The sequence below is a fragment of the Thauera propionica genome (genome assembly GCF_002245655.1).
Taxonomy (GTDB): domain Bacteria; phylum Pseudomonadota; class Gammaproteobacteria; order Burkholderiales; family Rhodocyclaceae; genus Thauera; species Thauera propionica.
Window position 1 is genome coordinate 167,737 of sequence record NZ_NOIH01000015.1, and the last position, 52,574, is coordinate 220,310.

The 52,574-nt window shown below is 67.3% G+C and carries 68 protein-coding genes and 2 tRNA genes (2 of these 70 only partly in view); 53 read left to right on the plus strand and 17 right to left on the minus strand.

What is annotated here, in order from left to right:
- The 20 genes from CGK74_RS13690 to CGK74_RS13785 form a co-directional block, all read left to right on the plus strand.
- Window positions 1–172: the final stretch of a phage tail protein gene (locus CGK74_RS13690; RefSeq protein ID WP_094269002.1), read on the plus strand. It extends 335 nt beyond the left edge of the window; the window shows 172 of its 507 coding nt (coding positions 336–507); its start codon lies off the left edge, out of view; its stop codon occupies window positions 170–172.
- A 2-nt stretch (window positions 173–174) separates the two neighbouring features.
- Window positions 175–636, plus strand: coding sequence for a phage virion morphogenesis protein (locus tag CGK74_RS13695; protein ID WP_094269003.1), 462 nt, complete (start codon window positions 175–177; stop codon window positions 634–636).
- A 101-nt stretch (window positions 637–737) separates the two neighbouring features.
- Window positions 738–1,364, plus strand: a complete 627-nt coding sequence (locus CGK74_RS13700; protein WP_094269004.1) for a phage baseplate assembly protein V — start codon at window positions 738–740, stop codon at window positions 1,362–1,364.
- On the plus strand, window positions 1,361–1,717 hold the full coding sequence (locus CGK74_RS13705; RefSeq protein ID WP_094269005.1) for a GPW/gp25 family protein: 357 nt from the start codon (window positions 1,361–1,363) through the stop codon (window positions 1,715–1,717). The genes CGK74_RS13700 and CGK74_RS13705 overlap by 4 nt, the downstream gene beginning before the upstream one ends.
- 8 nt (window positions 1,718–1,725) lie before the next feature.
- Entirely contained in the window at window positions 1,726–2,637 is a 912-nt protein-coding gene (locus CGK74_RS13710) for a baseplate assembly protein (protein ID WP_094269006.1), read from the plus strand.
- A gap of 6 nt (window positions 2,638–2,643) precedes the next feature.
- Complete coding sequence (locus tag CGK74_RS13715; protein WP_094269007.1) at window positions 2,644–3,222, plus strand: phage tail protein I; 579 nt, start codon at window positions 2,644–2,646, stop codon at window positions 3,220–3,222.
- 2 nt (window positions 3,223–3,224) lie between these two features.
- Window positions 3,225–4,010, plus strand: a complete 786-nt coding sequence (locus tag CGK74_RS13720; protein ID WP_094269008.1) for a gp53-like domain-containing protein — start codon at window positions 3,225–3,227, stop codon at window positions 4,008–4,010.
- A gap of 26 nt (window positions 4,011–4,036) precedes the next feature.
- Complete coding sequence (locus CGK74_RS13725) at window positions 4,037–4,516, plus strand: hypothetical protein (RefSeq protein WP_133091864.1); 480 nt, start codon at window positions 4,037–4,039, stop codon at window positions 4,514–4,516.
- Window positions 4,517–4,529: 13 nt separating this feature from the next.
- Entirely contained in the window at window positions 4,530–4,901 is a 372-nt protein-coding gene (locus CGK74_RS13730; protein ID WP_094269010.1) for a hypothetical protein, read from the plus strand.
- Window positions 4,898–5,206: a hypothetical protein gene (locus CGK74_RS13735; protein WP_094269011.1), complete on the plus strand. Its 309-nt coding sequence runs from the start codon at window positions 4,898–4,900 to the stop codon at window positions 5,204–5,206. Before CGK74_RS13730 ends, CGK74_RS13735 begins: the two co-directional genes overlap by 4 nt.
- 96 nt (window positions 5,207–5,302) lie before the next feature.
- Window positions 5,303–6,475, plus strand: coding sequence for a phage tail sheath protein (locus CGK74_RS13740; protein ID WP_094269012.1), 1,173 nt, complete (start codon window positions 5,303–5,305; stop codon window positions 6,473–6,475).
- Between the two features lie 70 nt (window positions 6,476–6,545).
- Window positions 6,546–7,052, plus strand: a complete 507-nt coding sequence (locus CGK74_RS13745; protein ID WP_094269013.1) for a phage major tail tube protein — start codon at window positions 6,546–6,548, stop codon at window positions 7,050–7,052.
- Window positions 7,053–7,151: 99 nt separating this feature from the next.
- Window positions 7,152–7,430, plus strand: a complete 279-nt coding sequence (locus CGK74_RS13750) for a phage tail assembly protein (RefSeq protein ID WP_094269014.1) — start codon at window positions 7,152–7,154, stop codon at window positions 7,428–7,430.
- A 41-nt stretch (window positions 7,431–7,471) separates the two neighbouring features.
- Window positions 7,472–7,591, plus strand: a complete 120-nt coding sequence (locus CGK74_RS13755) for a GpE family phage tail protein (RefSeq protein WP_094269015.1) — start codon at window positions 7,472–7,474, stop codon at window positions 7,589–7,591.
- A gap of 3 nt (window positions 7,592–7,594) precedes the next feature.
- Entirely contained in the window at window positions 7,595–9,772 is a 2,178-nt protein-coding gene (locus tag CGK74_RS13760; RefSeq protein ID WP_094269016.1) for a phage tail tape measure protein, read from the plus strand.
- A 7-nt stretch (window positions 9,773–9,779) separates the two neighbouring features.
- Entirely contained in the window at window positions 9,780–9,980 is a 201-nt protein-coding gene (locus CGK74_RS13765) for a TraR/DksA C4-type zinc finger protein (protein ID WP_094269017.1), read from the plus strand.
- Window positions 9,977–10,408 (plus strand): phage tail protein, encoded by a 432-nt coding sequence (locus CGK74_RS13770; protein ID WP_094269018.1) that lies wholly within the window; start codon window positions 9,977–9,979, stop codon window positions 10,406–10,408. Before CGK74_RS13765 ends, CGK74_RS13770 begins: the two co-directional genes overlap by 4 nt.
- Before the next feature lie 3 nt (window positions 10,409–10,411).
- Window positions 10,412–10,669, plus strand: a complete 258-nt coding sequence (locus CGK74_RS13775) for a hypothetical protein (protein ID WP_094269019.1) — start codon at window positions 10,412–10,414, stop codon at window positions 10,667–10,669.
- Window positions 10,669–11,478, plus strand: coding sequence for a DNA-methyltransferase (locus CGK74_RS13780; protein WP_206186252.1), 810 nt, complete (start codon window positions 10,669–10,671; stop codon window positions 11,476–11,478). The genes CGK74_RS13775 and CGK74_RS13780 overlap by 1 nt, the downstream gene beginning before the upstream one ends.
- Window positions 11,478–12,509 (plus strand): phage late control D family protein, encoded by a 1,032-nt coding sequence (locus CGK74_RS13785; RefSeq protein WP_094269020.1) that lies wholly within the window; start codon window positions 11,478–11,480, stop codon window positions 12,507–12,509. The genes CGK74_RS13780 and CGK74_RS13785 overlap by 1 nt, the downstream gene beginning before the upstream one ends.
- 15 nt (window positions 12,510–12,524) lie before the next feature.
- Here the strand turns inward: CGK74_RS13785 and CGK74_RS19480 are convergent, their stop codons facing one another.
- Entirely contained in the window at window positions 12,525–12,887 is a 363-nt protein-coding gene (locus CGK74_RS19480; protein ID WP_206186253.1) for an excalibur calcium-binding domain-containing protein, read from the minus strand.
- Window positions 12,875–13,174 carry a hypothetical protein gene (locus CGK74_RS13795; protein WP_094269021.1) on the minus strand — a complete coding sequence of 100 codons (300 nt, stop codon included), beginning with the start codon at window positions 13,172–13,174 and terminating at the stop codon, window positions 12,875–12,877. Before CGK74_RS13795 ends, CGK74_RS19480 begins: the two co-directional genes overlap by 13 nt.
- 229 nt (window positions 13,175–13,403) lie before the next feature.
- On the opposite strand from CGK74_RS13795, the gene CGK74_RS13800 reads away from it, so the two are divergent.
- Complete coding sequence (locus tag CGK74_RS13800; protein ID WP_094269022.1) at window positions 13,404–13,649, plus strand: hypothetical protein; 246 nt, start codon at window positions 13,404–13,406, stop codon at window positions 13,647–13,649.
- An 11-nt stretch (window positions 13,650–13,660) separates the two neighbouring features.
- On the opposite strand, the gene CGK74_RS13805 is transcribed toward CGK74_RS13800, so the two are convergent.
- Window positions 13,661–14,173 (minus strand): helix-turn-helix domain-containing protein, encoded by a 513-nt coding sequence (locus CGK74_RS13805; RefSeq protein WP_094269023.1) that lies wholly within the window; start codon window positions 14,171–14,173, stop codon window positions 13,661–13,663.
- A gap of 70 nt (window positions 14,174–14,243) precedes the next feature.
- On the opposite strand from CGK74_RS13805, the gene CGK74_RS13810 reads away from it, so the two are divergent.
- The 14 genes from CGK74_RS13810 to CGK74_RS19485 all read left to right on the plus strand — a co-directional run bounded on the left by CGK74_RS13810 (window position 14,244) and on the right by CGK74_RS19485 (window position 23,626).
- Entirely contained in the window at window positions 14,244–14,489 is a 246-nt protein-coding gene (locus CGK74_RS13810; RefSeq protein WP_094269024.1) for a hypothetical protein, read from the plus strand.
- Window positions 14,490–14,540: 51 nt separating this feature from the next.
- Complete coding sequence (locus CGK74_RS13815; protein ID WP_094269025.1) at window positions 14,541–15,005, plus strand: phage regulatory CII family protein; 465 nt, start codon at window positions 14,541–14,543, stop codon at window positions 15,003–15,005.
- A complete protein-coding gene (locus CGK74_RS13820; RefSeq protein ID WP_094269026.1) occupies window positions 15,005–15,355 on the plus strand; it encodes an ogr/Delta-like zinc finger family protein in 351 nt (116 codons plus the stop codon). Before CGK74_RS13815 ends, CGK74_RS13820 begins: the two co-directional genes overlap by 1 nt.
- Before the next feature lie 102 nt (window positions 15,356–15,457).
- Window positions 15,458–18,151, plus strand: coding sequence for a toprim domain-containing protein (locus CGK74_RS13825; RefSeq protein ID WP_094269027.1), 2,694 nt, complete (start codon window positions 15,458–15,460; stop codon window positions 18,149–18,151).
- Window positions 18,148–18,387 carry a hypothetical protein gene (locus CGK74_RS13830; protein WP_094269028.1) on the plus strand — a complete coding sequence of 80 codons (240 nt, stop codon included), beginning with the start codon at window positions 18,148–18,150 and terminating at the stop codon, window positions 18,385–18,387. The genes CGK74_RS13825 and CGK74_RS13830 overlap by 4 nt, the downstream gene beginning before the upstream one ends.
- An 11-nt stretch (window positions 18,388–18,398) precedes the next feature.
- Entirely contained in the window at window positions 18,399–18,752 is a 354-nt protein-coding gene (locus CGK74_RS13835) for a hypothetical protein (RefSeq protein WP_094269029.1), read from the plus strand.
- The gene (locus tag CGK74_RS13840) at window positions 18,749–19,093 is read left to right on the plus strand and encodes a hypothetical protein (RefSeq protein WP_133091866.1); all 345 of its coding nucleotides are present in this window, start codon (window positions 18,749–18,751) and stop codon (window positions 19,091–19,093) included. The genes CGK74_RS13835 and CGK74_RS13840 overlap by 4 nt, the downstream gene beginning before the upstream one ends.
- 10 nt (window positions 19,094–19,103) lie before the next feature.
- Window positions 19,104–19,355: a hypothetical protein gene (locus CGK74_RS13845; RefSeq protein ID WP_094269031.1), complete on the plus strand. Its 252-nt coding sequence runs from the start codon at window positions 19,104–19,106 to the stop codon at window positions 19,353–19,355.
- Complete coding sequence (locus CGK74_RS13850) at window positions 19,352–19,816, plus strand: hypothetical protein (RefSeq protein WP_094269032.1); 465 nt, start codon at window positions 19,352–19,354, stop codon at window positions 19,814–19,816. The genes CGK74_RS13845 and CGK74_RS13850 overlap by 4 nt, the downstream gene beginning before the upstream one ends.
- 3 nt (window positions 19,817–19,819) lie before the next feature.
- A complete protein-coding gene (locus CGK74_RS13855; protein WP_094269033.1) occupies window positions 19,820–20,440 on the plus strand; it encodes a hypothetical protein in 621 nt (206 codons plus the stop codon).
- Between the two features lie 3 nt (window positions 20,441–20,443).
- Window positions 20,444–20,839 (plus strand): hypothetical protein, encoded by a 396-nt coding sequence (locus tag CGK74_RS13860; RefSeq protein WP_094269034.1) that lies wholly within the window; start codon window positions 20,444–20,446, stop codon window positions 20,837–20,839.
- Window positions 20,833–21,591: a hypothetical protein gene (locus CGK74_RS13865; RefSeq protein WP_094269035.1), complete on the plus strand. Its 759-nt coding sequence runs from the start codon at window positions 20,833–20,835 to the stop codon at window positions 21,589–21,591. Before CGK74_RS13860 ends, CGK74_RS13865 begins: the two co-directional genes overlap by 7 nt.
- Window positions 21,592–21,796: 205 nt before the next feature.
- Window positions 21,797–21,934 (plus strand): hypothetical protein, encoded by a 138-nt coding sequence (locus CGK74_RS18950; protein WP_165770085.1) that lies wholly within the window; start codon window positions 21,797–21,799, stop codon window positions 21,932–21,934.
- A 108-nt stretch (window positions 21,935–22,042) separates the two neighbouring features.
- Window positions 22,043–23,626 (plus strand): recombinase family protein, encoded by a 1,584-nt coding sequence (locus CGK74_RS19485; protein WP_094269141.1) that lies wholly within the window; start codon window positions 22,043–22,045, stop codon window positions 23,624–23,626.
- On the opposite strand, the gene CGK74_RS13880 is transcribed toward CGK74_RS19485, so the two are convergent.
- A tRNA-Met gene (locus CGK74_RS13880) sits at window positions 23,583–23,659 on the minus strand. The two genes, CGK74_RS19485 and CGK74_RS13880, sit on opposite strands and share 44 nt — an antisense overlap.
- A gap of 188 nt (window positions 23,660–23,847) precedes the next feature.
- A tRNA-Thr gene (locus tag CGK74_RS13885) sits at window positions 23,848–23,923 on the minus strand.
- Window positions 23,924–24,036: 113 nt separating this feature from the next.
- On the opposite strand from CGK74_RS13885, the gene CGK74_RS18955 reads away from it, so the two are divergent.
- Entirely contained in the window at window positions 24,037–24,198 is a 162-nt protein-coding gene (locus CGK74_RS18955; RefSeq protein WP_165770086.1) for a hypothetical protein, read from the plus strand.
- A gap of 12 nt (window positions 24,199–24,210) precedes the next feature.
- On the opposite strand, the gene CGK74_RS13890 is transcribed toward CGK74_RS18955, so the two are convergent.
- The gene (locus CGK74_RS13890) at window positions 24,211–24,672 is read right to left on the minus strand and encodes a ProQ/FINO family protein (RefSeq protein ID WP_206186254.1); all 462 of its coding nucleotides are present in this window, start codon (window positions 24,670–24,672) and stop codon (window positions 24,211–24,213) included.
- Between the two features lie 108 nt (window positions 24,673–24,780).
- Between CGK74_RS13890 and CGK74_RS13895 the strand changes: the two genes are divergently transcribed.
- On the plus strand, window positions 24,781–25,752 hold the full coding sequence (locus tag CGK74_RS13895; protein ID WP_094269037.1) for a YcjF family protein: 972 nt from the start codon (window positions 24,781–24,783) through the stop codon (window positions 25,750–25,752).
- A gap of 95 nt (window positions 25,753–25,847) precedes the next feature.
- Here the strand turns inward: CGK74_RS13895 and CGK74_RS13900 are convergent, their stop codons facing one another.
- Both CGK74_RS13900 and CGK74_RS13905 read right to left on the minus strand, forming a co-directional pair.
- A complete protein-coding gene (locus CGK74_RS13900) occupies window positions 25,848–26,483 on the minus strand; it encodes a cytochrome b/b6 domain-containing protein (RefSeq protein ID WP_094269038.1) in 636 nt (211 codons plus the stop codon).
- Window position 26,484: 1 nt separating this feature from the next.
- Window positions 26,485–28,089: a tetrathionate reductase family octaheme c-type cytochrome gene (locus CGK74_RS13905; protein WP_094269143.1), complete on the minus strand. Its 1,605-nt coding sequence runs from the start codon at window positions 28,087–28,089 to the stop codon at window positions 26,485–26,487.
- 187 nt (window positions 28,090–28,276) lie between these two features.
- Here CGK74_RS13905 and CGK74_RS13910 point away from each other — a divergent pair, with 187 nt between their 5' ends.
- A complete protein-coding gene (locus tag CGK74_RS13910; RefSeq protein WP_094269039.1) occupies window positions 28,277–30,097 on the plus strand; it encodes a GGDEF domain-containing protein in 1,821 nt (606 codons plus the stop codon).
- On the opposite strand, the gene CGK74_RS13915 is transcribed toward CGK74_RS13910, so the two are convergent.
- The 7 genes from CGK74_RS13915 to CGK74_RS13945 all read right to left on the minus strand — a co-directional run bounded on the left by CGK74_RS13915 (window position 30,078) and on the right by CGK74_RS13945 (window position 36,766).
- The gene (locus CGK74_RS13915; RefSeq protein WP_094269040.1) at window positions 30,078–30,527 is read right to left on the minus strand and encodes a hydrogenase maturation protease; all 450 of its coding nucleotides are present in this window, start codon (window positions 30,525–30,527) and stop codon (window positions 30,078–30,080) included. The two genes, CGK74_RS13910 and CGK74_RS13915, sit on opposite strands and share 20 nt — an antisense overlap.
- 49 nt (window positions 30,528–30,576) lie before the next feature.
- Window positions 30,577–32,043: a Ni/Fe hydrogenase subunit alpha gene (locus CGK74_RS13920; protein WP_094269041.1), complete on the minus strand. Its 1,467-nt coding sequence runs from the start codon at window positions 32,041–32,043 to the stop codon at window positions 30,577–30,579.
- 15 nt (window positions 32,044–32,058) lie between these two features.
- Window positions 32,059–32,631 carry an NADH-quinone oxidoreductase subunit B family protein gene (locus CGK74_RS13925; protein ID WP_094269042.1) on the minus strand — a complete coding sequence of 191 codons (573 nt, stop codon included), beginning with the start codon at window positions 32,629–32,631 and terminating at the stop codon, window positions 32,059–32,061.
- On the minus strand, window positions 32,631–33,356 hold the full coding sequence (locus CGK74_RS13930) for a 2Fe-2S iron-sulfur cluster-binding protein (protein WP_094269043.1): 726 nt from the start codon (window positions 33,354–33,356) through the stop codon (window positions 32,631–32,633). Before CGK74_RS13930 ends, CGK74_RS13925 begins: the two co-directional genes overlap by 1 nt.
- A complete protein-coding gene (locus CGK74_RS13935; RefSeq protein ID WP_240498726.1) occupies window positions 33,353–35,161 on the minus strand; it encodes an NAD(P)H-dependent oxidoreductase subunit E in 1,809 nt (602 codons plus the stop codon). The genes CGK74_RS13930 and CGK74_RS13935 overlap by 4 nt, the downstream gene beginning before the upstream one ends.
- A gap of 189 nt (window positions 35,162–35,350) precedes the next feature.
- Complete coding sequence (gene gstA, locus CGK74_RS13940; protein WP_094269045.1) at window positions 35,351–35,956, minus strand: glutathione transferase GstA; 606 nt, start codon at window positions 35,954–35,956, stop codon at window positions 35,351–35,353.
- A gap of 99 nt (window positions 35,957–36,055) precedes the next feature.
- Window positions 36,056–36,766: an MBL fold metallo-hydrolase gene (locus tag CGK74_RS13945; RefSeq protein WP_094269046.1), complete on the minus strand. Its 711-nt coding sequence runs from the start codon at window positions 36,764–36,766 to the stop codon at window positions 36,056–36,058.
- Window positions 36,767–37,205: 439 nt separating this feature from the next.
- Between CGK74_RS13945 and CGK74_RS13950 the strand changes: the two genes are divergently transcribed.
- From CGK74_RS13950 to CGK74_RS13990, 9 genes are all read left to right on the plus strand, one after another.
- On the plus strand, window positions 37,206–37,850 hold the full coding sequence (locus CGK74_RS13950) for a peroxiredoxin (RefSeq protein WP_094269047.1): 645 nt from the start codon (window positions 37,206–37,208) through the stop codon (window positions 37,848–37,850).
- Between the two features lie 69 nt (window positions 37,851–37,919).
- Window positions 37,920–39,344 (plus strand): dihydrolipoyl dehydrogenase, encoded by a 1,425-nt coding sequence (locus CGK74_RS13955; protein ID WP_094269048.1) that lies wholly within the window; start codon window positions 37,920–37,922, stop codon window positions 39,342–39,344.
- Window positions 39,345–39,366: 22 nt separating this feature from the next.
- On the plus strand, window positions 39,367–39,783 hold the full coding sequence (locus tag CGK74_RS13960; RefSeq protein ID WP_094269049.1) for a DsrE family protein: 417 nt from the start codon (window positions 39,367–39,369) through the stop codon (window positions 39,781–39,783).
- Window positions 39,784–39,842: 59 nt separating this feature from the next.
- A complete protein-coding gene (locus CGK74_RS13965; protein WP_094269050.1) occupies window positions 39,843–40,307 on the plus strand; it encodes a hypothetical protein in 465 nt (154 codons plus the stop codon).
- A gap of 110 nt (window positions 40,308–40,417) precedes the next feature.
- Window positions 40,418–42,472 (plus strand): TonB-dependent receptor domain-containing protein, encoded by a 2,055-nt coding sequence (locus CGK74_RS13970; protein WP_240498727.1) that lies wholly within the window; start codon window positions 40,418–40,420, stop codon window positions 42,470–42,472.
- 371 nt (window positions 42,473–42,843) lie between these two features.
- On the plus strand, window positions 42,844–43,275 hold the full coding sequence (locus tag CGK74_RS13975; protein WP_094269052.1) for a DUF2141 domain-containing protein: 432 nt from the start codon (window positions 42,844–42,846) through the stop codon (window positions 43,273–43,275).
- A gap of 20 nt (window positions 43,276–43,295) precedes the next feature.
- On the plus strand, window positions 43,296–44,294 hold the full coding sequence (locus tag CGK74_RS13980) for an SLAC1 anion channel family protein (RefSeq protein WP_094269053.1): 999 nt from the start codon (window positions 43,296–43,298) through the stop codon (window positions 44,292–44,294).
- Window positions 44,295–44,334: 40 nt separating this feature from the next.
- A complete protein-coding gene (locus CGK74_RS13985; protein ID WP_094269054.1) occupies window positions 44,335–45,195 on the plus strand; it encodes an MBL fold metallo-hydrolase in 861 nt (286 codons plus the stop codon).
- A gap of 12 nt (window positions 45,196–45,207) precedes the next feature.
- Window positions 45,208–46,950 (plus strand): SulP family inorganic anion transporter, encoded by a 1,743-nt coding sequence (locus tag CGK74_RS13990; RefSeq protein ID WP_094269055.1) that lies wholly within the window; start codon window positions 45,208–45,210, stop codon window positions 46,948–46,950.
- 45 nt (window positions 46,951–46,995) lie between these two features.
- On the opposite strand, the gene CGK74_RS13995 is transcribed toward CGK74_RS13990, so the two are convergent.
- Both CGK74_RS13995 and petA read right to left on the minus strand, forming a co-directional pair.
- Window positions 46,996–47,349, minus strand: a complete 354-nt coding sequence (locus CGK74_RS13995; protein ID WP_094269056.1) for a NifB/NifX family molybdenum-iron cluster-binding protein — start codon at window positions 47,347–47,349, stop codon at window positions 46,996–46,998.
- 85 nt (window positions 47,350–47,434) lie between these two features.
- Window positions 47,435–48,028 (minus strand): ubiquinol-cytochrome c reductase iron-sulfur subunit, encoded by a 594-nt coding sequence (petA, locus tag CGK74_RS14000; protein WP_094269057.1) that lies wholly within the window; start codon window positions 48,026–48,028, stop codon window positions 47,435–47,437.
- Window positions 48,029–48,539: 511 nt separating this feature from the next.
- Here petA and cydP point away from each other — a divergent pair.
- The 6 genes from cydP to CGK74_RS14030 form a co-directional block, all read left to right on the plus strand.
- Window positions 48,540–48,737, plus strand: a complete 198-nt coding sequence (gene cydP / locus CGK74_RS14005; RefSeq protein WP_094269058.1) for a cytochrome oxidase putative small subunit CydP — start codon at window positions 48,540–48,542, stop codon at window positions 48,735–48,737.
- A complete protein-coding gene (locus tag CGK74_RS14010) occupies window positions 48,727–50,289 on the plus strand; it encodes a cytochrome ubiquinol oxidase subunit I (RefSeq protein ID WP_094269059.1) in 1,563 nt (520 codons plus the stop codon). Before cydP ends, CGK74_RS14010 begins: the two co-directional genes overlap by 11 nt.
- A 16-nt stretch (window positions 50,290–50,305) precedes the next feature.
- Window positions 50,306–51,448, plus strand: coding sequence for a cytochrome d ubiquinol oxidase subunit II (cydB, locus tag CGK74_RS14015; RefSeq protein WP_094269060.1), 1,143 nt, complete (start codon window positions 50,306–50,308; stop codon window positions 51,446–51,448).
- Window positions 51,449–51,477: 29 nt separating this feature from the next.
- Window positions 51,478–51,657, plus strand: coding sequence for a cytochrome bd-I oxidase subunit CydX (gene cydX, locus CGK74_RS14020; RefSeq protein ID WP_094269061.1), 180 nt, complete (start codon window positions 51,478–51,480; stop codon window positions 51,655–51,657).
- 19 nt (window positions 51,658–51,676) lie between these two features.
- Window positions 51,677–51,988 (plus strand): cyd operon YbgE family protein, encoded by a 312-nt coding sequence (locus CGK74_RS14025; RefSeq protein ID WP_094269062.1) that lies wholly within the window; start codon window positions 51,677–51,679, stop codon window positions 51,986–51,988.
- Between the two features lie 126 nt (window positions 51,989–52,114).
- Window positions 52,115–52,574: the beginning of an NAD(P)/FAD-dependent oxidoreductase gene (locus CGK74_RS14030; RefSeq protein ID WP_094269063.1), read on the plus strand. 893 nt of this gene lie beyond the right edge of the window; only the first 460 of its 1,353 coding nucleotides appear in the window; it begins with the start codon at window positions 52,115–52,117; its stop codon lies off the right edge, out of view.

The window sequence follows — 52,574 nt, forward strand, 5'->3', positions numbered from 1 at the left end:
GCGCGTCATCGTCACCCAAGACCCCGCAACCGGCGAAACCCACGCCCGCCACGTCGGCGAGCCCGACCCGGCCGGCTCGGAACTGGGCGCACCAACCGGCCCGTGGGAGCTCGTCTTCGTCAAACCCAACACCGCCCCCGGCTGGACAACGCCCACCCCCGCCCCGGTGTAAGCATGGCCACCCTGACCTCCCCCCTCGAAGCCTGGCTGCGCACCGTGCTGGCCAGCGCCGCGCCCGCCCAGCGCCGCGCCCTCATGCGCAACCTGGTGCAGCAGCTGCGCCGCAGCCAGGCCGACCGCATCGCCGCCCAGCGCAACCCAGACGGCAGCCCCTTCGAACCCCGCAAGCCACAGCCCACGCTGCGCGAAGCCCGCGGCCGCCTGCGCCGCACCATGTTCGAGCGCCTGCGCACCCCATCGCACCTCAAGGCCAGCGCCACCGCAGAAGCGGGCGAACTCCACATCAGCGGCGAATCCGGCCGCATCGCCCGCGTGCATCAGTTCGGCCTGCAAGACCGCGTGCAACGCGGCCGCGGCCTCACCATCCGCTACCCCGTGCGCGAGCTGCTCGGCTTCACCGACGACGACAAGCGCGACACCCTGCAGGCCCTGCTCGAGCACTTCACGCCACGTTGATCGGCATGGATCGGCATGGATCGGAATAGATTGGTTTTGACTGGCGCCGCGAAGAACCGCCCCACCGGCCAGCGTCGCGCGCGCGCGGCATCCTGCCGCCCATGCACCCCGACACCGCCCACCTCGACACCCTGCGCCGGCTCGACAACCTCGTCCGCCTCGGCCGCATCGCCGCCGTCGACCACGACGCCGCACGCTGCCGTGTCCAGACCGGCGGCAACCTCACCGGCTGGCTGCCCTGGCTCACCCAGCGCGCAGGCACCACCCGCACCTGGTGCCCGCCAACCGTCGGCGAGCAAGTCATCATCCTCAGCCCCAGCGGCGAGCCCGCCGGCGGCATCGTGCTCACCGGCCTGTACTCGGAGCTGGTGGAAGCTCCGAGCACAACGAGCTCCGAGCACATCACCGACTACCCCGACGGCGCCCGCATCACGTACAACCACGCCACCGGCCACCTGCACGCCAGCGGCGTCAATACCGCCACCCTGCAAGCGGCCGTAAAGGTCACCATCGACTGCCCGCACACCCACTGCACCGGCAAGCTCACCGTCGACGACCTCCTCACCTACGGCAACGGCATCACCGGCACCGGCGGCAGCAACGGCAACGTCATCACCGGCCCGCTCACCCACACCGGCGGCAACCTCAGCAGCAACGGCATCGTCCTGCACACCCACAAGCACACCGGCGTGCAGTCCGGCGGTAGCCAGACGGGGACTCCGCTATGAGCTACCAGGGCCTCAACGCCGCCACCGGCCGCCCCATCGCCGACCTCGAGCACATCCGGCAAAGCATCGCCGACATCCTCGCCACGCCCGTCGGCACCCGCGTCATGCGCCGCAGCTACGGCAGCCTGCTGCCCGAGCTCATCGACCAGCCCATGCACGGCGCCACCCTGCTGCGCCTGGTCGCCGCCACCTACCACGCCCTGCTGCAGTGGGAGCCGCGCGTGCGCATCACCCGCGCCCGCTTCGCCCCCGACGCCACCCAGCCCGGCCGCATCGTCGTCGACCTGCAGCTCGTGCGCACCGACCAACCCGGCGCCGAGCTTGCCCTCGCCGTGCCGATCGCCTTCGCCTGAGCCCGGCCATGACCACGCTGATCGACCTCTCCCTGCTGCCCGCCCCCAACGTCATCGAGCCGCTCGACTACGAGACCCTGCTCGCCGACCGCAAGGCCCGCCTGCTCGCCCTGGCCCCCACCGCCCAGCAGGCCGATCTCGCCGCCGTGCTCGCGCTCGAATCCGAGCCCCTCACCCAGTTCCTGCAGGAGACTGCCTACCGCGAGCTGCTGCTGCGCTCCCGCATCAACGACGCCGCTCGTGCCTGCATGCTCCCCTGGGCCACCGGCGCCGACCTCGACAACCTCGGCGCCCTCTACGGCGTCACCCGGCTCACCATCACCCCGGCCAACTCCGCCACCGTGCCGCCCACCCCCGCGGTGCTCGAGCCCGACGCCGACTTCCGCCGCCGCATCCAGCTCGCCCCAGAAGGGCTCACCGTCGCCGGCAGCCGCGGCGCCTACCTGTTCCACACCCTGTCCGCCGACGCCGACGTCAAGGACGCCAACATCAGCAACCCCACGCCCGGCCTCGTGCGCGTCGCCGTGCTCTCGCGCACGGGCAACGGCACCGCCCCCGCGCCGCTGCTCGGCGCCGTCAATGCCGCCCTCAACGCCGAAACCGTCCGCCCCCTGTGCGACAGCGTCGATGTCGTCACCGCCACCGTCATCACCTACAGCATCACCGCCACCATCAACGTCCTGCCGGGCCCCTCGCCCCAGGCCGTGCTCGACGCCGCCCAGGCCGCCGTCGAGGCGCTCGTCGACGAGCTGCACCAGTGCGGCCGCGACGTCACCCGCTCTGCGCTCTTCGCCGCCCTGCACCAGCCCGGCGCCCTGCGCGTCGACCTCACCGCCCCCGCGGCCGACATCGAGGTCGAACCCGACGAGGCCGCCTACTGCACCGGCATCACGCTCAGCCTTGGCATCACCGGCGAGTAACCCGGCATGACCGACCGCAGCCTGCTCCCCCCATCCGCCACGGCACTCGAGCGCGCCATCACCGAGGCCGCCGCCCCGCTCGGCGCGCTGCCAGTGCCGCGCCTGTGGGACCCATGGGCCTGCCCCGCGGCCGCACTGCCCGCGCTCGCCTGGGCCCTATCTGTCGATGAGTGGGATGACGCCTGGCCCGAAGAGGTCAAGCGCCAGGTCTGCGCCGACTCACTGCCAGTGCACGCGCGCAAAGGCACCGTGGACAGCGTGCGCCAGGTGCTGCGCTCGGTCGGCCTCATCGACGAGGCGCGCGGCTACACCGCCCACATCGTCGAAGGGATCAGCGCCTTCGTGCGCGACGGCACCGCCACCCACAACGGCACCCGCACCCGCGGCGAGACCGCCGAATGGGCCGCTTATAGCGTCACCCTCAACCGCCCCATCACCATCGCACAGGCCGCCCTCGCCCGCCGCCAGCTCGACGCCACCGCCCCCGCGCGCTGCACCCTCGACGAACTCACTTTCACTGCCACCGCCTGGCTGCGCAACGGCACCCGCCTGCGCGACGGCACCATCACCTACGGAGCAGCCTGACCATGGCCAACCTCACCGAAACCCCAACCTACGAGGCGGGCATCTATCGCTTCGAAACCACCGACCCCGTCCAGGGCGGCCCCGGCGGCATCGACAACCTGCCCACCAACCAGCTCGCCAACCGCACGGCGTGGCTCAAGGCACAGGTCGAAGCACTCGCACTCGAAATCGCGGCGATCGAATCCGGGTATGCCACCGCCGCAAGCCTTGCCGGGCACACCGGCAACACCAACAACCCGCACGGCGTCACCAAGGCGCAAGTGGGTCTGGGCAGCGTGCTCAACTACGGCATCGCCACCCAGGCAGAGGCAGAAGCCGGTGAGACTGACTCAAAGTACATGACGCCGCTGCGGGCCTGGCAATCGTTCACGAAATGGCTCAAGGCCGCCACGGAAAGCGTGGCCGGCGTACTGCGCATTGCTTCGCAGGCAGAGACAAACGCCGGGACAGCGGATGATCGGATCGTCACGCCCAAGAAGCTGCGGATGGGGTTTTCGATCAGTCTGGCCGCCAATGGGTACATCGTTTTCCCGACGTGGATGGGCGGCCTGATCATTCAATGGGGGATCTCTCCGATTGGGCCGTCTGCAAACGGCATTGCAACCCTGACATTCCCAATCAGTTACCCAACAGCATTCTTGACTGGCGTGGCAAGCGACGTCTCGAACGACCTCAACAAGAACTGCATCGGCGTGGTCGCGCTGTCGCAGTCTCAAATGCAGCTGAGCTGGTCAAGGGTCTACGGCACCGGGACTCAGAACGCCCGCTGGATCGCGCTGGGATACTGAGCGCATCAGATATCGAGAGAGGAAAAATGAAATACTCAAAAACGACGAACGGCTTCTATGCTGAATCAATCCACGGTGCGGCTACACCCTCCGATGCCATCGAAATCACTACTGCGCAGCACGCTGCCTTGCTCGCCGCGCAGTCCGCCGGAAAGGTCATCGCGCCCGACGCCAACGGCTACCCCGTCGCGCAAGACCCGCCCCCGCCGCCGGCCCCCACCGCCGAGCAGATCCGCGCCGACCGCGTCGCCGCCGTCTACGCCCACCTCAACACCGCCGCCCAGGCGCTCGGCTACGACGACATCCGCGCCGCAGTCACCTACGCCGACGAGCCCGCCGTGCCCAAGTTCCAGGCCGAAGGCCGCGCCTTCCGTGCCTGGCGCTCGCTCGTGTGGGCGCACTGCTACCAGGTGCTCGACGACGTGCAAGCCGGCTTGCGCCCTATCCCAACTGCGGAAGACCTGATTGCCGAGCTGCCCGAGCTGTCGATCACCTACCCCGAATAAGCCAAGGCCACTCATGACCGACCCCATCAGCCCGCCCGCCATTGGCCTCACCGCTGCCGGCATCACGCTCTTTGGCGTGGCCACTGGCCTCGACCCCGTGCTGCTGTTTGCCGGCGCCGGCGGCGGCTGGTGGGCCATGACGTACCAGCCCGTACTCGGCGCCCTCGACCGCCTCTCGCGCATCGGCATCAGCGCGCTGGTGGGGGGCTGGGGCTCTCCGTTGGCCGTGGGCTACGCCGCCGGCGCCGGCTGGTTGCCCGAGGCCGTGCCGCAGCAGGCCGCCGGCTTCCCTGTGGCCCTGGGCATCGGCCTGCTGGCCGTCGACGTCATCGGCCGCGGCGTGCTGCGCCTTGCCCAGCGCAAGGCCGAGGAGATCGCAAAATGATCCCGCTGCTACTGACCCTGCTGCCGTCCATTGCCTCCGCCCTGGCCTGCGTCATCATCCTGTGGCGTGCCGAGCCCGCCCTCAACCGCATGACCCCCGGCACCCACTTCACCGTGCGCCTGGCCATGTGGCTGCTCGTCGTCGGCGCCGCTGCGCAGCTGCTCGCGCTGGCCATGGGCACCGTGCCGCAATGGCCCACCGTGGTGCTCGAGCTCGGCGTGGCCTGCCTGCTCTACTGCGAGCGCCGCCTGCGCGTGCTCATCCCCCGCCCGCGAAAGCCCGCAGCAGACCCCCACCTGTTCTAATCGCGCCACCGCAAAACCCGCCGCGCGCCTACCCTCCGCGCGCGCGCGGCATTCTGCGCACGTCATCCCTACCGCCCCCAGCCGGAGACGTGCCCCATGGCCACCGATTACCACCACGGCGTGCGAGTCGTCGAAGTCAACGACGGCATCCGCCCCATCCGCACCATCGCCACCGCCGTCATCGGCATCGTCTGCACATCCGACGACGCCGACGCCGCCTATTTCCCCCTGAACACCCCGGTGCTCGTCACCAACATCATGACCGCCATCGGCAAGGCCGGCGTCGACGGCACCCTGGCCAAGACGCTCGACGCCATCGCCGACCACGGCGCCCCCATCGTCGTCGTGGTGCGCGTGGCCGAAGGCCTCGACGAAGCCGCCACCACCAGCAACGTCATCGGCTCCGTCACTGTCGGCGGCCAATACACGGGCATGCAGGCCCTGCTCGCCGCCGAGGCCAAGATCGGGGTGCGCCCGCGCATCCTCGCCTGCCCGGGGCTGGACAACCAGGACGTCGCCGCAGCGCTCGCCACCATCGCCCAAAAGCTGCGCGCCTTCGCCTACGTCGCCGCGTGGAACTGCGACACCGTCAGCGCGGCAATCGCTTACCGCGCCAACTTCAGCCAGCGCGAGCTCATGCTCATCTGGCCCGACTTCCTCGCCTTCAACGTCAACACCAGCGCCACTGAGACTGCCTGGGCCACCGCCCGCGCCGTCGGCCTGCGCGCCAAGCTCGACGAAGACATCGGCTGGCACAAGACCTTGAGCAACATCGGCGTCAATGGCGTCACCGGCATCACCAAGGACGTCTTCTTCGACCTGCAGAACCCCGCCACCGACGCCGGCCTGCTCAACGCCGAAGAGGTCACCACCCTCGTGCGCCGCGACGGCTTCCGCTTCTGGGGCTCGCGCACCTGCTCGGACGACCCGCTCTTCGCCTTCGAGAACTACACCCGCACCGCGCAGATCCTCGCCGACACCATCGCCGAGGCGCACATGTGGGCCGTCGACAAGCCCATGCACCCCAGCCTGGTCAAGGACATCATCGAAGGCATCAACGCCAAGTTCCGCGAGCTGCGCGGCCTGGGCTACATCGTCGATGCGCGCGCCTGGTACAACACCGAGGTCAATGACGCCACCACCCTCAAGAGCGGCAAGCTCTACATCGACTACGACTACACCCCCGTCCCGCCGCTCGAAAACCTCGTCTTCCAGCAGCGCATCACCGACCGCTACCTGGTCGATTTCGCCGACCGCATCAACGCCTAAGCCGCCCGCATCATCTTCGTGACGCCACGAAGATGATGCGCCGCCACGCCCGCCCACCGAGGACACTGCAATGGCACTCCCCCACAAGCTCAAGAACTTCAACCTCCTGCTCGACGGCGAGTCCTACGCCGGCGTGGCCTCCGAGGTTGTCCTGCCCAAGCTCACCCGCAAGACCGAAGAATTCCGCGGCGGCGGCATGAACGGCCCCGTCGCCGCCGACATGGGCCTCGAAGCGCTCAACATGGAATTCACCGTCGGCATGGACGTGCGCGTCTACCGGCAATTCGGCATCAGCAAGGTCGACGGCGCGCTGATGCGCTTTGTCGGCGCTTGGCAGCGTGAGGATTCCGACCAGGTCACGTCGGTGGAAGTCGTCGCCCGCGGCCGCTACACCGAGCTCGACCCCGGCACCGCCAAGGCTGGCGAAGACGCCCCGCTCAAGGTCATGGCCAACCTCAGCTACTACAAGCTCACCGTCGACGGCCAGGTGGAGATCGAGATCGACCTCATGAACTTCGTCGAAGTCGTCGGCGGCGTCGATCGCCTGGCCGAACAGCGCAACGCATTGGGGCTGTAAGCCCGCATCAATCGGCTCCGCGGGTGACCTCCTGCACCCGTCCATGAGAGCGCCGGACAACGTGGCGTAACCGGCACCCACACATACGGAGTCCCACCCATGTCCGAACCCATCACCCTCGAAAAGCCCATCGCCCGCGGCGAGCAAACCATCCCCGCCATCACCCTGCGCAAGCCCGACGCCGGCGCCCTGCGCGGAATCGTCCTCAGCGACCTTCTGCGCATGGAAGCCGGCGCCGTCGCCGACCTGCTGCCCCGCATCACCGAGCCCCCGCTGCTGCCGCACGAGGTCGCCCGCATGGACGCCGCCGACCTCATGGCCTGCGCCGTGGAGATCTCCAATTTTTTGCTTCCGCGGTCGCTCAAGCCCGCCGGCTGACAGAGACCGACCCCGCACCCCCGCGCCGCGTAGAAGACGCCATGGCCGACATCGCCACCGTGTTTCACTGGCCGCTCTCCGAGCTGGTCACCCTGGAACTGGCCGACCTCATCGCATGGCGCGAGCGCGCCCGCGTGCGCGCCGAACCCGCCGAGGACTGACGCATGAGCGCATCCCAAAGCCTGCGGCTCCAGGTCATCCTCGGCGCCGTCGATAAACTCACCCGCCCCCTGCAGGGCATGCTGCAGGGCAGCCACAAGCTGTCCGGCGCCGTCAAGGAAGCGCGCGACCGCCTGCGCGATCTCGAAGCCCAGCAAAAGCGCATCGGCAACTACACCGGCGCCACGCAAGCCCTCACCGACAACGCCCGGGCGCTCGGCACCGCCCGCGACAAGCTGCGCGCCCTGCGCGACCAGATCATCGCCACCGAGCAGCCCAGCCGCGAACTCAACGAGCAGTACAAGGCCGCCCGGCGTGAAGTCAAGCAGCTCGAGCGCGACAACACCCGCCTCGCCCGCACCCAGGCCGACGCCCGCGCCCAGATCGAGCGCAGCGGCCTGCCCGTGTCGCAGCTCGCCAGCCGCCAGCGCGAACTCGCCGCCCAGATCGACCGCGCCAACGGCCAGCTCAACGAGCACGGCCGGCGTCTGGCCGCCGTGCGCGAGCGCCAGCAGCAATGGAACCGCGCCATGGAAGCGCGCAACCAGCTGCTCAACGCCGGCGCCGGCCTGCTCGCCACCGGCACCGCCATGGGCCTGCCCATCGTCGGCATGGTCAAGGACTTCGCCACCTTCGAAGACGCCATGCTCGGCGTGGCCAAGCAGGTCGAAGGCACGCGCGACGCCAACGGCCAGCTCACGCGCACCTACTACGACATGGCCGACGCCATCCGCGCGCTCAGCACCGACGCCCGCATCGGGCAAAGCGCCGTGCAGATTGCCGCCCTGGTCGAAGCCGGCGCCCGCATGGGCATCCAGGGCGCAGACAACCTGTTGCAGTACGCCCGCACCGCCGGCATGGCCGCCACCGCGTTCGACGCCATGGCCGACCAGATCGGCGAAAACATCGCCAAGGTCGCCGGCCTGTACAAGATCCCCATCGCCAACATCAGCGAGCTGGGCGACACCATCAACTGGCTCGACGACAACGCGCAGAGCAAGGGCGCCGACATCATCGAGGTGCTCACCCGTATCGCCGGCATCACGCAAACCGTGAACATGTCGATGCGCGACTCCGCCGCGCTCGGCAGCACGTTCCTGAGCCTGGGCGCATCGGCCGAAGTGGCAGCCACCGCGACCAACGCCGTCATCCGCGAGCTGGCAATCGCCGCCAACCAGCCCGCCCGCTTTCAGGACGCGCTCAACTCGCTGGGCCTGGCGCCCGACGCCGTGCAACTCGGCATGCTCAAGGACAGCACCGGCACCATCATCAAGGTGCTCGAGGCCATCAAGGCACTGCCCGAGGAGCAACAGCTCGCAGCTACCGTGGGCCTGTTCGGCAAGGAGTACGGCGACGACGTCGCCAAGCTCGCCCAGAACATGGACGAATACCGCCGCCAGCTCGGCCTCGCCAACGACGAGCAAGCCCGCGGCAGCATGGCCCGCGAAGCCGACGCCCGCGCCATGGCCCTGTCCGCCCGCTGGCAAGCCGCGATGAACCGCCTGTTCAACGCATCCACGCGCGCCGGCGAAACGCTCAAGGGCACGCTGGTGGGCCTCATCGAATGGGCTGGCCGCGTGCTCGAGGCGATCGACGGCTGGATGCAGCGCAACCCGGGCCTCGCCTCAGCGCTTATGCACACCGCAGCCGCGGTGGCCGCCATCGTGGCCGGCCTGGGCGCGCTCGCATTGGGCATGGCGGCCGTCGTCGGTCCGCTGGCCATGCTCAAGATCGGCCTGGGCATCATCGCCCCGCTGCTCGGCGCCATCAGCGCCCCCGCGCTGGCCGCAGTGGCCGCCGTCGCCGCCGTGGGCGCTGCCGGCGTGCTGCTGTGGCAGAACTGGGACACCGTCAAGGAAAAGCTCGCCGGCATCTGGGACGGCATCAAGGCCATGTTCAACGCCGGCGTGCAGTACATCGTCGACAAGCTCGCCGCCATCAAGAACGCCGTGTCCATCGACTTCGGCAGCATGTTCAGCTTCGGCGGTCAAAGCACCGTCCCCGCCCCGCTTCGCGCACCAGGCGCAGGCGGCAGCAGCGTCAGCAACAGCAACACCATCACCGTCAACGCCGCACCAGGCCAAAGCGCGCCCGAGATTGCCAAGGAAGTCGACCGCCAGCTCACCGAGCGCGAGCGCTACCGCCAGTCCCGCCGCCGCAGCATCCTGGGCGACGTCGACTGAGGCCCCTATGGACATCAGCGACAAAGCCACCGAGCGCGAAGAGCAAGACCGCGCCATCGCCCTTGCCAACCGCCGCCCCACAGGCCCGTCCGCCACCGGGCTGTGCCTGTTCTGCGACGAGCCCCTGCCTGCAGCCGCAGACGGCCAGCCAGCCCCCCGCTGGTGCAACTGCGACTGCCGCAACGACTGGGAGCGCGCCCAATCATGATGATGGCCCTGGGCTTCTTCGTCTTCAGCCTGCACACCGCCGCCTATCAGGAAATGCAGCGCCAGCTCGCCTGGCGCCACGCCAGCGTGCCGCGCATGGGCGACCGCCCCGCCAGCCAGTTCATCGGCCCGGATGACGAAACCATCACCCTAAACGGCGTGCTGCTGCCCGAGCTGGCCGGCGAACGCCTCAGCCTCGACGTGCTGCAGGCCATGGCCGACACCGGCGACGCCTGGCCGCTGATCGAAGGCACCGGCCGCATCTACGGCCTGTACGTCATCGAGTCCCTGCAAACCACCCGCACCCTCTTCTTCCAGGACGGCGCGGCCCGCCGTATCGATTTCGCGATCAGCATCAAGCGCGTCGCCGACACCGGGCTCGAGCTCGGCAGCGTGCTCGGCGAACTCCTGCTCGACCAGATCCGCTAAGCCATGGCCAGCAAGCACTTACCGCATGTCGCCCTCATCGATGAGGGCAAGACCCCGCTCGAAGGCTGCAACAGCCGCCGCAGCGGCGACGCCCGCCCCCGCGGCATCCCCGTCACCTACCCCGTGCAGCACGGCTGGACCGCCGACGGCCGGCGCAACATGCGCCCGCACACCCACACCCCAGAACCCATCACCTGCGGCCACCTCGGCCGCGCCACCGCGCCCGGCTGTGCCGGCTGCGCCAACCAGCACCGAAACTGATGCCCTACATGATCAAGAAGACCATCGGCACCGCCACGCTCTACCTGGGCGACAGCATGAAGATCCTGCCCACCCTGCCCACAGTCGCCGCCGTCATCACCGACCCACCCTACGCATCCGGCGGCATGTATCGCGCCGACCGCACCATGCCCGTCAAGGACAAGTACGTGCAGAGCGGCGTGCAGCGCGACTGGCGCGCTTTTGCCGGCGACGCGAAAGACCAGCGTTCGTGGATGTCCTGGTGCCAGGAATGGCTGCAGCGACTGCCGGTGGATGACGGCGCGTACGTGCTCAGCTTCATCGACTGGCGGCAACTTCCCGCCCTGACCGACGCATTCCAGTGGGCCGGCCTCATGTGGCGCGGCGTTGCCGCCTGGGACAAGGGGCGTGGCTCTCGCGCTCCCCACAAGGGCTACCTTCGCCACCAGTGCGAGTACATCGTGTGGGGCACCGCAGGCAAATGCCCGATTGCAGAGCACGACGGCCCGTTCCCTGGCGCCTACACGGCCAAGGTGCTGCAGGCTGACAAACACCACATGACCGGCAAACCCACCGCGCTGATGCGCGAGCTGGCCCGCGTCGTGCCGCCGGGCGCCACGGTGCTGGATCCCTTCATGGGCAGCGGCACCACAGGCGTGGGGGCGGTACTCGAGGGCCGCAGCTTCATCGGCATCGAGTGCGATCGGGGCCACTTCGAGACCGCATGCCGGCGCATTGCCGATGCGCAAGGAATCGCGCTCGAGCACGATCCGCGCGACGCCTACGAGATCACCCGCCAGCAAGAGGCCGCGCTCGAGGGCGGCGCCTGATGGCCTACCGCCAGCCCGCTTACCGCATCCTGGTCGATGGCCAGGACATCACCCCCACCATCCGGCCGCGGCTCGAATCGCTCAGCCTCACCGACAACCGCGGGCTGGAAGCGGACACGCTCGACATCACCCTCGACGACACCGACGGCGCGCTGGCTCTGCCGCCGCGTGGCGCCCGCGTGCGTCTGGCGCTGGGGTGGGCGGGCGAGCCGCTCGAAGACAAGGGCGAATACCTCGTCGACGAGCTCGAGCACACCGGAGCGCCCGATCGCCTCATCATCCGCGCCCGATCGGCCGACATGCGCAGTGGCATCGCCACCAAGAAAGAGCGCAGCTGGCACGGCGTAACGCTGGGCGACCTGGTGCGCAGCATCGCCGCGCAGAACGGCCTGCAGCCCGTCGTCGGCGCGGACTTCGCGGACGAACCGCTCGACCACCTCGACCAGACCGCCGAATCCGACGCCAACCTGCTAACCCGCCTGGCCGAGGACTTCGGCGCCATCGCCACAGTCAAGGCCGGCCGGCTGCTGTTCGTTCGAGCGGGCCAGGCCACGACGGCAAGCGGCAAGCCCCTGCCGGTGCTCACCCTCACCCGCAACCAGGGCGACGGCCACCGCTTTGCCGTAGCCGATCGCGCCGCCTACACCGCCGTGCAGGCCAACTACAACGACGCCCGCAAGGCCGAGCGCGCCTTTGTGCTGGTGGGCGAAGAGACGATCGACGGCGAAGACGTGCCCGACCCCACCCAGCCCAGCACCGGCAACGTCAAGGTGCTGCGCCACACCTACGCCAACCGCACCAACGCCGAGCGCGCAGCCAAGGCCGAATGGCACCGCATCCAGCGCGGCATGGCCAACTTCGAGATCACCCTGGCCTACGGCCGCGCCGACCTTTTCCCCGAGGTGCCGGTCGACGTGCGCGGCTGGAAGCCCGAGATCGACGGCCAGGGCTGGCTGGCCGTGCGCGTGCAGCACGACGTGGGCGGCGGCGGATTCACGACCCGTGTGGAGATGGAAAAACGGCCGGAGTGATCCGGCCGTCTTGTTCTACCTGCCGCCGCAGAGCGACTCGCACGGCACCCCGTCTCCATCCCGATCGAGGCTTCGCACCCCGCAGCGCGTGAGGTAGTGCCGGGCCTCGTCGCACGAATCCATGTCCTTGCAATACCGCTTGCCGGCGCAGCTCAGTCCGGCAACGCCAGCCGACTTGGCCGCGCCGGATGCGGCTGCAGCCTGGGTGCATTTCTGCTTGCTTCCGCTGATGCGGCCATCCCTGCAGACGAACTTGTCTCCCTGGCAGTGCGAAACGCCGCCCGCGCCACGGTCACACGGCTGGCGACCGTTTGCTCGCACGTCCCAAGGCGCAGCAATCACCCCGGCAACCAGCAGCGCAGCGGCTACCTTCCGCACAGCGCCCCCGCACGCTCAATGAAGTCGGCCAGCGGCCCTGGCGTGCCGTCCTTGCGCGCCTGCCCCGCTTCGGGGAACCCCGCGCGCAGCGCCGGCCCATTGATGCCGTAGCGGGTGCCATCGACTTCTAGGTAGCGCAGGTCTGGCGGCGAGCAGCCCACCACGGCAACCGGCGCACGCAGCGGCCAGCGCTCCCCATAGTCCGCCTGCCGCACTTCCTCGCGCGCCGGATCTGCACAGCCGGCAAGCGCCAGCGTCATTGCGCCAATCAGAATCGTTGTCTTCATCCTCTCCCCCTTCGTGATCTTCCTCGTGGATCACGATTTCAGAACAATTCCTACCCAGTAAAACACGCCGATAGGGCTGCTTTACAGGGCAACTTCATATCCGCAGCGCGCCGAGAATTGGGCCTGCAGCGACCCGGAGAAGGGGCCCGAATTCCGCTCTGATCATCGAAACCGAATATATGCCCGCGACCTACAAACGAGACTCCGAACAATAACAGGAGCATCCCGCGTGAACACACGTGCGACCAACGTCATACCGATCAACATCCGGCGCCGAACAGAAACGGCGCGTGCCTTCAAGGCCCTGGCAGACGCCGCAGAGCGCGGCGAGATTGTCGGCGCCGCCTATGCCGTCATCGACTCGACCGGCAACACTCGGCAAGGGGTCATTGGTGCCGCGTGCGAGAATCAAGCCCTCGCCCACTACGGGGCGATCCGCTTAGCCGCAACGCTGTTGTGGCCAGATCAGGACTAGCGCCAGTCGCATCATCTGGTCCCGCTCTTCTGCGGGGCCTTTTTTTCGGGCTTCCCCCTTTCGCCGGGCAGACTTCCTGGCGCTGCGGGTGGCTCAGCGGCCGAGTCATGCAACACCAGCGGCGCGGGCAGCGGGTGCGCATACGCACCACCCCCGAAAGTCTCCTCGAAGAATCGCGGCACCACCTTCGCGGCGCCCACCTCTTTCAATCGGTTCGACATCAACACTGCAAGCGCAGCGCCCCTCAGTTCGTCGCTGCACTGCGAATAGGCGCTGATCAGGTTGCTGTACTCGGCGCCGAGCTCGTTTGCCGATCGCTCGCCGACGACGACGAAGTAGATATCGAAGCCCATCTGATCGAGCACAGCCAGGTGGCGCGCGGTGGGCGATGTCTCGCCCGACTCGTACTTGATGTACGTGCCCTTCGAGACGACCAGGCGCTGATAAACCGCCGCCTGAGAAAGGCCGAGGCGCTCGCGCTCTATCCGCAGCCGGTCGTGAATGGTCGCGTTTTCTTCACCCATAGTCGTTGACAGGTTCAGTTTTATGAACCAGAATCCGCCTTAAGTTCAATTGTGTTGCACATCATAACCAATGACCGCCATCGCCACCCCTGACATCAGCCAGCACCCTCGCAGCCGCGCGCCACGCGGCGTGGATGTCTCGCGCCGCATCGTGGTCTCGTTGATGCCGCACGAACGCAGCGCATTCGACGCGCTGGCCGCCCGAGACGGCCGAACCAGCAGCAGCATGGCGCGAATCCTGTTGCTGCAGGCCATCGAATCCGACCCGGCTGCCCGTCAGCTGCTGGCCGACTGCAAAGCACTCGAGCACGCATGAATACTGCATCGCTCCGCCGATAAAGACTTCATTCGGATTCAGCCCTAGAAAATGTCCACCGTCCAAGACGCCTTCTACGCCACCTGCCACGACGCCCCCGGCGGCTGCGAATCCCTCGCGCCGCGCCTGGGCACCTCGCCGGCGGTGCTGCGCAACAAGGCCAACCCGCACAACACCGCCAACGTGCCCAGCCTCAAGGACGCCGACCAAGTCATGGGGCTGACGGGCGACTACCGCATCCTGCACGCCCTGTGCGCCAACCACGGCCACGTTGCGGTGCCGGTGGATGCCCACGGCAACAGCGGCGACATGGCCGTGCTCGAGTTGGTAACCCACGTGTGGGCAGCCAATGGCAACGTGGGCGCTGCGGTCGATAACACCCTGGCCGACGGCCGCGTCGAGCTGCGCGAACTCAAGAACGTGCGCGCGGCCATCTACCGCACCCAGCAGGCGCTGCTGAACATGCTGGCCCGGCTCGAAGAAATGGCCGAGCCCGAGCACCAGGGGGGCCGCTGATGTCATCCCGCCGCTACGTCGCCCAGCACGCCCGCCGCACAGGCAAAGCGACCGCCATGGCCCACCCGCACATCCCCTGCCCGGTGTGCGGCGGCAACGTCACCGTCTATACCAGCCGCGCCGTGTCCAGCAGCACGCGCGAGCTGTTCTTCCGCTGCAAAGACCCCGACTGCGACGCCAGCTTCCGCAGCCTGCTGCAGCACGCGAACCTCATCATCGGTTCTAGGCTGCACCCTGAAGACCCCCGGCGCCTGCCTCCAGATGCCGACATGCCGAAACTACGCAGGCGGCCAGATCCGGCACTCGACCCCCGGCAGCTAAGCCTGCCCGAGCTGCCCGGCGCCGGATAAGACCAGGCCGCCCCAGCACTCCCCACACAACCCGATTGCACCGATCCCGCTCGCCAGTTTCTGGCGCGCGCGGACCTCTTCACGCCTAAAGAACCTGCCGCCATGGATTCACGCCTGCACGCCGACATCACAGCCCGCCTCGACCGCGACTTCGAGCTATCGAAGATCGAGAACGGCTGGCTGCGCAAAGGCAAGTGCCCCAACTGCGGCAAGAAGGAGCTTTACACCCACGCCGAGCACCCTTGGGTGCTGCGCTGCGGTCGCCTGGACAAATGCAGCTACGAGGGCCACGTCAAGGATCTGTACAGCGAGCTGTTCGAGAGCTGGTCCGACCGCTACCCCAAAGCCCCGGACAACCCCAACGCCGCCGCCGACGCCTACCTGCGCGACAGCCGCGGGTTCGACCTCGAAAAGATCAAGGGCTGGTACAGCCAGGAAAGCTACTGGGACGGCAAGCAGCAGATCGGCAGCGCCACCGTTCGCTTTGCGCTGCCAGGCGTGGGCTACTGGGAACGCATCATCGACCGCCCACAGCGCTTCGGTAAGCGCAAGGCCACCTTCAGCGGCCACTACGGCGGCACCTGGTGGAGCGCACCGGGCGCCGACTTGACGCAGGCAGACGAGATCTGGATTACCGAGGGCGTGTTCGACGCCATCGCGCTGATTCACGCGGGCCAGGTGGCCGTTTCTGCCCTCACCTGCAGCAACTACCCCAGCGCCGCGCTGGAAGCGCTAGCCACCGCTCGGCCGCTGAGCCGCCCGCGGCTGGTGTTCGCCTTCGACGCAGGGCACGCCGGCGAAGGCTTTACCCGCAAGTTCGTCGACCGCGCCATCGCCGAGGGCTGGGAGGCCAGCGCCGCACAGCCGCCCACCGGCCGCAGCAAGCTCGACTGGAACGACCTGTGGATGCGCCGCGAGCTGGGCGCCGAGCAGATCAAGGAAGCGCGCTACCGCGGCGCCCTGCTGCTGGCGAAGTCGCCCGGAGAGAAGGCCACGTTGATGTACAGCAAGCACGGCTGGGCCACGTTCGCCTTTGATTTCGAGCGCCGCATGTACTGGTGGAAGCTCGACATCGACAAGCTGACCAAGGTGAAACAGGAGCTTGCCGAGGCCGACCCCGACCGCGACGAGGCCGAACTGCGGGAAGAGGCGCTCAAGCAGTCCAACAGCGTCACCGAGATCTGCAACTGCCAACCGGTGCCGCTCTACTACCTCAAGAACGAGGTGACCGACGAGGCCTGGTACTACTTCCGCGTCGACTTCCCCCACGACGGCGCCAGCGTCAAGAACACCTTCAGCGCCGGCCAGCTCACCGCCGCTGCCGAGTTCAAGAAGCGCCTGCTGCACAGCGGCGCGGGTGCCATGTGGAAGGGCACCGCCGGCCAGCTGGACAACCTGGTGAGCCGCTGGACCTACAACATCAAGACCGTGGCCACCATCGACTACGTGGGCTACAGCCTCGAGCACAAGGCCTACGTCTACCCCACGCTGGGCGTGCAAGGCGACCGCGTGGTGCCGATGAACGATGAGGACTACATCGAGTTCGGCAAGCTCGCCATCAAGACGCTGAGCAAGTCGATGAAGCTGGACATCGACACCGACACCAAGGCGCCCGACAACGGCTGGTTCGATCGGCTCTACCTGTGCTTTGGCCCGAAGGGCGTGGTCGCCCTGGCCGTGTGGATGGGCGCGCTGTTTGCCGAGCAGGTGCGCCACCGCTTCGAGTCCTTCCCCTTCGTCGAGATCGTCGGCGAGCCGGGCAGCGGCAAAACCACCCTGCTCGAAACCCTGTGGAAGCTGGTGGGCCGCAACGGCTACGAGGGCTTCGACCCCATGAAAGGCAGCCAGGTGGGCTTCATGCGCACCATGGCCCAGGTCAGCAACCTTCCGGTGGTGCTGATCGAGTCCGACCGCGAAGACGACAGCGACGGCAGCAAGGGCCGCCCCAAGCAGGCCTTCCACTGGGACAGCCTCAAGAGCCTGTACAACGGCGGCAGCCTGCGCACCACCGGCGTTAAGTCGAGCGGCAACGACACCTACGACCCGCAGTTTCGCGCCGCGCTGGTCATCGCCCAGAACGCACCGGTGCAGGCTTCGCTGCCGATCATGGAGCGGATCGTGCACCTGAGGTTCGACAAGAGCCGCCAGTCCGAGGCGGGCCGCGAAGCCGCACTCCAGCTGGGCCGCATGTCGGCCGGCGAAGTCTCCGCCTTCTTGTTGCGCGCCATCACCCGCGAAGCGCAGGTCATGGACATGGTGGAAGAGCGCACCCGTACCTACGAGCGCCGCATCGCCGAGGCCGGCAGCAAGAACCAGCGCATCCAGAAGAACCACGCGCAAATCATGGTGTTCGTCGACGCGCTGTCGCTGGCCTGCCCCATCACCACCACCCAGCAGGACGAAGCCAAGGCGCTGCTCATCAACCTGGCGCTGGAACGAGAACAAGCCCTGCAGCGCGAGCACCCCATCGTCGAGGCCTTCTGGGAGGCCTTCCACTACCTGGACAACACCGACGACGAAGGCTTTGGCGAGTCGCGCCTCAACCACAGCCGCAGCCCCGACTGGATCGCAATCAACCTGAACCACTTCGTCCAGGTCGCCGCCGAGAAGCGCCAGCAGGTTCCGCCCATCGCCGACCTCAAGCGCTACCTCAAGACCAGCCGCAGCCCACGGTTCAAGGACGTGTGTTCGGTGAACTCCGCAATCAACGGCCGGCACAACGCCCGCTGCGGCGCCAAAGAAGACATGCGCCCGCAAACGGTGAAGTGCTGGGTCTTCGAGTCGACCAAGCGATGAGCCCCGACCGCCCCCCCGCCTCCGACGCCGAGTTGCGCTGGGCCTACCGCCGCAGCCGCTTCCCGGCCATGGGCTTCGACTACGCCCAGGTGCTCGCCGCCCCCGTCCTGCGCAGCGTGCTCGAGCTGGGCGTCAGCCAGCAGCGCCGCAAGCGCGCCCGCCTTTCCACCACCAACACCGGCGCCGGCATCGAGCGCAGCCAGCCCGAGTTTTCCGCCAGCGCTCAGCAATCGTGAGGAGTCACACCATGTCATTCAAGGAAGCCAGCCGCATCACCGCGCACGATGGGACGGTTATCGTCCATTCAGATGCCTACGAGAAGGTGAAGGCCTACCTGCAGGAATACGCCTGCATTGAGGAGATCAAGGCAGACATTGCCGCACTTAACAGCCAGATCCAGGCGCGGACACCCGATCTGAAGAATGCGGAAGTGTCGATGCTCGAGGCGCTGTGGGAGCACTACGACGGCGCGGTGCCCGATTACGTCGAATTCTCTTCGGCGGTCATCCACATCGGCGACGAAGGCGACGTGGAAGTGATCCGCCCCCGCTCGTACTGCGACCTGTACCGCATCGAGCGCCCCGAATCGACTGCAGCGTGAGGCCCGCCATGACCGCCGACATCAAGCAGACAGCCCCGAACACGCACCGCGGCCAGATCCCCCCGAAGCCAGCGCCGGCCCTGCCGGATCGCATGGCTGGCCCGCCGGTCGCCACGCTCACCGATGCAGAGCTCGCCACCCTCGTCCGCCTCGCCTACGCCGCTACCCAAGTGCACGCCCAATCCAGCAGCGGCGTCCTGTTCGAAGGCTACGACGGCGCCGAGCCCCAGCGCACCCAGGCCTGCGCCGCCCTCGACGAGCTCGAGCACGCCACCGACGCCGCCATCGCCGCCCTGAAGGCCATCGGCGACCGCGCCGCCCGCCAGATCCACCACCTCTGAGGCCCCACCCATGCGAACCCTCATCAACACCCTGCGCCGCGCCATCACCCGCGGCCGCCTCGCCATCGCCCAGAACGATCTCGCGTGGATGGAAGCCCGCGCCCCACTCTGCCTGCGCGAACAGCGCGCCCACGTCCGCGCCCTGGCCGACCAGCTCGACACCCTCGAATCCGGTCTCTGCGCCCCGTCCCAACCCCGCCGCCCTAGCGCCGACGAAGTCCGCGCCCGCGCCGAACGCAAACTGAAGGAGGCCCTGCTGTGATCTACGCCGACCCTCGCATCACCCCATCGCCCACCGTCGAAGACCTCGCCGCCAAACTCGCCCGCGCCGAGTCCGTCGTCCACGACATGACCGCCGTCATCGCGGCCAAGTGCGAGCAGGAGATGAAGCTCTCCGAGCAAATCGCCGACGCGATCGGCACCATGCTCGAACTCGACACCAGCGACATGGAGCTGCCCGAGTTGGTCGCCGCCCTCATCGACGTGGCGCGTATCGAAAAGGCGAGCGCCCAGGTGGCGAGCATGGAGCCCGAAGACGCGCCAGGCGTTTTCATGGTGCTCGACTCCAACGGGCGCCTCACCGGCCCCACCCACGACACCGCAAAGAAGGCGCGCGATCACGTTGAGCTGCTCGCTGCCAAGCGTGAAGGCCACAGATTCGTGGTCGCCCGGCGCATCGCCATCTGCAGCACGTCCGTTGCCGTCGACTGGAAGGAGGACTAAGCCATGTCGCAAATCTACCGGCGCTATTTCCGCGTCACCCACGGCCCGATCATGGACAAGGCCATCGAGATTGAGGCCGCCAACGCCGAGGCGCGCAAGGCCCTTCACGCCTTCTGCCAAGAGATCGGCGCCAAGGATTCGCTCTCGTATCGGGACGGCCGCCGCGCCGGCTTCCGCTTCCCAAGCACCCCCGACCAGTCCGTCTGGAAGCAGCCCAACAGCTTCGGCGCCTACTGGCCGCGCAAGAACTCCGCCGCCGGCCGCGAAATGCTGGCGCGCATCGAAGCGCTGCCGCGCATCGTCGATATCTCCCAAGCCCTTGATGTCGCGGGGCTGACGCCGCACGTCCCCATGCTCATCAGCGATCGCTACGGCCACACCGCGACCATCACCGGCCGCACCAGCCTGGGCGTTCTGTTCGTCAGCGTCCCCTGGCGTGACATCAACCCCAAGGAACTCGAGCGCTACAAGGCCGAGCGCGAAGTCGGCAATTCCTGGTCGATGGGCATGGAACACCTGCTATGGCAACCGACCGCCGAAATGCAGGAGCTGAAGCGCTGGGAAGTCGAGAAAGAAATCGAAGAACTGAACGCGCGCATCGAGCGCGAGAAGCAGGAGGCCTGACCCATGACCACCGCCCCCACCACCATCACCGTCACCTACCGAACGCAGGCCTACCACTGCCGCCTCAAGGGCATCAGCGCCAGCAGCACGATGAGCCCCGAGGCCGCCGCCCAGCGGCTGGCCGACAAGGTCTTCGGCCAGGGCACGCACCGCGTGCGCATGCTGCGCGACTGCTCCTTCAACGCCCCGGGCGAGTGGGCGATCGAGCCGGCCACGCTGCCCGAAAAGCTAGCCGCGGCCAGCGTTCGCATCACCCTGGCCGACGACGGGCACTACTACATCGACGTTCGCAAGCGCACGGGCACCGCGTTCCGCGCCGACTCGCGCAAGGGCAACATCGACGACGCAATGGAGCGCGCCCGCTTCGTGCTCGCCAAGGAAGGGGCCGCATCATGCTGACCGGCACCCAACACCGCAGCGCCATCGAGGCGCGCGGCCTGCGCCCCATTGGCGAGCTGGCCCGCAACCGCCCCCAAGGCGACCGCCTGCGCTACATGGCCGGCTGCCGCTGCCCGGCCTGCCGCGGCGCCAACACCGCGTACGAGCGCATGCGGGCCAAGGCACGCAAGGCGGGCGAAGCCAACCCCTTCGTGCCGGCCGACGCCGCCCGCGCGCACATCCAGGCGCTGGCCGCGGCGGGCGTTGGCCGTCGCACGCTCTCGATCGCCACCGACATCACCGAGGCCACGCTGTGGGCCATCAAGCGCGGCGAGCGCGCCAACCTGCGGCGGGCCACCGAGAAGAAGATCCTCGCCATGCGCGCAGATCTGCTGGCCGACGGCGCCCTGGTGGATGCCGCGCCCACCTGGGCGCTCATCGATGCGCTGCTCAAGGCCGGCTTCACGAAAAAGGCGATCGCCCGTGGGCTGGGCCAGCAAGGTAGCGGCCTGCAGCTGAGCCGCACTCGGGTCACCGTCCGCAATGCCGAAAAGGTGCGCCGCCTGCACGACAAGCTGATGGCCACCGCCGAGCGTCTGGTCGACGCCACCCCGTCCGCCGCCCTGCTGCAAGAACTGCTCGACGAGGGCTACCTGCCCCAGCGCCTGCAGCGCGAAATCGACGGCCTGCCCGAATCCATGACCCTACCCAAGAAAATCCGCGCCGGCCTGGCCGACCAGATCGCCGAGGCGCATAGGAGGCTGACGCAATGAGCGCGAGACCTGACTGGAACACGGCCCCCATCCGATGTGGCCGCAGCAAGTGCAAGTGGCGTGGCTATGAGGGAGACCTGGTGCCCGAGCGCCGCGAACGATGGACAAAGAACGTTTGTCCTGAGTGCGGCTGCGATGAATACATGTTCATGACGGTGGGCGAGATCAAGGCATGGGAGCGAAAGAAGGCAAAGGATGCCAAGCAATGACCGCATCCGCTTTCTACAGCCTGGCGGCGCTGATCCTGATCGCGCCGCACACAAGCGCCCCCATCGCCAAGGCGGGAACTGTCTTCTTTCTCTTCGCCTCGTTGATCGCCCTGGCGATCGAACATAACAGATGACCACCCAGGCCCGGCGTGCTGCGCTCGACCCGCTGCTGAACTGGATGGCGGACAGGATCCTCGAGCAGCTGCTTGCCGAGGCCGCTACCGCCAGCCAGACTCAGCAACATGACCGCAGCCATCTACACCCGCTACAGCACCGACCGCCAGCGCGAGACATCCCTCGCTGACCAGGCGCGCGTGTGCCAGGCCCGAGCCGACGCGCTCGGGCTTTCCATTTTCAGCACCTACTCCGACGACGGCATATCGGGCAGCACGCCCGTGGCGCGCAGGCCCGAAGGCGCACGCCTGGTGGCCGACGCGCTGGCCGGCCGCTTTGCGGTGCTGCTGGTCGAAGGCCTCGACCGCCTGAGCCGCGACATGGTCGAGCAAGAGCGCATGGTGCGTCGCCTCGAGCACCGCGGCATCCGCATCATCGGTGTGGCCGACGGCTACGACTCCGAGGGCAGCGGCCGCAAGATCCACCGCACAATGCGCGGCCTCATCAACGAGATCTACCTCGACGACCTGCGCCACAAGACGCACCGCGGCCTCACGGGCCAGCTGCAGCGCGGTGGCCACGCCGGCGGCGTGCCCTTCGGCTATCGATCGGTGGCCGTGGGCGACATCCATGTGCTCGAGGTCGAGCCAGCCCAGGCGGCCACGGTGCGCGAGATCTACCAGCGCTACGGCGACGGGTGGAGCTGCCAGCGCATCGCCGCCGACCTCAACGCCCGCGGCATCAAGACCGGCCGCGGCGGCACTTGGTCTGTATCGGCCCTGTACGGCAGCCCGGCCAAGGGCAGCGGCGTGCTCAACAACGAGCTGTACATCGGCCGCATGGTCTGGAACCGCTCGCAGTGGGTGAAGGACCCCGACACCGGCAAGCGCACGCGGCTCGATCGCCCGCGGGAAGAATGGATCATCGAAGACCACCCCGAGCTGCGCATCCTCGACCAGTCGCTGTGGGATGCGGTGCGCGCACGCTTCGGCCGCCCCGCGCGCGAATCCGGCGGCAGCGGCAAGGGCAAGCGCCCAACGACCCTGTTCGGAGGCCTGCTGCGCTGTGGTAAGTGCGGTGGCGCCATCATCGCCACCAGCGGCCGTCACTACGGCTGCGCCCAGCGCAAGGACCGCGGCCCCGCCGTGTGCAGTGGAGTGCTGGCGCGGCGTGTGGCGATCGACTCTCGCCTGCTGGGCGACATCCGCGCCGAGCTCGCCAGCGGCGAGCAGCTGGCCAGCATCCAGACCAAGATCCGCGCCCGACTCGCCGAGACACGCGCCCAGGCCGACGACCTGGTGCGCACGAAGGCCGGCGAGCTGGCCACAATCGAGCAGCAGATCGCCAACCTGGTCGATGCTATTTCGCAAGTCGGTCTCTCGCCCGCGATCAGCGAGCGTCTTGCCGCCACAGAGCGCCGCCGCTCAGAGCTGCAAGCCGAGATCCAGCGCATCGAGGCCCTGTCGAACGTCAATCTCTCGCGCATCCCGGCCATGTACCGGCAGATGGCCTTCCAGCTCGAGCGCGCCCTCAAGACCAACGTGGCCGAGGCCCGCGAAGTCCTTCGCCCCCTGATCGAAGGCGCCCGCGTGATCGAGGAAGGCGGACAGGTGTGGGTAGAAAGCGAAACAGGCCGAGCAGCAATCGCTGTCGGCCTGTCTCTAGGTATGGTTGCGGGGGCAGGATTTGAACCTGCGACCTTCGGGTTATGAGCCCGACGAGCTGCCAGACTGCTCCACCCCGCGTCGGAGAAACAGAACTATAAGCGACAACGAGAAACAATGCAAGTTTTTCGCCAATTTTTTTCGATACGACGGCCTGTGTCGTTCGCCGCCGTCTCAACCCCAACCGGCACGAGGTGGCTGTAGATCAGCCCGTCGCCAACCCGACCAGACTTGAAAAGGGGCTGCATCACTGCAGCCCCTTGCTTTACTGGTGCCGGCAATAGGAATCGAACCCACGACCTTCTGATTACAAATCAGCTGCTCTACCAACTGAGCTATGCCGGCGACGGGGGCGGATTATAGCGCAAGCGCGCACAACAGGATGCACGATGCCCTTGCGTCGATAGCTGTATTTATTTACAGTACCCGACATCAAACACACGATGCCGGAGACGATCATGACCGAAACACTGCTCACCCGCCTGCTGCTTGCCGTTGGCCTTCTTGCCGGCCTGATGTTCGGAACCGGCAACGCGGCAGCTGGCGTTGCGCTGGCCGTGATTGCCGGCGCCGCGACCTGGCTGGTTCGCTCGCATAACCTGCTGCAGCGCCGTTGCTGACGCCGGCGCGGTTCAGCGACCGAACTTGCTCATGAGCTGCTGCAGTTTCTCGGTGCGGCGCTTCTCGGCGGCCTCGGCCTCCCGCTTTTCCTTCTGCTGCTTGGCGACCGCGGCAAAACGCTCCTTCAGCGTCGTGGCCGCATGGGTGCGCTGCTCTTCGGTGACCTCGCCCGCAGGTTGCCCATCGAGGTCGAAACGCTGCTGGGAACGCTCGACGGCCTTGAGGTAGCGGGTCGACGCCGTGTGCATGCGCAACGCAGCGCGCAGGCTCTTGCGATCGATCTCGGGCATGCGCTCGGCGATGCTGGCGTCGATCTTCAGCGCCAGAGGCTTGCAGTCACGGAAGGCCGCAAATTCCTTCTGCAGGCGTTGCAGCAGGGTACGCGGTTCGATGCGCTGCTTCGGTGCGGCTGGCGCGGCGGAGGAGTCGGACTCGGGCGCAGCAGCGGTGCTGCCGTCGTTTTCGGTAATCATGAGTGACAAGAACTCTTACAGGCGGGACGTTGTCGATTTCATCCCGGGGTGATCAAGGCCGGTATTCTACCTTCCCCCGCCTCTCCGAAACCACGACAGGACTTCAGGATGCAAGCCGAACAGACCCGCGCCATTGTCGCCATCTGCCTGATGGCGGCTTTCGCCGACCAACACAAGGACGATCGCGAGCGCGAGCACATCCGTCGCGTTGCCGAATCGCTGACCGCCAACAGCGGCGTGGACCTGATGCAGGTCTATCAGGATGTGCTGCTCGGACGTTTCAGCCTCGAGGCGGCTGCGGCTGCGCTGGATTCGCCGGAAATGCGCCATCTTGCGTTTGAATTCGCGGTGGGCGTATGCGATGCCGACGGCGTTCACGATGCGCGTGAGACAGCCTTCCTCGACCGCCTGCGGACCGCGCTCGGCCTGGCCCGCGCGGAAGCCGACGCATTCACGGCCGAGGCCGACCAGCTGGCAGAGCTGCCGCTCGATGTCGCACCGCCGTCCGCTCCGACCACGGTGCCCGCTGCCACGAGCACCGTCGGCGGACTGCGCCCTTCCACGATGAGCGATGCCGAACTGGACCGGACGATCCTCAACGCCTCAATCCTCAACGGCGCACTCGAGCTTCTGCCGCAGTCGCTGGCCTCGATGGCGATCATTCCGCTTCAGACGCGGCTGGTTTACCGCATCGGCAAGTCCTACGGCTACGAGCTCGACCGCGGACACATCAAGGATTTCCTCGCCACGGTGGGCGTGGGCCTGACCTCGCAGTACGTCGAGCAGTTCGGCCGCAAGCTGGTCGGCGGCCTGCTCGGCAAGATGCTGGGCAAGGCCGGGCGCACGATCGGCAGCGTGGCCACCGGCTCGGCCTTCTCGTTCGCGAGCACCTACGCGCTCGGTCAGGTCGCACGTCGCTACTACGCGGGCGGACGCACGCTGAGCGGCGACGCGCTCAAGTCATCGTTCAGCGGCCTGGTCGGCGAAGCGCGCGAACTGCAGCAACGCTACGCGCCCCAGATCGAGGAGCGCGCCCGCACGCTCGACGTCGGCAAGCTGATGAACGAACTGCGCGTCTGAGGGCGGAAGGATGCGGGGCCATCCGCGGCATCGTCGCGAATGGCCCCGCAGGTTTGTCTGGCGGCACCCCTCCAAGGACACCGCCCCTGTCAGCACTATCGCGCAGCCGGCTTGCCTGCCGCCTCCTCGGCGGCATCGTGCAGATCTTCCCAGCCGGTGATCATCGCCTTGATGTGGGCCAGCGGCGTATGCCCCGCCGTCGCCAGATACACATGCACGATCAGGAAGGCGAGCATCAGGAAGGCACCCACCGTGTGCGCCGTGGCAACCTGCTGCAAGCCCAGGCCGGCAGGCAAACTGCCCTGCAGCGCACCCCAGAACAGGTACACCAGACCGCTGATCCATACCAGCGGGTTGATGACCAGCTTCACACCCAGGTAGGCGAGACGTTGCAGCGGGTTGTGCTTACGCTCCTGCGTCACCTTGTAGGGGTGCGGCGCACCGATGAAGATGCCATAGGCGTAGTAACGCACCATGCTGTCGATGTTCTTCGCGGTCGGGATGTAGTGCTTCCACTGCCCGGTCGTGAAGTGCCAGAAGATGGCCAGGATCCACAAGCCGATCAGCAGCCACGCCGCAATCTCGTGGATCTCGACCGCCTTCCGGAAACCCACCAGCCCATGGCTGCCGTGGATCGCGAAGCCGGTAAACAGCAGCGTGATGATCAGCCCGGCCTGCGCCCAGTGCCAGAAACGTTCGAAGCGGGTGAAGAGGTAGATGCGCTCGCTCATCTCAGTGCTCCTTGCCTTGGGCGCGCTTGTTGCGCGTCAGGAAGCGCAGGCTGCCATGGCCCGCGACGCCCAGCAGGACCAGTCCTGCCAGTCCGAAACCCAGCCTGTCGAGCAGGCCCGAGCGGTCGCGCCCAGGCATCCACACGCCTGGCACACCTGCCAGGCGGCCGTTGTCGGCGTGGCATTGTGCGCACTCGAGCGCCTTCTCCTTCGGCGCCACCATGTGTGTGATCGGCCACAGCATCGAAGTCTCGACGAAATCGAACTTGCCGCTGTAGGGCTGCCCCGTCGCTTCCGCGCCGGCCTTCAGCGCCTTGGCCCAGTCGAAGTTGAACCAGAATGCGGTGTCGTCCGGCACGGCCGTGTGGGGCACCAGCAGCGTCAGGTGTTCGGTGTCGTAAGGTTGCTTGCCGTGGAAGGTCTTGACCGGCCAGATCCGCGCATCCGCCGCACCCGGCGTACCGTGGAAACTGTTGACCTCGACCCGCTTGGAGGGATCGATCCTGGTGTCGGGCTGCGTGTAGCTGACCTTGCCGTCGAACCACAGGTAGTCAGGCGTGACGTTCTCGCCGAGGATGAAATCGCCCTTCTTGCTGTCGTAGATGACGTGGCCCTTCTCGTCCTTGTTCTGGAAGGGCTTGCCCTCAGGCGTCAGCTTGCCGGCGGTCGACCAGTCCCATCCCATCTTGGTCGGCACGCCACCGCGCGCGAATTCGGGGATGTGGCAAGTCTGGCAGGCCAGCGTGCGCGTATGGTCGTTCAGCCGCTCGGCGTGGGCGAAGCCGCCCTTGTGCGGACGGTCGCCGTGGCAAGCCTGGCAGGTCGCCGGATTACGGTCGGTCTTCTCGCCGCGAATGATTGCACCGTGCGGATCGGCGCCGGTCATGCTGATACGGCTGCCCGCCACCTTGTGCTCGTCGGTCTTGTGGCAGCTCGCACAGCTGAAGTTGAGCCCGTCCACCGCCATGTGCACGTCGAGCTCCTTCGACGGCTTGTTGAGCGAGGAGTCGAGATCGCCGTGCTTCACCCCGTCGCCGCCGCCACCATAGTAGTGACAGGCGCCGCAGGTCTGGCGCGACGTCGCGCCCACGTTCTGGGCAACCTTTGCAAGATCGACGGCCTCGACGAACTTTCCCGACTTCGCCGGGAATTCCGTGCGCTCATAGGGCGGATGTCCGGCATAGCCGGCCAGTTTCCTGTAGGCACCGGTGTTGTGGCAGGCAAGGCAGTCGACCTTCTTCTCGTCGCCAAAGTCGAAGCTCGCGTCCTTCCAGCCGTAACCGATGTGACAGGACTGGCAGAAAGGTTCGTTGGAGCGGTCGCCTATGCAGAAGCCGTTGAGCATGGTCTTCTTGCCCAGCTTCTGCCCGGTGTCCGGGTTGACGTACTCCCAGGTCCAGTGTCGCGTCGCCATCACCTGCTTGGCAGCCTCGGTGTGGCAGGCGAGACAGGCAGCGGTCACTTCCTCGCCGCTCTTGAAAGGCCCCTGCAGCTCCTTGAACTTGGCGTGGTCCGCCGTGCCGGTCGCGGCCACCGCGAACGAACTCAGGATACCGACTGCCAATCCGGCAAGCAGTCGCGTCAGGCCAAAGGATCGTGCTCTCATCATGCCCTCCCAGCTGGGACCCCATAGACTTCATTCTAGGCACGCAAAAAGCATTAGCTTTTGATAATTGTCTAATCCGCCGCCTTAAATCCCTCGCCTGGCGGCTCACGGCAATCACTTCGGCCCCTGCGCAGATGCGGGCTCCCGATATAATCGGCGCATACAACTGCGAGCACCGGCCCCATCCATGAGCGTCCTCAGCAACCCCTCCGAAATCGCGCGCGAGGCCCTTCGCCAGCTCGCCCTGCGTCGTGTCGCTCCGACGCCGGACAACTACCGCAAGCTCTATCACGAGATTGCCGGTACCCGCGTCGAAGACGAGGGCGCGTCGGAACCCTTCCTGCGTTCGCTGGGCCTGCGCCTGCCGCGGGATTCGGCCGAGCGCCAGCGCATCGGACGCGAGTTCGACCATGCGCTCGCGGCCGGCAAGCTGAAGGCGGCGGAAGATACGCTGGGGCGCTACCTCGACGGGCTGAAGATCGCTGAACCACCCGCCTGGAACGAACTGATCGCAAACCTTCTGCGCGCTTGGGAGGCACGCCAGCCGGGCTGGACCACCGCGCGCAAGCGCGAGTCGCTCGACCGGGTGCTGAACGCCGCCGACCCTGCCACCCTGCACGCGCGCCTGCAGGGACTGCTGCGGGGCTGGAACCAGGGCGGAACGGAAGACGTACCCGAGACCATGGGCGATGAAACGCGGCGGGACGAGGCCGTCGGCACGCAACCCCCGCCGCGGCCTGCCATGCCGGCAGGCACTAGCACGCAGATCCTGCGCCTGGTCGGCAACGAGCACGCCGCCACCCTGCTGAAGCTGCTGCAGGCGACCCTGGAGGACGTCGTGCCCGCGTTCCTGGGCGAGCATCCCGAACTCGCCGACGAAGCGGCGCAGATTGCACGCGAAGTCGGCGCCACCGACGACACCGGCCGCCTCGACCGCATCGGCACACGGCTGCGCCAGCTGGCGCACCGGCTGGAGATGACTGCAGCGGACGACGCCGAGATCCGCAGCGGCCTGCTGGAACTGCTGCGCCTGCTGTTGCGCAACATCGACGACCTCGTGCTGGACGACAAGTGGCTCGCCGGCCAGATCGAGATGCTGCGCGAGATCGTCGATACGCCGCCCAATCCGCGCAGCATCGACGACGCCGGCCGCCGCCTGAAGGACCTGATCTACAAGCAGAGCCAGCTCAAGCACAACCTGGTCGAGACACAGCGCCATCTACGCCAGATGCTCGCCGGCTTCGTCGACCAGCTCGCCCGCTTCTCCGAAAGCACCGGCGCGTATCACGACCGCATCGGCTCGTGTGCCCAGCGCATTGCCGAGGCCAGCGACATCTCGGCCATCGGCCCGCTACTCAACGAAGTGATGGAAGAAACGCGCAGCATGCAGGATGAGGCGCAGCGCTCACGCGACGAGCTGATCGCCGCGCGCGAGCAGGCGCGCCTCGCCGAGGAACGCATCCTCAAGCTGCAGGAAGAGCTCGACGATGCCAGCCGGCAGATGCGCCACGACCAGCTGACCGGTGCCCTGAACCGCCGCGGGCTCGAGGAGATGTTCGAGAAGGAAGCCGCGCGCGCCCAACGCCGCGGCGCGGCCCTGTCGATCGCCCTGCTCGACATCGACCACTTCAAGAAGCTCAACGACACACTGGGCCATCACACCGGCGATGCTGCCCTCGTGCATCTCGCCAACGTGGTGCGCAAGCACCTGCGGCCGCAGGACGTGCTGGCGCGCTTCGGCGGCGAGGAGTTCCTGATCCTGCTGCCCGAGACCGAAACCGACGATGCCTACCGGGCCATGGTCCGCCTGCAGCGCGAGCTCACGCGGGAGTTCTTCATGGCCGACCAGCAAAAGATCGTGATCACCTTCAGTGCTGGCGTCACCCCGATCGCTCCGGGTGAAGTGCTCGAATCGGCGATGAAGCGCGCCGATGCGGCGATGTACCAGGCCAAGCAGGCGGGGCGCAATCGGGTGATGCAGGCACCGCTCAGGCAAGCGGCCGTGTAAGCCAGTCGCGCGCCCAGTCCAGCGCGGCGTCCAGACGGACACGGGCGGCAGCCGACACCGGATCGCCCAGCGCCCAGCATTCACCGCGCATGCCCAGCAGCCAGGCGGGCGGCGGCTCGCCCTGAAGGTCGCGATACACCTGCAGCACGGCCTGTGGCGTCATCGCATGCGTGGTGATGCTGTCGTCGCGCCGGGCGGAGACCGGCTCCACGCCAAACGGCTCGGGCGCGCCGAAAGACGCATCGACGAAGAGCACACGGTGGCGCCCTTCCAGGTCCAGCGCGTGCTCCACCTGCAACTGGAAGTCGGTCAGGCACTCGACGCCGGGCAGGCCCATCGCCTCCACCGCCTCTACGAACAGCGGCCCCAGTGCATCGTCGCCGCGCGCCGGATTGCCCCAGCCAAACACCAGAATCGGCGCCCGGCTCATCCAGCACCGCCCATCGCCGCAGCCTGGCGCGCACGCCAAACCCGCGCAATCACGATTTGTACTTGCGGTCGAGCATCTGCCCCTCGGCATCGAGCAGCGTGACCTCCAGCGGCATCTTGCCCAGCGCATGCGTGGCGCACGACAGGCAGGGATCGTAGGCGCGGATCGCCACCTCGATGTGATTCAGCAGGCCCTCGGTGATCTCCTTGCCGTCGAGATACTGCTTTGCCACCTCGCGCACCGCGCTGTTCATCGCCTGGTTGTTGTTCGTCGTCGACACGATCAGGTTGGCCATCGTCACCAGGTCGTCGTCGCCCACCTGATAGTGGTGGAACAGCGTGCCGCGCGGCGCCTCGATGACGCCCACGCCCTCGCGCCGGCGCTCGCCGGTCACGACCAGGTCCGTGCCCTCGATGTCGTCGTCGTGCAGCAAGGCCTTGATCGTCTCCGCGGCGAACAGCATCTCGATCATGCGCGCCCAGTGGAAACCCAGCGTGGCGTGCATCGGCTTGCCGCCCGCGTAGGCGACCAGCTCACGGCGCTCGTGCTCGGCAAACGGCGTCGGGATGCTGTCGCAGTTCTGCACCCGGGCGAGCGGCCCCACCTTGTACCAGCCCTGCTCCGGCCCCATCGACGTGAAGTACGGAAACTTCATGTAGCTCCAGGGCTTCACTTCCTCGGTGATCAGCGTGTCGTAGGTCTGGTAGTCGACATGATCGAACAGGATCCTGCCCGCGGCGTCTTTGGCGCGCAGCACGCCGTGGTAGAGATCGAGACTGCCGTCGGGCGCGACCATGCCCATGAAGTTCGACGGGAAGGTCCCGAAGCTATCGTACAGCGCCGGGTTCTGCTCGTGCAGTTCCTTGATGATCCTCACCGCGTCGCGGCTCCACGCGATCATCTGGTAGGCGTCCTTCAGCAGCTCGGCGCGCTCGGCACCACTCAAAGACTTGTTCACCCCGCCCGGCACCGAGCCCGTGCCATGCACCCGCTTGCCGGCGGTGTGGCGGATCACCTCCTGGCCGTACTTGCGCAGCAGGATGCCCTTCCTGGCGATGTCCGGGTACTTCTCGGCAACGCCGACGATACTGCGGCGCGAGACCTCGGAGTCGAAGCCGAACAGCAGGTCGGGCGAGGACAGGTGGAAGAAGTGCAGCGCGTGCGACTGCAGGATCTGCCCGTAATGCATCAGGCGGCGCATCTTCTCCGCGGTGGGCGTCAGGCGGTCGGCGCCGACGATCACGTCCAGCGCCTTGCTCGCCGCCAGGTGGTGCGACACCGGGCAGATGCCGCACAGGCGCTGCACCATCACCGGCACTTCCCAGTAAGGCCGGCCCTGGATGAAGCGCTCGAAGCCGCGGAACTCGACGATGTGCAGGCGCACCTGATGCACCTTGTTGTGCTCGTCGAGCAGGATCGTGACCTTGCCGTGGCCTTCCACGCGGGACACGGGATCGATGGCGACGCGACGCAGATTGTCGCTGGCGACGGTGGCGGTTTCGAGTTCGAAGCTCATGTCAGTCTCGCGAAATCAGTCGTAATGCAGCAGGCCATGGCCGAGCGTCGGTTCCTTGCCTTCGATGAGCTGGGTCAGGAAGGCCCAGATCGCATCGCCCGAGGGCGGGCAGCCCGGCAGGAAGTAGTCGATCCTGACCACCTCGTGAACCGCATGAACCTGGTTCAGCGGCAGCGGCAGTTCGGGGTCGCTGGGGATCTGGCTGCCGTCGGCCAGGCCATGACCAGTGCGATAGACCTGCTGCAGGATGTCGGCAAGTTCAAGGTGGTTGCGCTGCGCCGGCAGGCCGCCATTGACCGCACAGGCGCCAAGCGCGATCAGCACCTTGCAGTTGGCGCGGAACTCGCGCAGCACATGCACGTTCTCGGCATTGCACACGCCGCCTTCGATCAGGCCGATGTCGCAGGGACCGCAGTGCTTGATGTCGGTGATCGGCGAGCGGTCGAACTCGACCAGTTCGAGCAACGGCAGGATGCGCTCGTCGATGTCGAGGAAGGACATGTGGCAGCCGAAGCAGCCGGCCAGCGACACCGTGGCGACCTTCAGCTTGCGCGGCTTCACGTCCGCGCCCTGGGTTTCGCTGCTCATCACCCGGCCTCCTTCTCGCTGTCGGCAAGCTTCTCCACCGCCTTCTGGCTGATCGGCTTGGCGTCATAGTCGCGCTGTCCGATCGGCACCGCGAAGCCCACCCGCTTCCTCAGGATCACCCCCACCGGGCACACCTCGGCCGCGCGGTCGGTGGCGGCAAAATCGGTGTCGGCCAGCCGCCCGCTCTCACTATTGACGATGAGATGCGACTTCGCCCCTCGACCCGACAACGCGAACACGTTCTTGCCATCCACATCGCGGCTGGCGCGCACGCACAGCTCGCACATGATGCAGCGATTGAAATCGAGCAGCACGTCGGGGTGCGAGGCATCGACCGCGCGGTCGGGATAGAAATGGTCGAAATGCGGGCTCAGCATGCCCATCTCGTAGGCAGTCGCCTGCAGCACGCAGTTGCCGCTCTTCTCGCACGAGGGACAGAAATGGTTGCCCTCGACGAACAGCAGTTGCAGCAGCGTGCGGCGCTTGGCGATGAGTTCCTCGGTCCCGTTCTCCACTTCCTGCCCCGCCGCAGCGCGGGTGGTACAGGCGGTGGCGAAGCGGCCGCCGATCTTCACCGTGCACAGCTTGCACGAGCCATGCGCGGCAAAATCCGGGTGCCAGCAAAGGTGCGGGATGTACTTGCCTGCGGCGCTGGCCGCCTGCATCACGGTCTGGCCGGGGGTGAAGGGGACTTCCTCGCCGTCGAGCAGGAAACTGTTGGTCATGGCTTGGCCTCGCTCGGGTGTCCGCCGGCATGGGCGCTGAGGTTGTCGGTGAGGTGCGCGCCCGCGTCGTCGCGACCGGTCATGCGCCGGGCCTGCGACAGGGCGGCGTCGAGGTCGAACCCGGGTTCGTAGTCGGGCGAATGCAGGCGCCGATCGAAGGCCGGGCGGAACTTGGCGAGGATGTCGCGCAACGCGATCGTCGCCGTGTTGCCCAGGCCGCAGTGGCTGGCGCCCTGCATCAGGTGGTGCATCTTCTCCATCTCGTCGAGGTCGTAAGGCGAGCCGCGGTCAAGGGCGAGCTTGTCCATCAGCCGCGCGTTGACCGCGGTGCCGACCCGGCAAGGCGTGCAGAAGCCACAGCTCTCGTGCGCGAAGAAGTGCGCGAAGTTGCGCGCGGCCTCGAACATGTCGCGCGACTGGTCGAACACCATGATGGAGCCGCCGGTGGGCACGTCCTCAAAGGCGATGCGGCGGCCGAACTCGTTGGCCGCCAGACATGATCCCGCGGCGCCGGCGGTGGTCACTGCCTGGGTGTCCGTGGCGCCAGCCGCCTCCAGCACCTCGGCCACGGTGACACCAAAAGGAAATTCGTAGATGCCGGGCCGCGCCACGTCGCCCGACACCGACAGCAGCTTGGTGCCGGTCGAGGCCGGCGTGCCAATGGCGCGGAACCATTCGCCTCCCTTCACCGCGATCAGCGCCGCCAGCGCCAGCGTCTCGACGTTGTTGACGGTCGTCGGCTGCCCCAGATAGCCGTGGGTCACCGGGAACGGCGGGCGGATGCGCGGCTTGCCCGGCTTGCCCTCGAGCGACTCGATCAGCGCCGACTCCTCGCCGCAGATGTAGGCGCCGGCGCCAAGGTGGATCTCGATGTCGAACGTGAAGCCGCGGCCGAGGATGTTGCGCCCGAGCAGCCCCGCCTCGCGCCGCTGTGCCAGCCGGGTCTCGAGCCGGTCGAGCAGGTAGCGGTATTCGCCGCGCAGATAAATGAAGCCCTTGCTCGCGCCGATGGCAAAGCCGGCGATGCACATACCGTCGACCACCATGTCGAAGTAGCTGCTGAGGAGCACCCGGTCCTTGAAGGTGCCGGGCTCACCCTCGTCGGCATTGCAGATCACGTAGTGCGCGTCGCCCCAGGCGTCGCGACAGGAGCGCCACTTGATGTCACTGCCGAAACCCGCGCCGCCGCGCCCGCGCAGGGCGGAGCGCTCGATCTCGCCCAGCAACCCGGTCGGACCGCGATCCAGTGCGGCCGCCAGCGCCTCGCCCGGCGCCAGCCCGTGGTCGAGCAGCACGTCGCGGCGGCGGATGTTGTCCTCGACGTGGAACCACTCCGGCGGCCAGTCGCCCACCTGCACGCGGCGGCGGATCAGGTGCGCCATCTCGTCGATGCGCGCCGGCGTTAGCCGTGTGATGGTGCGGTAATTCGCCAGCAGCGCCGGCCCCTGGTCGCACATGCCGGTACAGGAGGTGGCGTCCACGCTGACCAGGCCGTCCTCGGCGACACGCCCCGGCTCGAGCCACAGCTTTTCGCACAGGGTCCGCATCAGATCCTGGTTGCCCAGCATGCGGTCGGTGATGTTGTCCGAGAACAGGATGCGGTAGTCACCCAGCGGACGGGTGTGGAAGAAACTGTAGAAACCGGCGGTGCTCTCCACCTGCGCACGGGGAATGTCCAAGCCCTCTGCGATCGCCGTCAGGCTCTCGGGGGCCAGCCAACCCAGCGCGTCCTGCGTCTCGCGCAGAATCTGAACGAGACGGTGCGCCTCGCGCGAATGCCGATCCAGGATCGACTCGATGTTCATGGCAGCCACGCCGTCCTCCCGCGTCGAAGGGTTACACATGCATGATGCAAGGTCTCGGTGACCATTCTGCATCAGCAACATGCATTGCGCGCTGGCGGCGGGCGAGAATCCGCCCCGATCGTGATGCAGATCAAGGCTTTGGCGTCCGCCGCCAGCACCGCCGCCCATGGCCGGGCGGCACGAGCCCGCTCAGGCGAGCCCTTCGGCCTTCAACGCAGCCTGGACGGCCGGACGGGCGGCAACGCGCGCCTGAAAGGCGGTCAGGTTGGACCAGCGCGACAGGTCGATCTTGACGTAGGGCATCCAGCTCAGCACGGTGAAAAGGTAGGCATCGGCCACGCTGAAACCGTCGCACAGCAGATACGCCTTGCCCGCCAGTTCGCCGTTCGTGTAGTCAAGCCGGCGCTCAAGGTTGGCCATCGCCGCAGCCTTCCAGGCGTCACCCGAAGCGGGGCTGAAGAAAGGTGTGCACGATCGATGCAGTTCGGTACCGATGAAGGTCAGCCACGACTGCAGGCGGTAGCGCTCCAGCGTGCCGTCGGCCGGGACAAGCTTCTTCTCTGGCACACGGTCCGCGAGGTACTGCAGGATCGCCGGCCCTTCGGTCAGCAGTTCGCCCGTGTCGAGCACCAGCGCCGGCACGTAGCCCTTGGCGTTGATCTGCATGAAGTCCGCGCCGCTGGCCGTCACCTTGGTCTTCAGATCGACCGCTTCGGTCTCGTAAGGAAGGCCGGTTTCCTCGAGGACGATGTGCGAGGCCAGCGAGCAGGCACCCGCTTTGTAATAGAGCTTCATGAGGCATGTCTCCGTCTTGTAGGGGAGACTGCAGTATGCCGCAGCCTTCGCGTCGCCACATGGCCCGGATGCCGGGGGCGACCGGCATGTAACGGCGGTTCAGCCCGGCGGCAGCATGCGTCCCAGCGCCGGACGCACGATACGGCGCAGACCCATCTCGGTGATGAACGCATCGCGGCTGTGTCCGAGCACCGTGCCGTAGCGTGCGCGCAACTCGCCCAGCAGGGCCACGCGGCGCCCCTTGATCGAATGGGCCGGGAAGACCAGCGTCTCGTCCGGCAGGTCGAAGACGCAGCGTGTCAGCGTGTCGTAAAGGCGCGAAGGCTCTGCCTCGTTATTGCCGACGGCGCAGCTCCCGAGGTCGAAAACATCGCCACAGAACAAGCGGTCGCGCCACAGGTAGCTGACGCAGGTCGGGGTATGACCGGGAGTGGACAGCACATGGATGCACTCGCCTCCGATGCGCAAAGTCACACCCGCCTCGACTTCGAACACCTCGTGTCCGGCGTCAACAACCCGGGTCCCACCCCGCCTCATGACGAGCCGCGCCCCGCTACGGACGCAGAGCGCCGTGGCATCGTCGGTATCCACCTGATGCACATGTGTGCGCAACACCTTCGTGAGCCGCGCCTCATGTTCGGCCAACAGCGCCAGGATCAGTTCGGTCGTGCCGCATGGCGGGTCGACCACCACCGCCTCGCCACGCAGGCAAGCGATGAGCAGATACCCGATCAACTGCGTCTTCTGCCCCTCGATGGGAATGAAACAGAGCCCTTCGGCGGGCCCCTGCGGGAGAACGGCAGCATGCATGTCGCGAATCCAGGGAATGACTTGAGAACGGTTGCGCACGAATCGGCACGCACCTGACCTGAATGCCCTAACAAGTCGCGTGCCAGTCCCGCCGCGCCACCATTCCTGCGAAACCTGCCGCTCTGCGCCCGCTTTCCAACGCACCGTCACTGCCATCGCTGTCCGTGGCTGCCATCGATGACACAGATCGGCAGCGCCATGGCGAGACATTCGGCGCCGATCGCCGGCACCACACGCCCCCTGCCGGTGGTTTGAACAGGGCAAGGACGCCTGGCACGTCACTTGCCTCCTGGTGATACATAGCGACGATTGCGCTAATGGCGTGGCAATTAAAGGCTCCTATCACTCCAATCCAGCAAAATAAATTGCCTTAAATATTAGCTTTTTCTTATATTTTACGCGTCGCAAGACACTACCCTGACCACCACGGAGCACGATCATGGAAAACGCACAGCAATTCAGCTTCCCCCGCCTGAACGAACCGGCCCCTGCATTCAGCGTCCGCACCACGCATGGTGAGCGGTCGCTCGAGGACTATCGCGGCAAGTGGCTGATCCTGTTCTCGCATCCCGCCGACTTCACCCCGGTTTGCACCACCGAGTTCATCGGTTTCGCCAATGCCGCGCCCAAGTTCGCCGAGATGAACTGCGAACTGCTCGGCCTGTCGATCGACAGCCTCTTCTCGCACCTGGCCTGGACGCGCAACATCAAGGAAAAATTCGGCGTCGACATCCCGTTCCCGATCATCGAGGACATCAAGATGGATGTCGCCCGCGCCTACGGCATGGTCCATCCGGGCGCTGCCGATACCCAGGCCGTGCGCGCGACCTTCTTCATCGACCCCAATGGCGTAATGCGCGCCATGGTGTATTACCCGATGAGCAACGGCCGCAGCATCGACGAGTTCGTCCGCCTGCTGCAGGCGCTGCAGACCTCGGACACGCACGGTGTCGCCACCCCCGAAAACTGGTGCCCGGGCAAGGACGTGATCGTCTCCCCGCCCAAGACCGCCGAGGCGGCCGACAAGCGCGCCACCGAGGGTTACAACACGGTCGATTGGTACTTCTCCACCAGGTCGCTGTAAGCCGCCCCCCGCCCTGCAGCGCGCCTCGCACGCTGCAGGGCGTCACGCCAAGCGCGAAAAGGAGACCGAATGACCAACGAAATCAAGACCGATGTCGCCATCATCGGCGCGGGCAGCGCCGGACTCTATGCGCTGCGCGAGGTGCGTCGTGCCGGGCGCGACTTCCTGCTGATCGACCGCGGCCCGCTTGGCACCACCTGCGCCCGGGTGGGCTGCATGCCCTCGAAGGTCGCACTGCATGCCGGTGCGGAGTGGGCGACACGCAAAGCCCTGGCCGGGATCGGCGCAAGCGGCGTCGAGGCCCTGTCCATCGACCTTGCCGCGACCTGGGCAAGGCTGCGCGAACAACGCAACTTCTTCGCCAGCAGCGGCGCCAGCAAGGCTCGCGCCGCCGCCGGCGACAAACTCATCGAAGGCACGGCGCGCTTTCTCGACCCCACGCTCATCGAGGTCTCGTCGCCTGCCGGCCTGCAGCGCGTACGCGCCCGTACCGTCATCATCGCCACCGGTTCGCGCCCGGTCATGCCCGGCTGGCTGGACGACGTGCGCGATCGCGTGATCACGACCGACGCGCTCTTCGAACTCGACACGCTGCCGCGCAGCATCGGTATTCTCGGACTCGGTGCCATCGGGCTGGAAATGGGGCTCGCGCTATCCCGGCTCGGCATCCGCGTGGTCGGGGCAGACCTCGCACCGAATGTCGGCGGCATCGTCGATCCTGTGCTCGGCCAGCGCGCACGCGAACGTTTTGGCCAGGAGGTCGAACTCTGGCTGGGCACGCAGACCCGACTCGAGCGCAGTGCATCCGGCATTGTCATGCACGCGGACGGACGGAAGGCCGAGGTCGAACTGCTGCTCGCCGCCCTCGGCCGGCGTCCCAACGTCGACAGCCTGGGCCTGGAAGCCGCCGACTTCCCGCTCGACGAACGCGGCACCCCGCGCTTCGACCCGACAACCATGCAGGTTGGCGAGTTGCCGGTCTTCATCGCCGGCGACGCCAATGCGGACAGGCCGCTGATGCATGAGGCGGCCGACGAAGGCGCGATTGCCGGCTACAACGCTGCCCGCGAAACCTACACCCGCTTCTGGCGCAAGGTGCCACTCGGCATCGCCTTCTCCGACCCGGACATCGCCGCGGTCGGCATGCGCTTCGACGCCCTGCCCACCGAGGGGGTCGTCGTCGGCACCGCCAGCGGCGACAAGAACGGACGCGCCCGCATCCTCGGCGCCACCGACAGCCTGCTTCGCGTCTACGCCGACGCGACCGATGGCCGACTGCTCGGCGCCGCGATGGTCGCGACGGGCGGTGAACATCTCGCCCATCTGCTGGCCTGGGCGATTCAGCGCGGCGAGACCGCGCACGACCTGCTGGCCTTGCCCTTCTACCACCCCGTAGTCGAGGAGATGTTGCAGGCGGCACTGCAGGACATCGTCGCGCAGTTACCGCCCCGCAACCCCTACCCGATCGGGCTCGCGCCCGTCGAACACCTTTGAACTTGCCTGAAGGAGCATTGCCATGAAGAAAGCCCTCGTTGCCCTCGCCATCGCCCTCGGTTCCACCGCCGCGCTCGCCGAGAAACCCGCCGTCACCGTCGTCCTCAATGCCCAGAGTCCGATGACCCAGGGCATGGCCATGGTGCTGGCCAACCAGATGCAGGAACAGGGCGCACAGGTCGACATCCTGCTATGCGATCACGCCGGCGACCTCGCACTCAAGGATGCCGGCGGCGAAGCGCTCAAGCCCAACAACGTGACACCGGCGCAACTGCTCGACGGCGCGCTGAAGAAGGGCGCCACCGCCTCGGTGTGCGCGCTCTACCTGCCCAACAGCGGCAAGAAGCCCGAAGACCTGAAGGACGGCATCAAGCCGGCCAAGCCGGCCGACATGGGCGCCGCCCTGCTGGAGCCGAACCGCAAGGTAATCGGTTTCTGATTGCTACCTTCTATTGCAACTTTGTTGCCTTAGAAAACACCCTGCCCTAGAATGCGGCGATGTCCTGCGCCGCACCCGCAGCCCGGCCCCGCGCCGGGCTGCGTGCTTTCATCCTGTCGCTTCCGCACCCCCGCCGACTCGCCCGCCGCATCAGCGACGGACACGTTCTTGCCGGCAGGGCGCTGCTGCTCGTCCTGGCGCTCGCGCTGCTCGCCGTGCAGATCGAGGTGCACGCACATGCGCTGTCCCATCTGGCGGAGCCAACCCAGGCCGGCAGGAGCACCACGACGAACGGCGCATCGCCGAGCGAGGAAGACGGCCGTCACGCCGGTGCGGTGTGCCTGGAATGCCTTGCGCTCGCCGCGCTCGATCTGCCTCCAGCCGCGCCGGCGTCCTTCACCTGCGACGCCGCCGGCGCCACGCTCCCGCCCATCGCCCTCCCTCAGGCCCCATCGTCCTCCAGCCCACGGCGGCCACGCTGCCGCGCGCCGCCGTCATCGGCCCTTTGCCCCATCCCCTGCTGAAACCGTCGGGTCCGTGACCCGGCCTGCATGACGCCTTCCCGTCCGGTGCGCTAACCCGGACGGAGGGTGGCCTTTGCCTTGCGCAAACAGAACACGAAGGAAGAACACCGATGTCCAGGCTTCAAACCCTACCCACCCCGCTCATGCTGAGCCTCGCCCTCGCTTTCGGGTCCGCCGTCGCGCACGCGGACGACACCGCGCTTGCACCGGTCACGGTATCGGCGAGCGCGCTCGCGCTCGGCAGCGATCAGATGAGCACCCCGGTCAGCGTGCTCGCCGGCGACGAACTCGTGCGCCGTCGTGCCGCCACACTCGGCGAAACGCTGACCGGCGAACCCGGCATCGCCGCCAGCCATTTCGGCGCCGGCGCCAGCCGGCCCATCATCCGTGGCATGGACGGGCCGCGCGTCAAGCTGCTGTCGGACGGCAGCGAGATCATGGACGCATCCACGATCAGCCCCGACCACGCCGTGGCGATCGAACCGATGCTGAGCGAACAGATCGAGGTGCTGCGCGGCCCGTCCGCGCTGGCCTATGGCGGCGGCGCGATCGGCGGCGTCGTGAATGTGCTCGACAAGCGCGTCCCCACCGCGGTCCCCGAACGCGGCGTCGAAGGCAGCGTGGAACTGCGTGCCGATAGTGTCGCTAACGGCGTCGCCGGCGCATTCGAAGTCACCGCGGGCAGCGGCAACCTCGCCTTCCACGCCGAAGGGCTCAAGCGCGACGCGCGCGACTACCGTGTCGGCGGCGGCTGGGACCACAGCCGGGTCGAGGGCAGCTACAACCAGACCGAGACCGGCAGCCTCGGCGTTTCCTGGGTGGGCGAGCGCGGCTATCTCGGCCTAGCCTTCACCCGTCAGCAGAACGAGTACGGACTGCCCGGGCACAGCCATGAATACGAAGCCTGCCACCCGCACGGCAACCACCTGTACTGCGGCCACCACGGCGAGGAAGACGAGCACGAGCATGACCACGACGAACACGGCGGCACCCCGTACGTGAAGCTCGACAGTGATCGCTGGGACCTGCGCGGCGAACTGCTGGAACCCTTCGCCGGCTTCACCCGCGCCCGCCTGCGGGCGTCCTACACCGACTACGGCCACGACGAGATCGAGCAGGACGAAGGGATCGACAGCGTCGGCACCCGTTTCCGCAGCAAGGCCAGCGATGCCCGTGTCGAACTCGAGCATGCGCCGCTCGGCGGCTGGCGCGGCGTGCTGGGCCTGCAGACGGGCCGCCGCGACTTCCGCGCCGACGGCGACGAAGCCTACGTGCCCCCCACCGTGACGACCCGGCACGCGGCCTTCCTGATCGAGGAGTACACACTGGCCGACTGGCGCTTCGAAGCCGGCCTGCGTCACGAATGGCAGGACATCGACGTTGACAGCAGCACCCAGCGCGACCGCAGCCACCGCGGCAACTCGGTTTCGCTCGGTGCGGTGTGGAACTTCGCCCCGCAGTACAGCCTGGGCATGACGCTGTCGCGCACCCAGCGCCTGCCGACGGCGGAAGAGCTCTACGCACGCGGCATGCACATGGCGACCAGCACCTGGGAACGCGGCAACCCCGACCTGAAGGCGGAGACGGCCAACAACGTCGACCTGACGCTGCGCAAGCTCACTGGGCCGACCACCTTCTCCGTCAGCGTGTTCCACAACCGCATCGACGACTACATCCACGCGCGCACGCTCGACGCCCATGAGGACTTCCAGCTCATCGAGTACGCCCAGCGCGACGCCCGCTTCACTGGCATCGAGGGCGCCATCCGCCAGCAGCTCGACGCCACCTTCGGCCTGACGCTCTTCGGCGACTACGTTCGCGCCAAGCTCGAGGCCGGCGACGGCGACCGCGACCTGCCGCGCATCCCGGCTCATCGCGTCGGCCTGCGACTGGATGCCAAGTGGAATGCCTGGCGTGCCGAAGCCGAGGTCTATCGCGTCGGCCGCCAGGACGATGTCGCCGAGTTCGAGCGCGAAACGCCGGGCTACAACATGGTCAATGTCGGCCTGAGCTACAACGGCCGCTACAAGGCCACGCCCTGGCAGGTCTACGTCAAGGGCAACAACCTCGGCAACCAGCTGGCCTACGCGCACACCTCGTTCATCAAGAACGCCGCTCCGCTCGAGGGCCGCAACCTGAGCTTGGGCGTCCGCGTCTCGTTCTGACCGACGCCGGCGCTCCTCACCCCCGTCCCGGCCCCTCCTCGGGGCCGGGGCCTGCCAGCCCCCCGTTCTGTCCGATCTGGCAGTGTTCGACTGCCATCACTGCCATCCGGGATACGGCTGGCATCACGCCTGCCAGCTGTCCGCAACCGTCCGCCCCCACGGATGCTGCACGGCCTGTGCCGCACGCAGCCTCAACACCAGCCAGGAACCTGCCCTGGCGCTGCATGGCATGGGGTTTGCTGCGTACAAGCTCCATAGGTCCGCGGGACGCCATCCAATCGACGCAAGCTATCCCGGCAGAGTCCAAAAGCAATTGGACCAATAATTAGCTTTTGCTTATATTCACGCTTCGTGAACACAGGCCCCGAACCATGACTTCCCATTTGCTCGTTTTCCTGCTTTCCGCCTCCGCCGTCGGCGCCGCCATGGCACAGCAGGCCACGCTCGACGTCAATCTGACCGGTATCCAGCATGCGAACGGCACGGTGCGTGTCGGGCTGTACCAGGACCCGAAGACCTTCCGCAAGGAGGCGCAGGCCGTCGCCATACAGCAGGTGCCGGCCAGCGCCGGTACGGTGACGGTGAGCTTCGATGCGCTGCCACCCGGTCGCTACGCGATCATGGCCTATCACGACGAGGACGGTAACGGCGAACTCAACCGCCGTTTCGGCATGTTCCCGACCGAAGGCTACGGCCTGTCGAACAATCCCACCGTGTCCGGCCCACCCGCATTCGCGGACAGTGCCTTCGAACTACCTGCCGGTACGGGCGCTGCCCGGATCAGCATCGACATCCGCTACTGACATCCCTGCAAGGAAGAACGATGAACGCCCCCGCCTCCTCCGCCACACCCGCCGCTGCGCACGACGCGCATGCCGGACGGCTCGCGCATTTCCCGGTCGCCCTGTTCTCCACCGTGATGGGCATGGCGGGCCTCACCATTGCCTGGCTCAAGGCTCATCACACCGGCGGCGTGCCGGTCGAGATCGGCGTCGTGCTGCGCTGGCTGGCGAGTGCGCTGTACCTGTTCCTGCTGGCGATGTACGGCAGCAAGTTGCTGCGACACCCCGAGGCGGTGAAGGCCGATCGCGCCCATCCGATCCGCCTCAACTTCTTCCCCGCCATCTCCATCGGCCTGCTGCTGCTGTCGATCAGCTGGGCGCAGGACGCCCCGGCCGTCGCGCAATGGATGTGGGGCATCGGCGCCGCCGTGCATCTCATGTTCACGCTGTTCGCCATGAGCAGCTGGATCCACCACACCCACTACGACATCAAGCACGCCAACCCGGCCTGGTTCATCCCGGTGGTGGGCAACATCATCGTGCCGATCGCCGGCGTGCGCTTCGCCCCGGCGGACATCAGCTGGTTCTTCTTCAGCATCGGTCTGGTGTTCTGGCTGGTGCTGATGACGATCGTGCTGTACCGCCTGTTCTTCCACGAGCCGCTGCCCGCGCGCCTGACCCCGACGCTCTTCATCCTGATCGCCCCACCCTCGGTCGGTTTCCTCGCCTATGTCGCACTCACCGGCCAGGTCGACGCCTTCGCCCGCGTGCTGTACTTCACCGCGCTGTTCCTGACGCTGCTGCTGGCGAGCAATGCGGTGCGCTTCTTCCGCCTGCCCTTCTTCATCTCGGCGTGGGCCTACTCCTTCCCGCTGGCGGCCATGACGATCGCCACCTTCGAGATGAGTGCGCGCAGCGGCCAGGCCTTCTATGCAGGCTTGTCCTGGATGATGCTCGCGGTGCTGAGCGGCGTCGTCGCGCTGCTGGCCTTCAAGACCCTGCGGGCCGCCAGCCGCGGCCAGATCTGCGTGCCCGAGTGAAACACCCACTCAGCCACGAACCGACATGAGGAGATTTCCCATGCCCCAGGCAGACATCCGGTCCTTTTTCGACGCCGCCACCAACACCGTCACTCACGTCGTGTCCGACCCGGCGACAGCACGCGCTGCGATCATCGACAGCGTGCTCGACTACGACCCCAAGTCGGGACGCACCTCACGGGTCTCGGCCGACGCCGTCATCACCCACGTGCGCGACGCCGGGCTTCAAGTCGACTGGCTGCTCGAGACCCACGCCCACGCCGACCACCTTTCGGCCGCGCCCTACCTCAAGCAGCAGCTCGGCGGCAAGATCGGCATCGGCGCGCATATCCGCCAGGTGCAGGGCGTGTTCAAGGACATCTTCAACGCCAAGGACATGAACACCTACGGCGCCGAGTTCGACCACCTGTTCGAGGACGGCGAGCGCTTCCGCATTGGCGGGCTGGACGTCGAGGTGATGCACACCCCCGGCCATACGCCGGCCTGCCTCACCTACATCGTCGGGCAGGATGCCTTCGTCGGCGACACCCTGTTCATGCCCGACTACGGCACCGCGCGCTGCGACTTCCCCGGCGGAGATGCGGCCACGCTGTTCCGCTCGATCCGCAAGGTGCTGTCGCTGCCGCCCGAGACGCGCCTGCACCTGTGCCACGACTATCCGCCCGACGACCGCGCCCCGGTGTGGGAAACCACGGTGGCCGAGCAGCGGGCGAAGAACATCCACGTCCATGACGGCGTGACCGAGGCCGACTTCGTCGCCATGCGCACCGCGCGCGACCGCACGCTGGCCATGCCGACGCTGATCCTGCCGGCGATCCAGGTCAATGTGCGTGCCGGCAACCTGCCACCGGCCGAGGACAACGGCGTGCATTACCTGAAGATCCCGATCGACCTGCTGTAGGCGCGCCACCCGATGCCCGCGACGACTGCCGCCGCCCCCCGCGCCCTGCTCGCGCGCTGGCACCGCTACCGGCACAGCGCACTGAGCGACGACCTGATCGCGGCGGCGATCGTCACCATCCTGCTGGTACCGCAGAGCCTGGCCTACGCCATGCTCGCCGGCCTGCCACCGGTGGTGGGCGTGATGGCGAGCCTGCTGCCCATCGTCGCCTACGCCGCCTTCGGCTCCAGCAGCAGCCTCGCCGTGGGGCCGGTCGCGGTGCTGGCGATGATGACGGCGCAGGCGGTCGGCGGCGTCGCCGCCGCGCATCAGGTCACGCCACACCTGGCGGCGCTGGTGCTGGCACTGGAGATGGCGGCGGTGTTCCTCGTCGCCGCGCTGTTCCGCCTCGAGACGCTGGCGGCGCTGCTCGGCGCCCCGGTGCTGCACGGCTTCATCACCGGTGCCGCGCTGGTGATCGCGATCGGCCAGCTCCCCGCACTGCTGGGGGTGCAGGCTGGCGGCAGCACGGTAGTCGCACTGTGGCAGTCGCTCGCCGGCGCCAGTCATCCGCTGCCTCATGTGACCACCGCACTCATCGGCGTGCTGGCGCTTGCGCTGCTGTGGGCCCTGCGCCGGCACGGCAGCCCTGTGCTGCAAGGCCTGGGCTTCAGGCCCCGGAGCGCGCAGCTGCTGGCGCGTACCGCGCCCATCGTAGTGGTCGCAGCGTCGATCGCCTGGGTCGCCGGTTTCCCGCACCTGAATGAGGGGGTCGCCCTGTCGGGCGGCATCAGCCTTGGCGAGGGCCTGGCCTTCCCGATGCCGTGGACAGCGCCCTTGCCGGTGTGGCGTGAACTGCTCGCCCCGGCGGTGCTCCTGGGACTGGTGGCGTATGTCGAGAGCCTCGCCGTGGCCGAGGCCCTCGGCGCACGCCGCGGCGAGAAGGTGTCGCCCCGACGCGAACTCTTCGGCCTGGCAGCGGCCAACGCCGCGGCCAGCGTGTCCGGCGGCATGCCGGTCACCGGCGGCTTCGCGCGCAGCATCGTCAACTTCGACGCCGGCGCGCGCACGCGCATGGCCGGCGTATGGACCGCGCTCTTCCTCGCGGTGGCGATCGCGCTGCTGGGCGACGTGCTGCACTACCTGCCGCGCGCCGTACTCGCCGCGACCATCGTCGTGGCCGTGCTGTCGCTGGTGGATTTCGCGCCCTTCGTGCTGGCGTGGCGGTACTCGCGCACCGAGTTCGCCCTGATGCTGATGGTGGCAGTGCTGACGCTGACGGTGGGCGTGAAGGAGGCCTTGCTCGCCGGTGTGGTCGGTGCCGTCGGCCTGCTGCTGCAGCGCACCGCCCGCCCCCACTGGACCGAGGTCGGGCGCCTGGCCGGCACCGACGTGTTCCGCAACGTCAATCGCTTCGAGGTGGAGACGCTGCCGGAGGTCTTGTCGATCCGGGTCGATGAGAGTCTGGTGTTCACCAACTCACGCTGGATCTCCGAGACCCTGTCGTCGGCCCTGGCGCGCCGCCCGAACCTGCGCCACGTGGTGCTGATGATGAGCGGGGTCAATGGTATCGACCTCACCGGCCTCGAGGTCCTGATGCAGCTCGACCGCGAGCTGCGCGCCAAAGGCCTGCAGCTGCATTTCTCGGAACTGAAAGGTCCGGTGCGTGACCGCCTGGACCTGGCCAGGGTGACGGAGTGGCTGTCGGGCCGCATCTTCATGACCCAGGCCGAAGCCTTCAACACCCTCGCCGGACAGTGCCGCAGCGCCCGCTGAGGCGGGCGCTGCGGCCGTGATGCGGCCACCTCAAGGTGCCGCCGCCTAGCAGGCGTGGTCGGCGTGATCGTGGGGCGCCGCGGGCTTTACCACGCCCTGCGTGTAGTCGACGATGGCCTGCAGGGGGTCGGATTCGCCGGTCACGACCAGCTCGATGCCGCGCTGCACCATCCGTTTGCGGAAGCCTTCGCCCGCGCCCGCGGTGATGAGCGCGGTCATGCCGTCGATCGGGTGCCGGTCGCCGCGGAACGTGTGGAAGGCCATCTCCATCGGCAGGTCGAGACGATCGACCTCGCGCGGGGTGCAAGGGCAGCTGATGTCGTAGATGAGAAAGCGCCGGGTCTTGCCGGCGTGTGCGGTGACCGTGCGGAAATTCTGGCTGGTAACGGCGATCTTCATGGTGTGTCTCGATCGATGCGGCGCGCGGCGCCGCACACGCGGGCGCGCGCCGGGGGTTGGAAGGGAAGTGCGGGCCGCCGCCGGCTCAGGCGGTGGTCGAGTCATCCTCGCCGATCAGCACCAGGCTCCCGGACAGCCACTTGTGCGGCGGAATCTCGAGGTTGGTCGGTGCCGGCTGGCTGAGGAACACGCGTCCGGCCAGGTCGAAGATCGAACCGTGGCACGGGCACAGGAACCCGCCGGGCCAGTCCTCGCCGATGCCGCTGGCGGCGCCGGGCGCGAACTTCTCCGACGGCGAGCAGCCGAGGTGCGTGCAGATGCCGATCACCACGAGGTATTCGGGGTTGATCGACCGATGACGATTGGCAGCGTAGTCGGGCTGCTGCGGCTCCGCCGACGCGGGGTCGACCAGCCGGGGCTCGTGCCCTTCCAGACTGGCCAGCATCTCGGCCGTGCGGCGCAGGATCCACACCGGCTTGCCACGCCACTCGACGGTCATCATCTCGCCCGCGGCGAGCTTGCTGACGTCGGCCTCGACGGGCGCGCCAGCGGCGCGGGCCCTTTCGGACGGCGTCAGGCTGGCGACGAAGGGAATGGCGGTGGCCGCGGCGCCGACAGCGCCGGCAGCGGAAGTCGCGATCAGTAGCCGACGACGATCCTTCTTCAGGGTGTCTGACATGTTCTGCGTCTCCGGGATGGGGTGTGCGCAGTGCGCAGAGGAAAAGAGAAGCGGAGCCGGTGGAGTCCATCGGGCCGTCGCCACGGGGGGTTATGACCGTAGAGGGGGGACGATCTTGGTGGCGACCACGACACGACTCCGCTTCTGCGAATCCAGTAAGCAACGCCCATGCCAATCCGTAAAAGCCCAGCGTTCAGGCGGATTCCCGGCGAAATGGACGACGCTGCTTGACCGCCAAGACTGCCATCCGAGGCAGCGATTGGCACTCAACTGCCAGATTGACGTCCGGCCGGTCGCAAGCCCGGCGATGCGCGCGCCCGTCTCCCGGCTCCGCCACAGTCAGCCAAATAGGCAGTGCTAGCGGCAGCATGACTGCCATGCTGACAGCGACCAGCACAGCTTCTGTGTCCGACTGCCGGACCGATGTTTTTGATTTACCTCAAAAAACAAACGGCCCCATCGCGCTGGCACGACACTTGTTAATGGACAACCAGACAACCGGAGCGCCCTCATGAAGCCGTCCGACCAAGGCCTGTTGCGTCATCTCACCCTCGTCGTCGTGATCAAGCTCGCGCTGATCACCGCGCTGTGGTGGGCGTTCATCCGCGACGCAAAGGTGACAGTCGACCCCGGCGCCATGGCTGCGCAGGTGGTTGCCCCGGCAAGCACAAAACAACACACGACATCTGGAGAAACCCATGGTCAGTGAGCAACTCGTCGACCTGTCGCGGCTGCAGTTCGCCGCCACGGCGATGTACCACTTCCTTTTCGTGCCGCTCACGCTCGGCATGGTGTGGATGCTGGTCATCATGGAAAGCGTCTATGTCATGACCGGCAAGACGATCTACAAGGACATGACCCGCTTCTGGGGCAAGCTGTTCGGCATAAACTTCGCGCTGGGCGTCACCACCGGCATCACGCTGGAGTTCCAGTTCGGCACCAACTGGGCCTACTACTCGCACTACGTGGGCGACATCTTCGGTGCGCCGCTGGCGATCGAGGGTCTGATGGCCTTCTTCCTCGAATCGACCTTCATCGGCCTGTTCTTCTTCGGCTGGGACCGCCTGTCGCGCCAGCAGCACCTGCTGGTCACGATCCTGATGGCGGTGGGCACCAACCTGTCGGCGCTGTGGATCCTGATCGCCAACGGCTGGATGCAGAACCCGGTGGGTTCCGAGTTCAGCTACGAGACGATGCGCATGGAACTCACCGACTTCTGGGCGGTGGTGTTCAACCCGGTGGCGCAGGGCAAGTTCGTGCATACGGTGTCGGCGGGCTACGTGACCGGCGCGATGTTCGTGCTGTCGATCTCGGCCTGGTACCTGCTGCGCGGGCGCGATGTGGAGTTCGCCAAGCGCTCGTTCCGCATCGCGGCCGCCTTCGGCTTCGCCTCGATCTGCTCGGTGATCGTGCTCGGCGACGAGTCCGGCTACGCGCTGGGCGAAGCGCAGCAGACCAAGCTGGCGGCGATGGAGGCGATGTGGGAGACCGAACCGGCCCCGGCCAGCTTCAACGTCATCGCGCTGCCCAACGAAGCCGGGATGAAGAACGACTTCGCCATCCACATTCCCTGGGTGATGGGCCTCATCGGCACGCGCTCGCTGGACAAGGAGCTGCCCGGTCTCAACCAGATCTATGCACTGAATCGCGAGCGCGTGACGGTGGGCGTTGAGGCGGTGAAGCTGCTCGAGGCGCTGCGCAAGAACCCGCAGGACGCGGCACTGCGTGAGGCCTTCGACAAGGTCAAGGCCGACCTCGGCTTCGGCCTGCTGCTCAAGAAGTACGTCGCCTCGATGGACGACGTCACCCCCGAGCTGATCGACCGCGCCGCACGCGACACGCTGCCCAAGGTGGCGCCGCTGTTCTGGACCTTCCGCATCATGGTGGCGCTGGGCTTCGCGATGCTGGCGCTGTTCGGCCTGGCCCTGTGGTACTCGATCAAGGGCGACTTCGCCCAGCGGCCGTGGCTGCTCAAGTGGGCGCTGTGGTTCCTGCCGATGCCGTGGCTGGCCTGCGAGATGGGCTGGTTCGTGGCCGAGTACGGCCGCCAGCCCTGGACGATCTACGGTGTGCTGCCCACCCACCTGTCGGTGTCCACGCTGACGGTGGAAAGCCTGTACGGCTCGCTGGCTGGCTTCGTCGGCTTCTACACCCTGCTGCTGATCGTCGAGATGTACCTGATGGTGAAGTTCGCCCGCCAGGGCCCGGGCAGCCTGGGCACCGGCCGCTACATGAACGAAACCCACCACGCCCACGCCTGATCCCGGAGCGGACATCATGATCTTCGACTACCCGACCCTGAAACTCATCTGGTGGCTGCTGGTGGGCGTGTTGCTCGTCGGCTTCGCCATCATGGACGGCCACGACATGGGCGTGGGCACGCTGCTGCCCTTCGTCGGCAAGAACGACGAGGAGCGCCGCGTCGTCATCAACACCGTCGGCCCGCACTGGGACGGCAACCAGGTGTGGTTCATCACCGGCGGCGGCGCCATCTTCGCCGCCTGGCCGATCGTCTATGCGACCGCCTTCTCGGGCTTTTACTGGGCAATGCTGGCGGTGTTGTGGGCGCTCTTCTTCCGCCCGGTGGGCTTCGACTACCGCAGCAAGATCCACAATGCCACCTGGCGCAGCACCTGGGACTGGGGGCTCTTCATCGGCGGGGCGGTGCCGCCGCTGATCTTCGGCGTCGCCTTCGGCAACCTGCTGCAGGGCGTGCCCTTCCACTTCGACGACACCCTGGTGCCCTATTACACCGGCTCGTTCTGGGGCCTGCTCAATCCGTTCGCCTTGCTGGCCGGCGTGGTGAGCACGGCGATGATCACCTTCCACGGCGCGATCTACCTCGCACACCGCACCGAGGGCGACATCCAGCGCCGTTCGATCACCGCCGCGCTGATCTTCGGCGTGCTGATGCTGGTCGGCTTCACCGCCGCCGGGCTGTGGATCGCCAACGGCAGCATCGGCTACGCCATCACCTCGGCGGTGGACACCGCTGCGCTGCCGAACCCGCTTGCCAAGACGGTCGAACTGCAGCCCGGCGCCTGGCTAACCAACTACGACAAGGCGCCGCTGACGATGCTGGTGCCGGCGCTGGGCTACGCCGGCGGCATCGCCGCGCTGTTGCTGGTGTGGAAGGGCCGCACCCTGGCCGCCTTCGTCGCTTCGTCGTTCGCCATCGTGGGCGTGATCGGCACCGCCGGCGTGTCCATGTTCCCCTTCGTGATGCCCTCCTCCACCGTGCCGGGCGCCAGCCTCACGGTGTGGGATGCGGTCTCGAGCCATCGCACGCTGGGCATCATGTTCTGGGCCACGCTGATCTTCATGCCGATCATCGTCGCCTACACCAGCTGGGCCTACAAGGTGATGGCCGGCAAGGTCACGGCCGCATACATCCGCGAGAACGAGCACTCCGCGTACTGAACACGCGCGAACCGAACAAGGAGAACGACATGTGGTATTTCGCCTGGGTCCTGGGCATCGGCTTCGCCGTGCTGCTGGCCATCCTCAACGCCCTGTGGGGCGAGAATGAAGAAGCGCGCGAAGAGGCACGCGACCAAGCGCACGCCGATGCACTGCGCCACGCACGTCTTGCCGATCCGGCTCGCCCGAACGGCAGCGGCGCGCACTGAGAGCGGCAAGGAGGCCACGATGAACACGAAGGTCGCCCCCCGCCCGGCCGCCGCGCCGACCGGTGGCATCCGCCTGCTGCCGCTGCTGGCCGCCATCGCGATCATGCTCGGCATCACCGCCTGGCCCACCGCCCTCTCCGGTCCGCAGGGCGGTGCGGACCACTGGGCCGCCATGGCCCTGTTCTGGGCCATGAGCGCGGGCTTCGTGCGCGGCGTCGGCTTCGTGCCGCGACACCTGGCCTGGCGCCTGATGTTCTCGAGTGCCGCCTGCCTGCTCGGCATCGCCCTGGCCGTCATACGCCTCGCTTTCCTGCAGGGCGGCGCTATGTGACCTCGGTCACATAGCCCTGCTTGCAGCGTGGCTATTTGAGTCTTTACTTATATGATTGAAAAGGCAGCAACGATAAAACCGGCGCCGTGCGCACCGCACAGGCCCCTGACCGGGAAGGAGAGACAGATGTCCCACACGCCTGAAACCCCCTGCGTAGCACCCGACGTCGACGAGACGCGACGTCGCCTGCTGTTTGGCGCATCCGTGCTGCCGGTCGTCGCCGGCAGCGGCCTGACCGTGGCCGCCCAGCCCGCCCAGGCTGCGCTGAAGACCTCGGCCCGCATCGTCATCGCCGGCAGCGGCCTGGGTGGCCTTGCGATTGCCAACCGCCTGTCGCGCGAGCTGGACGGCGCGAAGATCACGATCATCGACCGCAAGGAAATCCACAACTACCAGCCCGGCTACACCCTGGTGGCCACCGGCATCTGGCCGGTCGGCAAGGTCAGCGACCGCAATGCCGACCTGGTGCCTGCCGGCGTGGAATGGGTGCGCGAGATGGTGGCCGAGTTCGACCCCGAGGCCAATGCAGTCGTCACCGACAGCGGCAAGCGCATCGAGTACGACTACCTGGTGGTGGCCACCGGCC

What these genes read in the sequence shown, in the direction of transcription:
- CGK74_RS13695 (WP_094269003.1), top strand. Translation starts at nt 175, where the DNA reads ATGGCCACCCTGACCTCCCCCCTCGAAGCCTGGCTGCGCACCGTGCTG.
- CGK74_RS13700 (WP_094269004.1), top strand. Translation starts at nt 738, where the DNA reads ATGCACCCCGACACCGCCCACCTCGACACCCTGCGCCGGCTCGACAAC.
- CGK74_RS13705 (WP_094269005.1), top strand. Translation starts at nt 1,361, where the DNA reads ATGAGCTACCAGGGCCTCAACGCCGCCACCGGCCGCCCCATCGCCGAC.
- CGK74_RS13710 (WP_094269006.1), top strand. Translation starts at nt 1,726, where the DNA reads ATGACCACGCTGATCGACCTCTCCCTGCTGCCCGCCCCCAACGTCATC.
- CGK74_RS13715 (WP_094269007.1), top strand. Translation starts at nt 2,644, where the DNA reads ATGACCGACCGCAGCCTGCTCCCCCCATCCGCCACGGCACTCGAGCGC.
- CGK74_RS13720 (WP_094269008.1), top strand. Translation starts at nt 3,225, where the DNA reads ATGGCCAACCTCACCGAAACCCCAACCTACGAGGCGGGCATCTATCGC.
- CGK74_RS13725 (WP_133091864.1), top strand. Translation starts at nt 4,037, where the DNA reads ATGAAATACTCAAAAACGACGAACGGCTTCTATGCTGAATCAATCCAC.
- CGK74_RS13730 (WP_094269010.1), top strand. Translation starts at nt 4,530, where the DNA reads ATGACCGACCCCATCAGCCCGCCCGCCATTGGCCTCACCGCTGCCGGC.
- CGK74_RS13735 (WP_094269011.1), top strand. Translation starts at nt 4,898, where the DNA reads ATGATCCCGCTGCTACTGACCCTGCTGCCGTCCATTGCCTCCGCCCTG.
- CGK74_RS13740 (WP_094269012.1), top strand. Translation starts at nt 5,303, where the DNA reads ATGGCCACCGATTACCACCACGGCGTGCGAGTCGTCGAAGTCAACGAC.
- CGK74_RS13745 (WP_094269013.1), top strand. Translation starts at nt 6,546, where the DNA reads ATGGCACTCCCCCACAAGCTCAAGAACTTCAACCTCCTGCTCGACGGC.
- CGK74_RS13750 (WP_094269014.1), top strand. Translation starts at nt 7,152, where the DNA reads ATGTCCGAACCCATCACCCTCGAAAAGCCCATCGCCCGCGGCGAGCAA.
- CGK74_RS13755 (WP_094269015.1), top strand. Translation starts at nt 7,472, where the DNA reads ATGGCCGACATCGCCACCGTGTTTCACTGGCCGCTCTCCGAGCTGGTC.
- CGK74_RS13760 (WP_094269016.1), top strand. Translation starts at nt 7,595, where the DNA reads ATGAGCGCATCCCAAAGCCTGCGGCTCCAGGTCATCCTCGGCGCCGTC.
- CGK74_RS13765 (WP_094269017.1), top strand. Translation starts at nt 9,780, where the DNA reads ATGGACATCAGCGACAAAGCCACCGAGCGCGAAGAGCAAGACCGCGCC.
- CGK74_RS13770 (WP_094269018.1), top strand. Translation starts at nt 9,977, where the DNA reads ATGATGATGGCCCTGGGCTTCTTCGTCTTCAGCCTGCACACCGCCGCC.
- CGK74_RS13775 (WP_094269019.1), top strand. Translation starts at nt 10,412, where the DNA reads ATGGCCAGCAAGCACTTACCGCATGTCGCCCTCATCGATGAGGGCAAG.
- CGK74_RS13780 (WP_206186252.1), top strand. Translation starts at nt 10,669, where the DNA reads ATGCCCTACATGATCAAGAAGACCATCGGCACCGCCACGCTCTACCTG.
- CGK74_RS13785 (WP_094269020.1), top strand. Translation starts at nt 11,478, where the DNA reads ATGGCCTACCGCCAGCCCGCTTACCGCATCCTGGTCGATGGCCAGGAC.
- CGK74_RS13795 (WP_094269021.1), bottom strand. Translation starts at nt 13,174, where the DNA reads ATGAAGACAACGATTCTGATTGGCGCAATGACGCTGGCGCTTGCCGGC.
- CGK74_RS13805 (WP_094269023.1), bottom strand. Translation starts at nt 14,173, where the DNA reads ATGGGTGAAGAAAACGCGACCATTCACGACCGGCTGCGGATAGAGCGC.
- CGK74_RS13810 (WP_094269024.1), top strand. Translation starts at nt 14,244, where the DNA reads ATGACCGCCATCGCCACCCCTGACATCAGCCAGCACCCTCGCAGCCGC.
- CGK74_RS13815 (WP_094269025.1), top strand. Translation starts at nt 14,541, where the DNA reads ATGTCCACCGTCCAAGACGCCTTCTACGCCACCTGCCACGACGCCCCC.
- CGK74_RS13820 (WP_094269026.1), top strand. Translation starts at nt 15,005, where the DNA reads ATGTCATCCCGCCGCTACGTCGCCCAGCACGCCCGCCGCACAGGCAAA.
- CGK74_RS13825 (WP_094269027.1), top strand. Translation starts at nt 15,458, where the DNA reads ATGGATTCACGCCTGCACGCCGACATCACAGCCCGCCTCGACCGCGAC.
- CGK74_RS13830 (WP_094269028.1), top strand. Translation starts at nt 18,148, where the DNA reads ATGAGCCCCGACCGCCCCCCCGCCTCCGACGCCGAGTTGCGCTGGGCC.
- CGK74_RS13835 (WP_094269029.1), top strand. Translation starts at nt 18,399, where the DNA reads ATGTCATTCAAGGAAGCCAGCCGCATCACCGCGCACGATGGGACGGTT.
- CGK74_RS13845 (WP_094269031.1), top strand. Translation starts at nt 19,104, where the DNA reads ATGCGAACCCTCATCAACACCCTGCGCCGCGCCATCACCCGCGGCCGC.
- CGK74_RS13855 (WP_094269033.1), top strand. Translation starts at nt 19,820, where the DNA reads ATGTCGCAAATCTACCGGCGCTATTTCCGCGTCACCCACGGCCCGATC.
- CGK74_RS13860 (WP_094269034.1), top strand. Translation starts at nt 20,444, where the DNA reads ATGACCACCGCCCCCACCACCATCACCGTCACCTACCGAACGCAGGCC.
- CGK74_RS13865 (WP_094269035.1), top strand. Translation starts at nt 20,833, where the DNA reads ATGCTGACCGGCACCCAACACCGCAGCGCCATCGAGGCGCGCGGCCTG.
- CGK74_RS18950 (WP_165770085.1), top strand. Translation starts at nt 21,797, where the DNA reads ATGACCGCATCCGCTTTCTACAGCCTGGCGGCGCTGATCCTGATCGCG.
- CGK74_RS19485 (WP_094269141.1), top strand. Translation starts at nt 22,043, where the DNA reads ATGACCGCAGCCATCTACACCCGCTACAGCACCGACCGCCAGCGCGAG.
- CGK74_RS18955 (WP_165770086.1), top strand. Translation starts at nt 24,037, where the DNA reads ATGACCGAAACACTGCTCACCCGCCTGCTGCTTGCCGTTGGCCTTCTT.
- CGK74_RS13890 (WP_206186254.1), bottom strand. Translation starts at nt 24,672, where the DNA reads ATGATTACCGAAAACGACGGCAGCACCGCTGCTGCGCCCGAGTCCGAC.
- CGK74_RS13895 (WP_094269037.1), top strand. Translation starts at nt 24,781, where the DNA reads ATGCAAGCCGAACAGACCCGCGCCATTGTCGCCATCTGCCTGATGGCG.
- CGK74_RS13900 (WP_094269038.1), bottom strand. Translation starts at nt 26,483, where the DNA reads ATGAGCGAGCGCATCTACCTCTTCACCCGCTTCGAACGTTTCTGGCAC.
- CGK74_RS13905 (WP_094269143.1), bottom strand. Translation starts at nt 28,089, where the DNA reads ATGAGAGCACGATCCTTTGGCCTGACGCGACTGCTTGCCGGATTGGCA.
- CGK74_RS13910 (WP_094269039.1), top strand. Translation starts at nt 28,277, where the DNA reads ATGAGCGTCCTCAGCAACCCCTCCGAAATCGCGCGCGAGGCCCTTCGC.
- CGK74_RS13915 (WP_094269040.1), bottom strand. Translation starts at nt 30,527, where the DNA reads ATGAGCCGGGCGCCGATTCTGGTGTTTGGCTGGGGCAATCCGGCGCGC.
- CGK74_RS13920 (WP_094269041.1), bottom strand. Translation starts at nt 32,043, where the DNA reads ATGAGCTTCGAACTCGAAACCGCCACCGTCGCCAGCGACAATCTGCGT.
- CGK74_RS13925 (WP_094269042.1), bottom strand. Translation starts at nt 32,631, where the DNA reads ATGAGCAGCGAAACCCAGGGCGCGGACGTGAAGCCGCGCAAGCTGAAG.
- CGK74_RS13930 (WP_094269043.1), bottom strand. Translation starts at nt 33,356, where the DNA reads ATGACCAACAGTTTCCTGCTCGACGGCGAGGAAGTCCCCTTCACCCCC.
- CGK74_RS13935 (WP_240498726.1), bottom strand. Translation starts at nt 35,161, where the DNA reads ATGAACATCGAGTCGATCCTGGATCGGCATTCGCGCGAGGCGCACCGT.
- gstA (WP_094269045.1), bottom strand. Translation starts at nt 35,956, where the DNA reads ATGAAGCTCTATTACAAAGCGGGTGCCTGCTCGCTGGCCTCGCACATC.
- CGK74_RS13945 (WP_094269046.1), bottom strand. Translation starts at nt 36,766, where the DNA reads ATGCATGCTGCCGTTCTCCCGCAGGGGCCCGCCGAAGGGCTCTGTTTC.
- CGK74_RS13950 (WP_094269047.1), top strand. Translation starts at nt 37,206, where the DNA reads ATGGAAAACGCACAGCAATTCAGCTTCCCCCGCCTGAACGAACCGGCC.
- CGK74_RS13955 (WP_094269048.1), top strand. Translation starts at nt 37,920, where the DNA reads ATGACCAACGAAATCAAGACCGATGTCGCCATCATCGGCGCGGGCAGC.
- CGK74_RS13960 (WP_094269049.1), top strand. Translation starts at nt 39,367, where the DNA reads ATGAAGAAAGCCCTCGTTGCCCTCGCCATCGCCCTCGGTTCCACCGCC.
- CGK74_RS13965 (WP_094269050.1), top strand. Translation starts at nt 39,843, where the DNA reads ATGTCCTGCGCCGCACCCGCAGCCCGGCCCCGCGCCGGGCTGCGTGCT.
- CGK74_RS13970 (WP_240498727.1), top strand. Translation starts at nt 40,418, where the DNA reads ATGTCCAGGCTTCAAACCCTACCCACCCCGCTCATGCTGAGCCTCGCC.
- CGK74_RS13975 (WP_094269052.1), top strand. Translation starts at nt 42,844, where the DNA reads ATGACTTCCCATTTGCTCGTTTTCCTGCTTTCCGCCTCCGCCGTCGGC.
- CGK74_RS13980 (WP_094269053.1), top strand. Translation starts at nt 43,296, where the DNA reads ATGAACGCCCCCGCCTCCTCCGCCACACCCGCCGCTGCGCACGACGCG.
- CGK74_RS13985 (WP_094269054.1), top strand. Translation starts at nt 44,335, where the DNA reads ATGCCCCAGGCAGACATCCGGTCCTTTTTCGACGCCGCCACCAACACC.
- CGK74_RS13990 (WP_094269055.1), top strand. Translation starts at nt 45,208, where the DNA reads ATGCCCGCGACGACTGCCGCCGCCCCCCGCGCCCTGCTCGCGCGCTGG.
- CGK74_RS13995 (WP_094269056.1), bottom strand. Translation starts at nt 47,349, where the DNA reads ATGAAGATCGCCGTTACCAGCCAGAATTTCCGCACGGTCACCGCACAC.
- petA (WP_094269057.1), bottom strand. Translation starts at nt 48,028, where the DNA reads ATGTCAGACACCCTGAAGAAGGATCGTCGTCGGCTACTGATCGCGACT.
- cydP (WP_094269058.1), top strand. Translation starts at nt 48,540, where the DNA reads ATGAAGCCGTCCGACCAAGGCCTGTTGCGTCATCTCACCCTCGTCGTC.
- CGK74_RS14010 (WP_094269059.1), top strand. Translation starts at nt 48,727, where the DNA reads ATGGTCAGTGAGCAACTCGTCGACCTGTCGCGGCTGCAGTTCGCCGCC.
- cydB (WP_094269060.1), top strand. Translation starts at nt 50,306, where the DNA reads ATGATCTTCGACTACCCGACCCTGAAACTCATCTGGTGGCTGCTGGTG.
- cydX (WP_094269061.1), top strand. Translation starts at nt 51,478, where the DNA reads ATGTGGTATTTCGCCTGGGTCCTGGGCATCGGCTTCGCCGTGCTGCTG.
- CGK74_RS14025 (WP_094269062.1), top strand. Translation starts at nt 51,677, where the DNA reads ATGAACACGAAGGTCGCCCCCCGCCCGGCCGCCGCGCCGACCGGTGGC.